At 66.5% G+C, this 56184-nt stretch carries 54 protein-coding genes (2 of these 54 only partly in view); 36 read left to right on the top strand and 18 right to left on the bottom strand.

What is annotated here, in order from left to right:
- Both ACEE23_RS06205 and map read left to right on the top strand, forming a co-directional pair.
- On the top strand, positions 1-1698 hold the 3' portion of the coding sequence (locus ACEE23_RS06205) for a penicillin-binding transpeptidase domain-containing protein (protein WP_448872435.1). Its footprint begins 162 nt before the window's first position; the window shows 1698 of its 1860 coding nt (coding positions 163-1860); the start codon falls outside the window, past its left edge; the stop codon is at positions 1696-1698.
- Between the two features lie 76 nt (positions 1699-1774).
- On the top strand, positions 1775-2644 hold the full coding sequence (gene map / locus ACEE23_RS06200; protein ID WP_448872437.1) for a type I methionyl aminopeptidase: 870 nt from the start codon (positions 1775-1777) through the stop codon (positions 2642-2644).
- A gap of 103 nt (positions 2645-2747) precedes the next feature.
- Here the strand turns inward: map and ACEE23_RS06195 are convergent, their stop codons facing one another.
- The 4 genes from ACEE23_RS06195 to ACEE23_RS06180 form a co-directional block, all read right to left on the bottom strand.
- On the bottom strand, positions 2748-3146 hold the full coding sequence (locus tag ACEE23_RS06195) for a hypothetical protein (protein WP_368519127.1): 399 nt from the start codon (positions 3144-3146) through the stop codon (positions 2748-2750).
- Between the two features lie 42 nt (positions 3147-3188).
- The gene (locus ACEE23_RS06190) at positions 3189-3587 is read right to left on the bottom strand and encodes a hypothetical protein (RefSeq protein ID WP_368519128.1); all 399 of its coding nucleotides are present in this window, start codon (positions 3585-3587) and stop codon (positions 3189-3191) included.
- Positions 3588-3928: 341 nt separating this feature from the next.
- Entirely contained in the window at positions 3929-5338 is a 1410-nt protein-coding gene (gene mtr, locus ACEE23_RS06185) for a mycothione reductase (RefSeq protein WP_368519129.1), read from the bottom strand.
- Between the two features lie 89 nt (positions 5339-5427).
- Positions 5428-6477, bottom strand: a complete 1050-nt coding sequence (locus ACEE23_RS06180; protein ID WP_368519130.1) for an alpha/beta hydrolase — start codon at positions 6475-6477, stop codon at positions 5428-5430.
- A gap of 211 nt (positions 6478-6688) precedes the next feature.
- Between ACEE23_RS06180 and mqo the strand changes: the two genes are divergently transcribed.
- A complete protein-coding gene (mqo, locus tag ACEE23_RS06175) occupies positions 6689-8191 on the top strand; it encodes a malate dehydrogenase (quinone) (RefSeq protein ID WP_368521233.1) in 1503 nt (500 codons plus the stop codon).
- Between the two features lie 130 nt (positions 8192-8321).
- Here mqo and ACEE23_RS06170 read toward each other — a convergent pair whose 3' ends face one another.
- Both ACEE23_RS06170 and ACEE23_RS06165 read right to left on the bottom strand, forming a co-directional pair.
- The gene (locus ACEE23_RS06170; protein ID WP_448872439.1) at positions 8322-9788 is read right to left on the bottom strand and encodes a protein adenylyltransferase SelO family protein; all 1467 of its coding nucleotides are present in this window, start codon (positions 9786-9788) and stop codon (positions 8322-8324) included.
- A 19-nt stretch (positions 9789-9807) separates the two neighbouring features.
- Positions 9808-10674, bottom strand: coding sequence for a PhzF family phenazine biosynthesis protein (locus tag ACEE23_RS06165; protein ID WP_368519133.1), 867 nt, complete (start codon positions 10672-10674; stop codon positions 9808-9810).
- Between the two features lie 51 nt (positions 10675-10725).
- Between ACEE23_RS06165 and ACEE23_RS06160 the strand changes: the two genes are divergently transcribed.
- Positions 10726-12018, top strand: a complete 1293-nt coding sequence (locus ACEE23_RS06160; protein WP_368519134.1) for a DUF4921 family protein — start codon at positions 10726-10728, stop codon at positions 12016-12018.
- A gap of 18 nt (positions 12019-12036) precedes the next feature.
- Here the strand turns inward: ACEE23_RS06160 and yaaA are convergent, their stop codons facing one another.
- On the bottom strand, positions 12037-12801 hold the full coding sequence (gene yaaA / locus ACEE23_RS06155) for a peroxide stress protein YaaA (protein WP_368519135.1): 765 nt from the start codon (positions 12799-12801) through the stop codon (positions 12037-12039).
- Between the two features lie 30 nt (positions 12802-12831).
- Between yaaA and ACEE23_RS06150 the strand changes: the two genes are divergently transcribed.
- Both ACEE23_RS06150 and ACEE23_RS06145 read left to right on the top strand, forming a co-directional pair.
- On the top strand, positions 12832-14592 hold the full coding sequence (locus tag ACEE23_RS06150; RefSeq protein ID WP_368519136.1) for a proline--tRNA ligase: 1761 nt from the start codon (positions 12832-12834) through the stop codon (positions 14590-14592).
- Positions 14585-14941 (top strand): DoxX family protein, encoded by a 357-nt coding sequence (locus ACEE23_RS06145; RefSeq protein WP_368533891.1) that lies wholly within the window; start codon positions 14585-14587, stop codon positions 14939-14941. Before ACEE23_RS06150 ends, ACEE23_RS06145 begins: the two co-directional genes overlap by 8 nt.
- Here ACEE23_RS06145 and ACEE23_RS06140 read toward each other — a convergent pair.
- The gene (locus ACEE23_RS06140; protein ID WP_368519138.1) at positions 14938-15267 is read right to left on the bottom strand and encodes a transglycosylase family protein; all 330 of its coding nucleotides are present in this window, start codon (positions 15265-15267) and stop codon (positions 14938-14940) included. The two genes, ACEE23_RS06145 and ACEE23_RS06140, sit on opposite strands and share 4 nt — an antisense overlap.
- A gap of 217 nt (positions 15268-15484) precedes the next feature.
- Positions 15485-16405 (bottom strand): DUF4439 domain-containing protein, encoded by a 921-nt coding sequence (locus tag ACEE23_RS06135; protein WP_368519139.1) that lies wholly within the window; start codon positions 16403-16405, stop codon positions 15485-15487.
- Between the two features lie 37 nt (positions 16406-16442).
- On the opposite strand from ACEE23_RS06135, the gene rimP reads away from it, so the two are divergent.
- The 9 genes from rimP to ACEE23_RS06090 all read left to right on the top strand — a co-directional run bounded on the left by rimP (position 16443) and on the right by ACEE23_RS06090 (position 25936).
- Positions 16443-17000: a ribosome maturation factor RimP gene (rimP, locus tag ACEE23_RS06130; RefSeq protein ID WP_368519140.1), complete on the top strand. Its 558-nt coding sequence runs from the start codon at positions 16443-16445 to the stop codon at positions 16998-17000.
- A gap of 15 nt (positions 17001-17015) precedes the next feature.
- Positions 17016-18032 carry a transcription termination factor NusA gene (nusA, locus tag ACEE23_RS06125; protein WP_368519141.1) on the top strand — a complete coding sequence of 339 codons (1017 nt, stop codon included), beginning with the start codon at positions 17016-17018 and terminating at the stop codon, positions 18030-18032.
- A 133-nt stretch (positions 18033-18165) separates the two neighbouring features.
- Positions 18166-18525 (top strand): YlxR family protein, encoded by a 360-nt coding sequence (locus ACEE23_RS06120; RefSeq protein ID WP_368519142.1) that lies wholly within the window; start codon positions 18166-18168, stop codon positions 18523-18525.
- A 107-nt stretch (positions 18526-18632) separates the two neighbouring features.
- Complete coding sequence (gene infB, locus ACEE23_RS06115) at positions 18633-21434, top strand: translation initiation factor IF-2 (RefSeq protein WP_368519143.1); 2802 nt, start codon at positions 18633-18635, stop codon at positions 21432-21434.
- Positions 21435-21600: 166 nt separating this feature from the next.
- On the top strand, positions 21601-22038 hold the full coding sequence (gene rbfA, locus ACEE23_RS06110) for a 30S ribosome-binding factor RbfA (protein WP_070768491.1): 438 nt from the start codon (positions 21601-21603) through the stop codon (positions 22036-22038).
- 4 nt (positions 22039-22042) lie between these two features.
- A complete protein-coding gene (locus ACEE23_RS06105) occupies positions 22043-23011 on the top strand; it encodes a DHH family phosphoesterase (RefSeq protein WP_368519144.1) in 969 nt (322 codons plus the stop codon).
- Entirely contained in the window at positions 23011-24420 is a 1410-nt protein-coding gene (locus ACEE23_RS06100) for an MATE family efflux transporter (protein ID WP_368519145.1), read from the top strand. The genes ACEE23_RS06105 and ACEE23_RS06100 overlap by 1 nt, the downstream gene beginning before the upstream one ends.
- A 38-nt stretch (positions 24421-24458) precedes the next feature.
- Positions 24459-25265, top strand: a complete 807-nt coding sequence (locus ACEE23_RS06095) for a metallophosphoesterase family protein (RefSeq protein ID WP_368519146.1) — start codon at positions 24459-24461, stop codon at positions 25263-25265.
- A 2-nt stretch (positions 25266-25267) separates the two neighbouring features.
- A complete protein-coding gene (locus ACEE23_RS06090; protein ID WP_368519147.1) occupies positions 25268-25936 on the top strand; it encodes a 4'-phosphopantetheinyl transferase family protein in 669 nt (222 codons plus the stop codon).
- A gap of 59 nt (positions 25937-25995) precedes the next feature.
- Here the strand turns inward: ACEE23_RS06090 and truB are convergent, their stop codons facing one another.
- Positions 25996-26889: a tRNA pseudouridine(55) synthase TruB gene (gene truB / locus ACEE23_RS06085; RefSeq protein WP_368519148.1), complete on the bottom strand. Its 894-nt coding sequence runs from the start codon at positions 26887-26889 to the stop codon at positions 25996-25998.
- A 47-nt stretch (positions 26890-26936) separates the two neighbouring features.
- Between truB and ACEE23_RS06080 the strand changes: the two genes are divergently transcribed.
- The 5 genes from ACEE23_RS06080 to ACEE23_RS06060 all read left to right on the top strand — a co-directional run bounded on the left by ACEE23_RS06080 (position 26937) and on the right by ACEE23_RS06060 (position 32552).
- Positions 26937-27956: a bifunctional riboflavin kinase/FAD synthetase gene (locus ACEE23_RS06080; protein WP_448871442.1), complete on the top strand. Its 1020-nt coding sequence runs from the start codon at positions 26937-26939 to the stop codon at positions 27954-27956.
- 33 nt (positions 27957-27989) lie between these two features.
- Positions 27990-28922, top strand: coding sequence for a nucleoside hydrolase (locus ACEE23_RS06075; RefSeq protein ID WP_368519149.1), 933 nt, complete (start codon positions 27990-27992; stop codon positions 28920-28922).
- 131 nt (positions 28923-29053) lie between these two features.
- Positions 29054-29323 (top strand): 30S ribosomal protein S15, encoded by a 270-nt coding sequence (gene rpsO / locus ACEE23_RS06070; RefSeq protein WP_070768484.1) that lies wholly within the window; start codon positions 29054-29056, stop codon positions 29321-29323.
- 261 nt (positions 29324-29584) lie between these two features.
- Complete coding sequence (locus ACEE23_RS06065) at positions 29585-31837, top strand: polyribonucleotide nucleotidyltransferase (RefSeq protein WP_368519150.1); 2253 nt, start codon at positions 29585-29587, stop codon at positions 31835-31837.
- 82 nt (positions 31838-31919) lie between these two features.
- Positions 31920-32552 carry a DUF1707 SHOCT-like domain-containing protein gene (locus ACEE23_RS06060; protein WP_368519151.1) on the top strand — a complete coding sequence of 211 codons (633 nt, stop codon included), beginning with the start codon at positions 31920-31922 and terminating at the stop codon, positions 32550-32552.
- A gap of 21 nt (positions 32553-32573) precedes the next feature.
- On the opposite strand, the gene ACEE23_RS06055 is transcribed toward ACEE23_RS06060, so the two are convergent.
- Positions 32574-33236 (bottom strand): AMIN-like domain-containing (lipo)protein, encoded by a 663-nt coding sequence (locus ACEE23_RS06055; RefSeq protein WP_368519152.1) that lies wholly within the window; start codon positions 33234-33236, stop codon positions 32574-32576.
- An 85-nt stretch (positions 33237-33321) separates the two neighbouring features.
- Positions 33322-33738, bottom strand: a complete 417-nt coding sequence (locus ACEE23_RS06050) for a VOC family protein (RefSeq protein ID WP_368519153.1) — start codon at positions 33736-33738, stop codon at positions 33322-33324.
- 201 nt (positions 33739-33939) lie between these two features.
- On the opposite strand from ACEE23_RS06050, the gene dapB reads away from it, so the two are divergent.
- From dapB to ACEE23_RS06015, 7 genes are all read left to right on the top strand, one after another.
- Entirely contained in the window at positions 33940-34686 is a 747-nt protein-coding gene (dapB, locus tag ACEE23_RS06045; RefSeq protein ID WP_368519154.1) for a 4-hydroxy-tetrahydrodipicolinate reductase, read from the top strand.
- A 3-nt stretch (positions 34687-34689) separates the two neighbouring features.
- The gene (gene thyX, locus ACEE23_RS06040) at positions 34690-35442 is read left to right on the top strand and encodes an FAD-dependent thymidylate synthase (RefSeq protein ID WP_368521231.1); all 753 of its coding nucleotides are present in this window, start codon (positions 34690-34692) and stop codon (positions 35440-35442) included.
- A gap of 62 nt (positions 35443-35504) precedes the next feature.
- On the top strand, positions 35505-36413 hold the full coding sequence (gene dapA, locus ACEE23_RS06035) for a 4-hydroxy-tetrahydrodipicolinate synthase (RefSeq protein ID WP_368519156.1): 909 nt from the start codon (positions 35505-35507) through the stop codon (positions 36411-36413).
- A 2-nt stretch (positions 36414-36415) separates the two neighbouring features.
- The gene (locus ACEE23_RS06030) at positions 36416-38578 is read left to right on the top strand and encodes a ribonuclease J (RefSeq protein WP_368521230.1); all 2163 of its coding nucleotides are present in this window, start codon (positions 36416-36418) and stop codon (positions 38576-38578) included.
- Between the two features lie 63 nt (positions 38579-38641).
- On the top strand, positions 38642-39268 hold the full coding sequence (locus tag ACEE23_RS06025) for a TIGR03085 family metal-binding protein (RefSeq protein WP_368519158.1): 627 nt from the start codon (positions 38642-38644) through the stop codon (positions 39266-39268).
- A gap of 77 nt (positions 39269-39345) precedes the next feature.
- Entirely contained in the window at positions 39346-42564 is a 3219-nt protein-coding gene (locus tag ACEE23_RS06020; protein ID WP_368533910.1) for a DNA translocase FtsK, read from the top strand.
- Positions 42565-42751: 187 nt separating this feature from the next.
- Positions 42752-43867 carry a TerC family protein gene (locus ACEE23_RS06015; protein WP_368519160.1) on the top strand — a complete coding sequence of 372 codons (1116 nt, stop codon included), beginning with the start codon at positions 42752-42754 and terminating at the stop codon, positions 43865-43867.
- 149 nt (positions 43868-44016) lie between these two features.
- Here the strand turns inward: ACEE23_RS06015 and ACEE23_RS06010 are convergent, their stop codons facing one another.
- Positions 44017-44304: a YciI family protein gene (locus ACEE23_RS06010; RefSeq protein ID WP_368519161.1), complete on the bottom strand. Its 288-nt coding sequence runs from the start codon at positions 44302-44304 to the stop codon at positions 44017-44019.
- Between the two features lie 254 nt (positions 44305-44558).
- Between ACEE23_RS06010 and pgsA the strand changes: the two genes are divergently transcribed.
- The 4 genes from pgsA to ACEE23_RS05990 all read left to right on the top strand — a co-directional run bounded on the left by pgsA (position 44559) and on the right by ACEE23_RS05990 (position 46970).
- The gene (pgsA, locus tag ACEE23_RS06005; protein WP_368519162.1) at positions 44559-45104 is read left to right on the top strand and encodes a CDP-diacylglycerol--glycerol-3-phosphate 3-phosphatidyltransferase; all 546 of its coding nucleotides are present in this window, start codon (positions 44559-44561) and stop codon (positions 45102-45104) included.
- Complete coding sequence (locus ACEE23_RS06000) at positions 45097-45612, top strand: CinA family protein (RefSeq protein ID WP_368519163.1); 516 nt, start codon at positions 45097-45099, stop codon at positions 45610-45612. The genes pgsA and ACEE23_RS06000 overlap by 8 nt, the downstream gene beginning before the upstream one ends.
- A 36-nt stretch (positions 45613-45648) precedes the next feature.
- A complete protein-coding gene (locus tag ACEE23_RS05995) occupies positions 45649-45990 on the top strand; it encodes a helix-turn-helix domain-containing protein (RefSeq protein ID WP_070768471.1) in 342 nt (113 codons plus the stop codon).
- A 110-nt stretch (positions 45991-46100) separates the two neighbouring features.
- Positions 46101-46970 carry a PspA/IM30 family protein gene (locus ACEE23_RS05990; protein WP_368519164.1) on the top strand — a complete coding sequence of 290 codons (870 nt, stop codon included), beginning with the start codon at positions 46101-46103 and terminating at the stop codon, positions 46968-46970.
- 97 nt (positions 46971-47067) lie between these two features.
- Here ACEE23_RS05990 and ACEE23_RS05985 read toward each other — a convergent pair whose 3' ends face one another.
- From ACEE23_RS05985 to ACEE23_RS05975, 3 genes are read right to left on the bottom strand one after another with little or no spacing between them, the layout of a single operon-like run.
- Complete coding sequence (locus ACEE23_RS05985; RefSeq protein ID WP_368519165.1) at positions 47068-47685, bottom strand: energy-coupling factor transporter transmembrane component T family protein; 618 nt, start codon at positions 47683-47685, stop codon at positions 47068-47070.
- A 19-nt stretch (positions 47686-47704) separates the two neighbouring features.
- Positions 47705-48397, bottom strand: coding sequence for an energy-coupling factor ABC transporter ATP-binding protein (locus tag ACEE23_RS05980; RefSeq protein ID WP_368519166.1), 693 nt, complete (start codon positions 48395-48397; stop codon positions 47705-47707).
- Positions 48384-48971: a biotin transporter BioY gene (locus ACEE23_RS05975; RefSeq protein WP_368519167.1), complete on the bottom strand. Its 588-nt coding sequence runs from the start codon at positions 48969-48971 to the stop codon at positions 48384-48386. The genes ACEE23_RS05980 and ACEE23_RS05975 overlap by 14 nt, the downstream gene beginning before the upstream one ends.
- 174 nt (positions 48972-49145) lie before the next feature.
- Here ACEE23_RS05975 and ACEE23_RS05970 point away from each other — a divergent pair, with 174 nt between their 5' ends.
- The 5 genes from ACEE23_RS05970 (at position 49146) to ACEE23_RS05950 (ending at position 53659) form a co-directional block, all read left to right on the top strand.
- Positions 49146-49361, top strand: a complete 216-nt coding sequence (locus tag ACEE23_RS05970) for a DUF3046 domain-containing protein (RefSeq protein WP_368519168.1) — start codon at positions 49146-49148, stop codon at positions 49359-49361.
- A 237-nt stretch (positions 49362-49598) separates the two neighbouring features.
- On the top strand, positions 49599-50747 hold the full coding sequence (gene recA, locus ACEE23_RS05965) for a recombinase RecA (protein WP_368519169.1): 1149 nt from the start codon (positions 49599-49601) through the stop codon (positions 50745-50747).
- A 4-nt stretch (positions 50748-50751) separates the two neighbouring features.
- Positions 50752-51348 (top strand): recombination regulator RecX, encoded by a 597-nt coding sequence (recX, locus tag ACEE23_RS05960; protein ID WP_368519170.1) that lies wholly within the window; start codon positions 50752-50754, stop codon positions 51346-51348.
- Positions 51349-51409: 61 nt separating this feature from the next.
- A complete protein-coding gene (miaB, locus tag ACEE23_RS05955) occupies positions 51410-52930 on the top strand; it encodes a tRNA (N6-isopentenyl adenosine(37)-C2)-methylthiotransferase MiaB (protein ID WP_368519418.1) in 1521 nt (506 codons plus the stop codon).
- Between the two features lie 24 nt (positions 52931-52954).
- The gene (locus tag ACEE23_RS05950) at positions 52955-53659 is read left to right on the top strand and encodes an Rv2732c family membrane protein (protein WP_368519171.1); all 705 of its coding nucleotides are present in this window, start codon (positions 52955-52957) and stop codon (positions 53657-53659) included.
- Between the two features lie 9 nt (positions 53660-53668).
- Here the strand turns inward: ACEE23_RS05950 and ACEE23_RS05945 are convergent, their stop codons facing one another.
- Positions 53669-54859 carry a GNAT family acetyltransferase gene (locus ACEE23_RS05945; protein WP_448871432.1) on the bottom strand — a complete coding sequence of 397 codons (1191 nt, stop codon included), beginning with the start codon at positions 54857-54859 and terminating at the stop codon, positions 53669-53671.
- A gap of 5 nt (positions 54860-54864) precedes the next feature.
- Positions 54865-56184 carry the 3' portion of a DUF349 domain-containing protein gene (locus ACEE23_RS05940; RefSeq protein ID WP_368519173.1) on the bottom strand. The gene runs 36 nt beyond the window's last position, so 1320 of the gene's 1356 nt are visible here — the last part of the coding sequence; its start codon lies off the right edge, out of view; its stop codon occupies positions 54865-54867.

The following is a 56184-nucleotide window of genomic DNA, read 5'->3' as shown; positions in this document are numbered from 1 at the left end:
GCGGCTACGCAACAGATCTTCCAGGAAAGCTACGACGGTCTGCAGGCCGAGGGCGTGGACTTCGAGCTGGCCGGCGTCAACAGTCACGATCCTGGCTACGCGACGGTGGATTACTCGGTGACGTGGACGCTGCCGCGGGACCGGCAGCTGCAGTACGACACCCAGATGGCGCTGACCAAGTCCAACGACGAATGGACCGTGCGTTGGCAGCCGTCGATGATTCATCCCAAGCTGGGGGCGAACCAGCACCTCGAGCTGCGCGCCATCGAGGCCGAGCGGGCCGGGGTGATCAGCTCGGACGGGGTGGAGCTGCTCAAGCCGGGCACGGAGTTCCGCCTGCTGGTAGACGGCGAGAAGACCACCTCGCCCCGTGGCCTGGCCGCGCGGATTTCCGATGCGGTCTCCCGGGCCAAGGCCGAGGATGAGACCGTCGGCGATATCGACGCCAAGGAGCTGGCCAAGACGCTGGAGGACAACACCGGCACCTATTCGGTGGGAATGTACAGCGAGGCGGCCGGCAAGATCCTGCAGGAAGAGCTGGCCGGGGTAGACGCGGTCCGGCTCAACGAGGAACCGGCGCTGGTGACCAAAGACCCTGGCTTTGCGCCGGATATTATGTCGCGCGTGCGCTCCCTGGTCCAGGACGACGTGGACGGCAACAACGGCTGGAGCATCGCCGTGGTCAACGAGCACGGCGCGGCGCTCAGCGACGTCGAGCGGCACGCCCCGGAGCCGGCCCCAGCGCTGAAGGTGGGCATCGACTATGACGTCCAGCGCGCCGCCCAGGAAGCCGTCAATGCCCGCTCGGGGCAGGAAGCCATGATGGTGGCGATGCGCCCCTCGACGGGCGAGATCCTCGCCGTCGCCCAGACCCCGGAGGCCGACAAGAAGGGTGATCTGGCCCTGCAGGGCCAGTACCCGCCGGGCTCGGTATTCAAGATCATCACCGCCGGGGCGGGCGTCGTCCACCAGGGCCTGGACCCCAGCACGATCGTGCCGTGCCCCGGCACGATGGATATCTACGGCCGCGTGGTGACCAACTACAACGGTTTCGCGCTGGGCGATGTCCCGCTCGAGCGGGCGTTCGCCCAATCGTGCAACACGACCTTCGCCGATATCTCCACCAAGCTGGACCCAGGCGAGCTGAAAGACATGTCCAAGTCCTTCGGCCTGGGCATCGATTACGAGGTGCCGGGGCTAAACACCATCACCGGCTCGGTCCCGGCGGGCGAGGAGCCGCTGGAGCGCACGGAGGCCGGCTACGGCCAGGGCCTCGACCTGGCCAGCCCGTTCGGTATGGCGCTGGTCTCGGCGACCGTGGCGGCCGGCAAGCGGCCGGTGCCCACCCTGCTGGCCGGCCGGGAGACCAAGGCCAGCGAGGACGTCAACGGGCCGACCCCGGAGGTCATCGACAAGCTGCGGCAGATGATGCGGGCGACGGTGACCAACGGTACGGCCTCCGGCATGCAGGCCGGCGGGGAAATCCACGGCAAGACCGGCGAGGCCGAAATCAACGAGGGCTCGCACGCCTGGTTCACCGGCTACCGCGCCGACGACGATATCGCGTTTGCCACCCTGGTGGTCCTGGGCGGCGGCTCGGAGGTCTCCGTGGCGATCACGGACAGCTTCTTCCAAAAGCTGGATCAGTACCGCGCCGAGCCGGATCCGGACACCCCGCCGGCCCCGGCCGAGAACTAGCGCGCGCCGCCGACAACGCCCGCGACGCTCGAACCCGGCGGGTCGCGCAGGCGTCATGGGGACTACGATGGAGACCATGACTAACCGCGGAAAACTGCAACCTGGTAAAGAAACTCCCGTGCGCACGGTCGATGAGTCCATCGAGCGCCCCGAATACGTCTGGAAGGACACGGTCCAAGAAAATATCGGGGAGCCGTTCGTCCAGACCCCGGAGACCATCGAGGCCATGCGTGAGGCCTCCAAGATCGCGGCCAACGCCCTGCAGGAGGCCGGCAAGGCGGTCGCCCCGGGTGTGACTACCGACGAGGTCGATCGCGTGGCGCACGAGTACATGTGCGACCACGGCGCTTACCCGTCGACCCTGGGGTATATGAGCTTCCCGAAGTCGTGCTGCATTTCTCTTAACGAGATTGTCTGCCACGGCATCCCGGATAGCACCGTGATTGAGGACGGCGACATCGTCAACATCGACGTCACCGCGTACAAGAACGGTGTGCACGGCGACACCAACGCCACCTTCCTCGCCGGCAACGTCTCCGAGGAGCACAAGCTGCTCGTTGAGCGCACCAAGGAAGCGATGATGCGCGGCATCAAGGCCGCCAAGCCGGGCCGCGAGGTCAACGTTATCGGCCGCGTCATCGAGTCTTACGCCAAGCGCTTCGGCTACAACGTCGTCGAGGACTTCACCGGCCACGGCGTGGGCCCGACCTTCCACAACGGCCTGGTCGTGCTGCACTACGACTCCATGGCCTACCGCAACGTCCTGGAGCCGGGCATGACCCTGACCATCGAGCCGATGATCAACCTGGGCTCCCTGGATTACGACATCTGGTCCAACGGCTGGACCGTGCAGAACAAGGACGGCAAGTTCACCGCCCAGTTCGAGCACACCCTGGTCATCACCGAGGACGGTAACGAGATCCTCACCCTCCCGGACGAGAACTAAGCACCCTTCCTCCCCGCCGGCGCCCACGCCAAGCGGGGAGAAGACACAAAAAGGCGCCGGCCCCACAAGGGGACCGGCGCTTTAGCGTATTCGAGTTAACGCTTTACTTGAACAGGCCGTCGAAGATGTGGCCCGGCAGGATGCCGTTGAACACAGCGTAGTTGTAAGCAGCGATCAGGCCGCCAACCAGGGACAGAACGCCGCCGGCGATGGTGGCGTCGCGGAACAGGACGTCCCACTTCGGAAGTTGGTCGTTCTCGACCTTTTCCTGGCCGAGGGTGTCAACGCCGGTAGCCTGGTGTTCATCCTTAACGACGGCATTGCCATTCTCATCCAGATCCCAAGCGCCCAGGTCCTTGCCCCACTTGGAGGACAGGGAGCCGATGGAGCTGGACTTGGTCTCCTCGGAGACGTTGTCCTCGGCGGAGGCGATGGCGGTGCCGGAGAAGGCGACGGTCAGAGCGGTGGCGGCAGCAACAGCTGCGGTGCGGAAGTTACGCATTTTAGTTACCTTTCAGGGAAACGAGTTGAGCTGAGTGCTGTCTTAGCGGGAGAACGGGCCGTACTTGATGAAGTTGTCCAGCGGGCCAACGATCATGCCCAGGGCGGTGCCGATGCCGCCGGCGATCAGCAGGCCGTACAGAGCCTTTGCCCAGTTCGGGACCTCGGAGAAGTCCTTGGAGGAACCGAAGATAGCAACAGCGTTAGCCGGCTTCTCGCCCTCGAGGTTCAGACCGGTGTTGATCTTGGAGGACAGGCTCGGGGTGTAATCCGGCTTGGTTTCGTCCTTCTCAGCACCATCGGTGGTCTTCGGGTCGTGCTGCTCGACGTTGACGTCGTGGTCGCCCTGGTTAACGGTGGTCTCAGCGGTAGCAATGGAGGTGCCGCTGAAGGCTACAGCAACGGCAGTGGCGCCAGCGATGGCTGCTTTGCGAATACGCATATTAATTCCTTAAGAGAGGTCGTAACGTGCAAGGCTTCCCTCGTGGAAACCCATTGTGTTTTGTGACAATTCCAGCAAACTGCCAGATTACACTCGGTCCCCGGACAGTGGCTGGAGCTGGTGTCAAAGACGAATGCTAACGGATATGGTGCGCAAATGCAGCTTGTTCACACTAATTGGGGGAGGAAAAACTATCAGTCTTCTCCAAGCTTAATAAACTTAAATTCAATTAAGGACAACTGTTTCACCCTAAAGTCCCCGCTATGCCGATGCCGGTGTGACTACTGTGACGAGTGGTGAAGTAGTCGCACCGGCGGCCCGGATGAATATTTTGGGAAAATTTAGGAAAAATCTAGCCCCAAAAGTGCGTTCTCGGTGAGCTCCGGCAGAGCCGGGTGGATCCAGTACTGCTTCGTGGCGACCTCACGTACGTCCAAGCCGAAGGCCATCACGGTGATCATCTGCTGGATGAGGGTGGAAGCCTGCGGGCCGTAGTAGTGCGCGCCCAGCAGCTGGCCGGTGGCCTTGTCCGCAATCAGCTTGCAGATACCGGTGTGGTCCTCCATAGCCCAGCCGTAGGCCACATCGCCGTAGTCCTGGACCTTGACGGTCACGTCGTAGCCCTGCTCGCGGGCGGCCTCCTCGGTAAGGCCCACGGTGGCGATCTGCGGGTGGGTGAAGATAGCCGAGGGCACCAGGTCGTGGGGCATCGGGTGCATGTCGTCCGGGTGCAGGATGTTGTGGCGCACGGCCTTGGTCTCCGCGTTGGCGACGTGCTTGAGCATGTACGGCGAGGAGACGTCGCCGAGTGCCCACACTCCGTCTGCGGTGGTGCGGCCGTAGTCGTCGACGGCAATGCGCCCGTCCTCGCGCATCTCGATCCCGGCAGAGTCCAGGTTCATCTGGTCGCCGTTGGGCACGCGGCCGGTGGCGATGAGAATCTCCTCGGCGGTGATGGTCTGGCCGTTGTCCAGCTCCAGCTCCACACCCTCGCCGCCTTCGCGCAGGGCGGTGCCGTTGGCGCCGGTGATGACCTCGAAGCGCTCCTTGGCCTGCTCGTTAAAGCGGGTGGACAGGTCCTTGTCGAGGAAGCGCAGAAGCTCCTCCGAGCGGTTGACGATGGTGACCTGCGTGCCCAGCCCGTCGAAGACGTGGGCAAATTCCATGGCGATGAACCCGCCGCCGACGATAATCAGCGACTTCGGCTGCCGCTCCAGGCGCATGATGTCTTCGTTGGTGCGGTAGCGAACCCCGGAGTTCGCGTAGACCTCGGGGATAAGCGGGCGCGAGCCGGTAGCGATGATGATCTGCTCGCCACTAATCGTCTTGGCCTCCTCGCCCTGGCCGGTGCGAATGGTCTTGGGGCCGACGAAGCTGGCGTGCTGGTCGTAGACAGTAATATTCGGGGTCTCGTCTCCGCGGCGGTAGGCCTCGCCGCCCTCGGCGATCTTATCGATGCGCTGGTGGAAGACGCGGTCCACGATGGAGTCCCAGTCGACGTTGTCCACGTGGGCCTGGATACCCAGCTTGTCGGCCGTGCGGGTGCCGTAGGCGGTATCGGCGGCGTAGACGTACATCTTCGTCGGGATGCAACCGACGTTCATGCAGGTTCCCCCGAAACGGCCGGACTCGACGATGGCGATGGACTTGTCGTCGAATTCCGGGGTAGGGATAGAGTTGCCCGAACCGGCGCCGATGATGATGAGGTCGTAGTGGGCATCGACAGCCGGGGCAGCGGCGGACTGGGTCATGGATTTTCTCCTTATATAAATAGTGGGGAAGTGGGGCCTTGCAGGGCGGGGGCCTCGGGGAACCGGGGGACGGAAAGTCCTCTTAAGTACTAGTGTGCCCGTGCTAGCCAGCGGGAGCTAATCTCAAAGGCCTCGCGGCGCGCGGGCGGCAGCGACAAAAAGACTTCGTGTCGGGCGCCCAGGATCGGACAGACCGTAATGTCTTGGCCCAAGAGGGGAGCCCAGTGGACGGTCTGGGAGACATCGACGACGGCATCGGCCGTGTCCGTCTCCGGCGAATAGGGCTTACCCAGCCGCGAGCGGGTCGAGCACAACACTAGGCCCGGCACGCCGATATCGATGGCCCCTTGGTGGATCTGGTCTTGGCCGGCAATGACCCCGCGCAGCCAGCCCAGGTACTTCTTGTGCCCGGACAGCGGCTTCAAGGTGGTGTCGTAGTCCCACTCGCCGTAGCGGGAGGCGTGGATGGAGTCGCCGAAAGCGCTCAAGCCCCCGCCGGGGAAGGCCACCTTGGGGAAGGCCTTGCCGATGGCGTTGATGACCGGCTTGGCGGCCCGCAGGACAGGTCGCGGCACGCCCATGATGTCCAGCCACGGGCTATTGAAGATAGCGGAGGATACTCGCGCGTGTGCGGTGGGCTGGGACGTGCGCAACCGGTCCAACCAGAGCGGCACGATGACCCCCGCCGTCGAGTGCGCGATAGGAGTGACATCGGGGTGCGGGCCGCAGATTTCTTCCAAGGCCGCGTCGAGATCGGCGTAGTATTCCTCCATCGCCGCGGCGTAATGCCAGGTTTGGCCCTCCCGGCGGGAGCGGCCGCATTTGTGTAGATCAATGGCGTAGAAGGCATAGCCGCGGTCGTGGAAATAGCGCGCCACGTGTGCCTGGAAGAAGTAGTCTGTCATCCCGTGTACCCACAAAAGGGCTGGGCGGGTAGTGAACTCTTCGTCCTTTTCGGCCCCCGCAGGGGTAGCGGCGGCGCCGGCCGTAGCTGCCCCATCCGGGCCGGGGTAGTACCGGACGAGGGTGGCGCACAGGTCGCCTTCGCCCAGCGGATCGGGGCCTAATTCGAGGGTGCGGGCGGAAAATCCCGCGCCCAAGCGGTCCGGGTGCCAGTGGTCGGTTTGGTTCACACTCATGCCCCCAACTTTAGGCACAACTGGGCGTCAATCGCGCGATTGGCGGGGCGTCAGTACAAATCGCCGGGCTACCAGCGTAGGGTTGTAGACAACGCGTTTGCCTGGGGCCGCGAAGCCGGTGACCCAGGCACTGCGCTGCGAAAGGATCGGATAGCCCCTTTTGCGAAACTTTGACCACAATCATGTTGAATATGAAGAGGTAAGTAACAAGGTGTCCCCCGCAAAAAACGTCGTCCAAGCCGTTGACGAGGTAGACGTAGCACTCGTCGGCGCCGGCATTATGAGCGCCACCCTGGGTGCGATGCTCCGCGAGCTTGAGCCCAGCTGGACCCAGATGGTCTTCGAGCGTCTCGACGCTCCGGCCGAGGAGTCCTCCTCCCCGTGGAACAACGCCGGCACCGGTCACTCCGCGCTGTGTGAGCTTAACTACACCCCGGAGAAGAACGGCCGCATTGATGCCTCCAAGGCGATGAACATCAATGAGAAGTTCCAGGTCTCCCGCCAGTTCTGGTCCCACCAGCTCAACAACGGCATCTTGACGGACCCGCGGGAATTCATCAACCAGGTTCCCCACATGTCCTTCGCCCAAGGCGAAATCCAGGTGGACTACCTGCGCCGCCGCTACGAACTTCTCAACAAGAACCACATGTTCCCCGAGATGCAGTTCTCCGCGGATGATTCCGTCTTCGCAGAGAAGCTTCCGCTCATGGCCCAGGGCCGCGACTTCAACTCCCAGAAGGTCGCCATCTCCTGGACCGACGTGGGAACCGACGTCAACTTCGGTGCCCTGACCAAGCAGTTCCTCACCGCCGCCAAGGCCGCCGGCACCGAGGTCCGCTACGGCCAGGAGGTCTACGACCTCAAGCGCGACGGTGGCGTGTGGAAGATCTACTCCAAGAACCGCCACACCGGTGATACCCAGATGACCAAGGCGAAGTTCGTCTTCGTCGGCGCGGGCGGCTACGCCCTCGGCCTGCTGCGCAAGGCCGGCGTCCGCGAGGTTGCCGGCTACGCTGGCTTCCCGGTCTCCGGCCTGTGGCTGCGCGCCACCAACCCGGAGCTCATCCAGCAGCACCAGGCCAAGGTCTACGGCAAGGCTAGCGTCGGCGCCCCGCCGATGTCCGTGCCGCACCTAGACACCCGCGTCATCGACGGGGAGAAGGGCCTGCTGTTCGGCCCGTACGGCGGCTGGACCCCGAAGTTCCTGAAGAAGGGCTCCAACCTGGACCTGTTCAAGTCCATCCGCCCGGACAACATCCCGTCCTACCTGGGCGTGGCCGCCCAGGAGTTCGGCCTGACCAAGTACCTGGTGCAGGAGGTCATGAAGGACTTCGACGACCGCATGAAGTCCCTGCGCGAGTACGTGCCGTCCGCCGACCCGAACGACTGGGAGACCATCGTGGCCGGCCAGCGCGTCCAGGTCATCAAGCCGGCCCCGGCCCCGCGCTTCGGCTCCCTGGAGTTCGGCACCACGCTGATCAACAACCCGGAGGGCAACATCGCCGGCCTGCTCGGCGCTTCCCCGGGCGCTTCCATCGCCCCGGCCGTCATGCTGGAGCTGCTGGAGCGCTGCTTCGGTGAGCACATGATCCAGTGGTCCGAGAAGATCTACGAGATGATCCCGTCCTACGGCGAGAAGCTGACCAAGAACCAGAAGCTCTTCGACGAGATGTGGGAGTTCACCCAGAAGACCCTGAAGCTGGACCAGGCCTAAGCCTGTTAGCTGAAGACGGCTTCTTTTAGCAACAAGCCCCGCCACGGCGCTACGCCGTTCGGCGGGGCTTGGTGTTTCTTCGGGTGGTGAGCTCGGCTGCCCACGGAGTGGGGCCGCGGATGCGGCGGCCCTAGGTCCCGCAGTAGGTCAGGTAGTTCTCCAAGCCACCCGGGTCGGGCTGGGTGAGCAGCTCGCGCTCGTTGTCCGGTAGCGCGTCCACGCCCGCGTCCGGGTCGGTCAGGGCGGCCACTAGGCGCTCGGTGGGGGCGAAGTTACCGTCCGCGGCGGCGTCCAGGGCATTTTCCACCGCGCGCGGGCGCGGGATGAAACGCGGGTGGTGCTGGTCGAGGCGCGCGGCATCCGGGCCGGCGGCCAGCCACTCGTCTACCCATTCCGTCTCGCCCAGCGCGTCGGCCAGGCGCCGGGAGGCCGCAGCGTCCCCGCCGGCGGCCGCGGCAAGCTCGCGGTGGCAGGTGCACAGATCCGGTTGGTTTTCGGCGAGCAGCTCGCGCCAGCGCCGCACCAGCGCGTCCGGTGCGTTATCGGAAAGTCCCAGGGTCTCCCGCCGCGTGTAGGCAGTGGCGTAGTCGCCGAAGTGCTCGCCGAAGCTATCGACCTCCTGCTGGGCTACCTCGGTCGCGCGGTTGGCATCCTCGCCCAGGATGGGAAGCAGGGACTCGGCCAGGCGGGTCAGGTTCCAGCCCAGGATGTTGGGCTGGTGCCCGAAGGCATAGCGGCCGAAGCGGTCGATGGAGGAAAAGACCGCGTGCGGGTCGAAGCGCTCGCCGAAAGCGCAGGGGCCGAAGTCGATGCTCTCGCCGGAGATGGTCGTGTTGTCCGTGTTCATCACGCCGTGGATGAAGCCGGTCTCCTGCCAGCGGACGACGGTGGCTATCTGGGCTTCCATGACCGCGCGGTAGAAGTCCCGGTAGGGCTCGGCGGAATCCGCCAGGGCGGGGTAGTGCCGCCGGATGGCGTAGTTCGCCAGCGAGCGGGTGGCCTCCGGGCCGCGCAGCTGCGCGTAGTGGAACGTGCCCACCCGCAGGTGACTGGCCGCCACGCGGACGGAAATGCCGCCGGGCAGGGCGCGCTCCCGGGCCACGGGCCGGCCGGTGGAGATGACCGCCAGGCAGCGCGTGGTGGGGATCCCCATGGCGTGCAGGGCCTCGGAGAAAACGTACTCGCGCAGCATGGCCGGCAGGGTGGCGCGCCCGTCCGCGCCCGGCCGGGAAAACGGCGTCCGGCCCGAGCCCTTGACGTGCAGATCCCGCAGGACCCCGTCCGCGTCGCGGACCTCGCCCAGCAGCAGGGCGCGCCCGTCGCCCATGTGCGGGTTGAACTGCCCGAACTGGAAGCCGGCGTAAGCCATCGCCTGCGGAGGCTGGTCCGCGGGGTTGCCGCGGCCGCACAGGAAGGTAATGCCCTCCGGGCTGGCCAACCACTCCGGGTCGAGGCCGAGACCAACTGCCAGCGGCCGGTTGAGCAGCACCAGGCGCGGGTCGGGCTGCTCTTCGCCCCAGCTAGCGCGCACGAAATCAGGCAGCGCCTGGGCGAAGTCGGCGGTTAGTTCGGTGCCGTTGCCTAGATCAAAGGTCATGGGCCCAGCCTAACGGGATTTAAATATCCACGTGGCCGGCGATCCGCACCGTGGCGCGGCCGCCCACCCAGAGGTCCTCGCCGGTGTCGCGGATCTCCACCCGCCCGGCGCGGCCGCGGCACGTGCCCTGGCTGACCCAGTACTCCGGTCCCACTGCCCCTTGGGAGCGCAGGAACTGGGCAGCCCCGCCGTTGAGCGAGCCGGTCACGGGATCCTCGTGGTCGGGCGTGAACGCCCGGATGACATAGGCCGGGGAATCATCCTTGTCGTCGTCGCTGTGGTCGACGTTTTCGCTGTCCTGTCCAGTCATGCCCACGACGCCCAGCTTGTGCGGGGTGGTGGGGCGGAAGGTATCGATGGCGCGCACGGCGGCGGCATCGGCGAGCTGGACCATGCGCCAGCCCGGGCCGTTGTCCACCCAGGCGTGGGAGATGACCGCGGCCGGGTCCACGCCGATTGCACGACAGCTGTCGGCCAGCTCTTCCTCGCTCAGCGGGCCCTTTTTCTGCAGGGGCGGGGTGGCGAAGAAGAGGGGGCCGTCGCCGGCGGCTTCCTGGCGGATGGGGATAAGGCCCGCGGCACATTCCTGCGTTAGCCGGCCGGGCTGGCGCGGGGTGCCGCCGAAGGCGAGCCAGGCCCGCGCGCTACCCAGGGTGGGGTGTCCGGCGAAGGGAAGCTCGGTGTGCGGGGTGAAAATCCGCACCCGGTAGTCCGCCTCCGGGGTGGTCGGACGCAGCAGGAACGCCGTCTCGGACAGGTTCGTCCAATTGGCTATGGCCTGCATCTGCTGGTCGCTTAGAGCGTCCGCGTCGGCGATGACCGCGAGCGGGTTGCCGCTAAAGGCGGTGGTGGCAAAGACATCGGCTTCGCAATATTCGTGGCGCATGGCGGCGATCTTAGCGCGTCGGCCCGCGCGATCCCGCCTAAGGTAGAGGGCATGAACTTGCCGTTGTTTTCCCGCGTCGAGCCCATCCAGACCATGGTCGACGGCACCATCAAACAGGTCAACCCCTTCTCCGGGACGGAGGTGTGGACGGTGCCCGGCCGGGGCAACCGCCCCTTGGCCACCACCAACGGCACGCCTCACCCCGCCGAAGGGGACGACGATAAGCGCTGCGCCTTCTGTACTGGGCGAAAGCTGGAAACCCCGCCGGAAAAGGCACGGATCCTGGCCGACGGGACCATCGTCCGGCACGCCATGCCCGCGGAACTCGACGCGACGGCACCGTTGTTTAGGCGCGTGCCCAACCTGTTCGAAATCGTCTCCTACGACTACTGGCGCGCCAACTACGGCTACCGCATGGACCCCGCCACCGCCGCCCACCAGGAGGCTTACCTCGCGAACCCGGAGGGCCGCCGCCACGTCGAGGCCATCATCGCGGCGAAGGCCAAAGCCAGCAGGCAGGACCTGCCCCGCGGGGAGGAGGAATTCCAGGCCGCGGCCGCGCCGTTTTTCGGCGGCGGGCACGACGTCATCATCGCCGACCGGCACGTGGACTCCGCCGGCGGGCTATTGTCCTCCGGGCGGCTGACCCCGGACGAGCACCTGCGGATGATGCAGCTGTGCATCGACTCCATGCGGGATCTCTACGAGCACAACCGGTACGTCTCCTACGTGGCCGCGTTCCAGAACTGGTTGGCGCCGGCGGGGGCGTCGTTTGAGCACCTGCACAAGCAGCTGGTGGCCATCGACGACCGCGGCATGGCCTCCCAGCGGGAGGTTCAGCTGCTGCGCTCCCACCCGAACATGTACAACGAGTGGGCGGTGGGATACGCCGCGAAGCACAACCTCGTCATCGCGGAGAACCAGCACGCGGTGCTTTTCGCCGGCTTCGGGCACCGCTACCCGACGCTGGAGGTCTTCTCCAAGTCCGCCATCGGCCGCCCCTGGCGCCAGAGCGCCGAGGAAGTGCGGGCGGTCAGTGACCTGGTCCACGCGGCCCACGCGGCGGTGGGCCCGGCCGTGGCTTGCAACGAGGAATGGCACCACCAGCCCGTCGACGTGGCCGTGCCGCAGCCCTGGCGGATCCTCATCAAGCTGCGCATCTCGACGCTGGCCGGCTTCGAGGGCGGCACCAAGATCTACATCAACACCATCAGCCCGTGGGGCCTGAAAGACAAGGTGCTCGACGCGCTGACTACCGCCCACGCGGAAGGCCGGGTAGCCCCGGATATCCGCCTCGGCGACGAGTGCCGCACCGAGCACAACTGCCTGCGCTACAGCCTGTAAGGAACAGAAGGCGGCGGGCTAGACCACGAGCGTGAGTTCCCCGGCGGGCCGGCCGGTGGTCGCGGGCAGCTCCACCGTGAAGCCGGCACTGCCCAGCAGCTCGGCCACCCCCTCGGCATCGCTGGCGGGCTGCTCAGCGCCGGCGAGCTCGCGCGCGGCCAGGCCCTTGTAGTGCTTGTTGAAGTGGCTGACCACCTTGCGGCTGCCGTCCGGCTGCACGGATTCTACGCGCAGCGTCAGCGCACCGGGCACCGGGCCCAGCTGCTTGTAGGCTCCGGAGCGCAGGTCGATGATGAGCTCGCCGTCTTCCTGCAGAGCGCGCAACTCGTTGGTGATGGCCTTGCCCCAGCGCTTCTTCATCGTGGGCGCGGCCTGCCCGGGCTGGGCGCGCCGGGGCAGCTTGGTCGAGCCCGACAGGCGGTAGTGCGGGATGAAGTCCCCGGCGCGCACGACCCCGAACAGAGCCGAGCCGACCGCCAGGCGCTCGAGCGCGGCAGGCGGCAGGCTGGCCGGCTCCAGGGCGTCGTAGAGCACGCCGGTGTAGCGGTAGAGCGCCGGGGTAGTGGGGGTGGTGAAAAGCTGTTGGTTCGCCTCCGCCGACGCCAGGAGCTTTTCGGAAATGCCCAGCACGCCGAGGGCCTCGCGGGGCTCGAGCGCGCTCAGATCCGCGGCTATGTCCTGCCGGATTTCGTTCAGCGCCGGAAAGGACAGGGAATCCAGATTAAGGGGCGCGCCTTCGCCGCCGGTCGACTTCGTCTCTGAGGGAGGGAGGATCATGAACATAGCTTTAGGGTAGCGGGGTATATTTGTGACATGATTACTCGCCTGTCTGAGCTGTTTTTACGTACCCTCCGCGAAGATCCTGCGGATGCGGAAGTCCCTAGCCACAAGCTGCTGGTCCGCGCGGGCTACGTGCGCCGAACCGCGCCGGGCATCTACACGTGGTTGCCGCTGGGGTTGCGGGCGCTGCGCAAGATCGAAGACGTCGTGCGCCAGGAAATGAACGCCATCGGCGGCCAGGAAGTGCTCTTCCCGGCGCTGCTGCCGCGCGAGCCCTACGAGGACACCAGCCGGTGGACCGAGTACGGCGACAACCTCTTCCGCCTGAAGGACCGCAAGGGCGCGGACATGCTGCTCGGGCCGACGCACGAGGAGATGTTCACCACCGCGGTCAAGGACATGTACTCGTCCTACAAGGATTTCCCGGTGACCTTGTACCAGATCCAGACCAAGTACCGCGACGAGGAGCGCCCCCGCGCGGGCGTGCTCCGCGGGCGTGAGTTCACCATGAAGGATTCCTATTCCTTCGACATGTCCGACGAGGGCCTGGAGGACAGCTACCAGCGCCACCGCCGCGCCTACCAGAACATCTTCAACCGCCTGGAGATCGATTACGCCATCTGCCAGGCCACCTCGGGCGCGATGGGCGGGTCGGCCTCGGAAGAATTCCTGGCCGTGTCCCCGGTGGGCGAGGACACCTTCGTCCGCGCCACCGACGGCGACTACGCCGCCAACGTCGAGGCCGTGGTCACCCAGGCCCCGGCCGAGCGCGATTTCTCCGGCGCTCCGGCCGCTGAAATCCACGAGACCCCGGAGGCCGGCACCATCGAGGCCCTGGTGGACTGGGCCCGCGAGGCGGGCATCGAGGTCGACGGCCGGGCCGTCGAGGCCGCCGACACCCTCAAGTGCATGGTCATCAAGACCCGCCAGCCGGGCGGGGACTGGGAGCTGGCCGGCGTGCTCATCCCGGGCGATCGCCAGCTGGATGAGAAGCGCCTGGAGGCCAGCCTCGAGCCGGCCGAGTTCGAGCTGGCCGAGGAGGCCGACTTCGCCCGCCACGACTTCCTGGTCAAGGGCTACGTCGGGCCGAAGTCGCTCAACGACAACGGCGTGCGCGTGCTCGCCGACCCGCGCGTGGTCAACGGCACCTCCTGGATCACCGGCGCGGACGCGCCGCAGCGCCACACCGTCGGCCTGGTGGCCGGCCGCGACTTTAACGTCGACGAATTCGTCGAGGCCGCCGAAATCCGCGAAGGCGATCCGGCGCCGGAAGGCCAGGGCACCCTGCGCCTGGAGCGCGGCATCGAGCTGGGCCACATCTTCCAGCTGGGCCGCAAGTACACCGAGGCCTTCAACGTGTCCATCCTCGACGAAAACGGCAAGCGCGCCACGCCCACCATGGGCTCCTACGGCATCGGCATTACCCGCATGCTGGCCGTGCTGGCGGAGCAGCGCCACGACGACAAGGGCCTGAACTGGCCGGTGGAGGTCGCGCCCTACCAGGTGCACGTGGTCGTCGCGAACAAGGACCAGGCCGCCATGGCCGCCGGCGATGAGCTGGTCGGCAAGCTCGACCAGCGCGGCATCGAGGTCCTCTTCGACGACCGCCCCAAGGTCTCCCCGGGCGTGAAGTTCAAGGACGCCGAGCTACTGGGCATGCCGTTTATCGCCATCCTCGGCCGCTCTTTCGCCGACGGCATCATCGAGCTGCGCGTGCGCGGCGGCGAGACCCTCGAGGTCCCGGTTGATGAGATTGTCGACACCCTGGTGGAGCGGGTGCGTGGCAATGAATAGGGCACAGGTTTTCGCCGCGGCCCTGGGCGGCATGGGAGTGCTGCACTTCGCCGCGCGCGACGCATTCGAGTCCATCGTCCCGCCGCAGCTGCCCGGCCACCCGCGGCTGTACAACTACGCCTCGGGGCTGTGGGAGCTAGCCACCGCCGGCCTGCTGTGGCGCAAGGACACCCGCCGGGCGGGCGCGGCCAGCGCGTACGCCTTGCTGCTGGCGGTGTGGCCGGCCAACTTCTACCACGCATGGAAAGAGCGCTCCGGCTCGGTGCCGAAGCGCTGCTATCACGTGGTGCGCTTGCCGCTGCAGATTCCCATGCTGCAGCTGGCGCGCCGTATCTATCAGGCGAACTAGCCCAGCGGGCCGCCGCAGTTCGGCCAGGCGCCCGGGCCCTGGGTGGCCAGGACGTTTTCCGCCACGGCGATCTGCTGTTCCGGGGTGGCCTGGTCGGCCTGCGGGGCGTACTGCTGGCCGCCGTGTGCCGCCCAGGTCTGGGCGTTGAACTGCAGGCCGCCGTAGTAGCCGTTGCCGGTGTTGATCGACCAGTCGCCGCCGGACTCGCAGGCGGCTACCTGCTGCCAGGCGTCGGCGCTAGCGGCGCCCGCGGTCGGGGCGGCGAGGCCGGCGACACCGATCGCGGTAGCGGCTGCGGCGGACAGGAAAGACTTCCGGGAAAACATAAACTCCTAAAAATAGGCTGCAAGGTCTGTCTGGTTGCATGAGCTACCGAGCCCGTCGGCAACCAACGACCGTCCAACTTAGGATCGTCCCCCGCGGCCATGCAATGAAAACCTCCGCAAAAACCGATAACGGTTTTCTGGCCGCCCGTTCAGGCGGCGTTAAGCTCGCCGCTGCGCCGGGGTGCCCGCGACGCCGCCGCAACCGCGATCAATCCCGCTAGGAGCGGGCGGCGACCGCGATGAGCCAGTCGCGCCACTCGGTGGAGGCCGACTGCCCGCTCAAGCGCGCGGCCTCCTCGGTGGCGGCAGCCCGCCAGGTCTCGGCGTTGGATTCGCGCAGGGACCGCACGAACTGTTCGGCGCTGGCCGCGTCCGTGGGCAGCTCCAGCCCGGCCGGCTCGTAGCCGGCGGCCGGCTGCGGAACGTCGCCGGTGGCCGCCAGCGCCTGTTGGAGCTGGGCGGTCAGGTGCGCGTGCGCGTCCAAGCGGGCGTCGATGATGGGCTCGAGCCAGGGCTCGGCGAACGCGCGGGCGAAGTCCAGGCCGAAGGACTGCTGGTATTCCCAGTCCAACAGCTCGCGCGCGGCCTCTGCCTGCTCCGGATCGAGGGTATCGACGGCCAGCTCGGGCGCGGGATCGGACTCGGAATCCGCGCCCGCGCCAGCCTCCGCGGCGAGGCTATTGACAGCGGCCGAGAGATCGATGGCCTGGTCGGTGACCAGGGGGCGGGACTCCGCCGTCACGGCGGTGAGCTGGCCAAGCACCGCGTCGCGGGCCCGGGTGAGCACGGCCGCGGAGTCCACGGAGTCTTCGGCGCCTTCGCCCGGGGCAGTTTGTCCGTCGGCTGTGGCTTCGGTGGCGTGCTCTACTTCGCACGACTCCGGCACTTGTCCGTCCCGGGTGCCGCACAGGCGGGCGACCTCCGCGTAGAGGGCGTCGGCCTGGCCCTGGCGCAAGTCTGCGTTTTCGGGATCGGTGGTATTCAAAGCCTGGGCGTCTGCCTCCGCGGCCTGGGCCAGCTCCACCAGGGTGGCGTCCGGCCGGGGACCGAAATAGTCCACCACGGGTTGGCAGGCGGTCGTGGCGGGCACGAGCGCAATAACGGCGACGGCAGGGGCGGCTAGCTTTCGGCGGTTCACGCAAGAGACTGTACCCGGTCGGGTTAGGCTAGAGGTTATGGCTTTCCCAGACTCGGCAACATTGACGGAATTCGTGCAACCGCTCATTCAGGACCGCGGCCTCGACGTCGAAGACATCAAGACCACGCGGGCGGGCAAGAAATCACAGGTAATCATCCGTGTGGACGGGGATAAGCGGCCGACCTCGGACGTGCTGGAGGAGGTCTCCGATCTCATCTCCCAGCGCTTTGATGCCGCCGAGGACGCCGGCGAGCTCAACTTCGGCGCCGGTTACACTCTGGAGGTCTCCACCCCGGGCGTGGACCTGCCACTTACTGCCCCGCGGCACTTCCGCCGCAACCAGGGCCGCCGGGTGGCCGTCGAGCTGGCCGATGCCCCGGGCCAGCGCACCGTCTGGCGGCTGGGCGCCCTCAACGCGGACAACACCGAGGTCATCGTCGTCCGCACGGTCAAGAAGGACCTCGAGGTGGAGATCCTGCGATTGGCTAATATCGCCCGGGCAGTGGTAGAAATTGAATTCGCGCAACCTTCAGCCGCCGAGCTGGAAATCGCGCGCGAAGACTTTGAACATGCGGCCGAGCGCGTCTCGGCCTAACGAGAGGATCGACAAGTGAATATTGATCTGGCGGCACTGCGAGCCATCGAAAAGGAACGCGAGGTTCCGGTATCTGAGCTGCTGCGCTCCATCGCGGGCGCCCTGCTGAGCTCCTACCTGGACTACCGCGGCGGCTCGGCCCGGGACAACGCCAAGGCCCGCGTGGACATCGACTCGGAGACCGGCGCGGTCGCCGTCATCGTCAGCGAGCTGGACCCGGAGACGGGGGAGCTGGCCACCGAATACGATGACACGCCGGAAAACTTCGGCCGCGTCGGTGCCCGGGCGGTCCGCGAGGCCATCTACGGCCGCCTGCGCATGGCCGAGGCCGATCGCACTTTCGATTCCTACTCTCACATCCAGGGCACGGTGGTCTCCGGCATCGTCGAGCGCGAGGCCACGCTGAATGCCCGCGGCATCATCGTCGTCCAGCTGGGCACCGAGGCCGAGCCCCAGGACGGCATCCTGCTGCCGGCCGAGCAGATCCCGGGCGAGAAGCTGGAGCACGGCGACCGCGTCAAGGCCTACGTCGTAGGGGTCAGCCGCAACGGCAACAACGTCCAGATCAACCTCTCGCGCACCCACCCGGAGCTGGTCCGCGGGCTCTTCGAGCTCGAGGTCCCAGAGGTCGCCGATAAGGCCGTGGAGATCCTGGCGATCGCCCGCGAGGCCGGCCACCGCTCGAAGGTCTCCGTCCGCGGCACCGTCAAGGGGCTCAACGCCAAGGGCGCCTGCATCGGCCCCCGCGGCCAGCGCGTGAACAACATCATGCGCGAGCTCGGCGGAGAGAAGATCGACATCATCGACTACCACGATTCCCCGGAGGTCTACGTCGGCAACGCCCTGGCCCCGTCCAAGGTGGTGCGCGTCGAGGTGCTCGACCCGGACGCCCAGGTCGCCCGCGTGACCGTGCCGGACTACCAGCTGTCCCTGGCCATCGGCAAGGAAGGCCAAAACGCCCGCCTGGCCGCCCGCCTGACCGGCTGGAAGATCGACATCCATTCGGACGCGGACGCCGCCGCCCACGAATAGGCGCGAGACGAGTTAGGCCCCACACGCGGAGTGTGGGGCCTAAGTTCATTTTTAGTCCACTTTGCCGTAAACTATTGGACGGCCCTAACGCGGCCAGGTTTCATGGAGCACAGCCAAGATTCGGAGGTAATGAGTGCGAGCTAATCGGGCCCGGCCCATCCGGCTTCGCACTTGTATCGCCCACCGAACGACGCATCCTGACTCGGAATTGCTGCGCGTGGTGGCAACCACCACCCCAGACGGCACGGTCATCGCCGTGCCCGATCCGCAGCGTTCACATCCGGGGAGGGGAGCGTGGATCCAGCCCACCCTGGCTGCCTACGAGCTAGCGGAGAAAAGGCGCGCCTTCGGGCGGGCTCTTCGCGTGTCTGCAGCTGTGGACACAGGTCAGATTAGAAAGTACTTGGAGGAAGAATCCGCCAAGGAACCCCATGCCACGGCCGGCAACGGCCGTGGGGAAGACCCTGAGATTGTAAGGAAGACCGAACACTGATGAGCGCACAACGATGAAGCATCAGCGATGAAAGTCCTACGTAAACCCTAGGGGTCATGACCGCCTTTCCGGCGCTTATGGCCTCTAGCTAACCCAAGAGGAGACAAGTGGCCGGAAAGCTACGTGTTCACGAGCTGGCTAAACAGCTCGGTGTAACCAGCAAGGAACTGCTCGCAACCCTGAAGGAACAAGGCGAGTTCGTCAAGACCGCCTCGTCCACCATCGAACCGCCGGTGGTCAAGAAGATGCGCGCCCACTATGAGGCGCAGGGCGGCGGCGACAACGCCGCCGAGCAGAAGTCCGCCAACCAATCCAAGCCCAAGCCGGGTGCCGCAAAGTCCGCCCCGAAGCCGGGTGCTGGCAAGGCAGCCCAGAAGCCGGGCGCTAGCAAGTCCGCTCCCAAGCCGGGTGCGGGCAAGGCTGCCCCGAAGCCGGGTGCGCCCAAGCCGGGCGCCGCTAAGTCGGCTGCCCCGAAGCCGGGCCAGGAGGCCCCGAAGCCGGGCGCGGGCAAGTCCGCCCCCAAGCCGGGTGCGGGCAAGGCAGCCCCGAAGCCGGGCCAGGGCCGTGGCGACAACAAGTCGCGCGGCGGCGAGCGCCCGACCCCGGGCAATGCCATGCCGCGCCCGATGCCGAAGCCGGGTGGCACCCGCCGGGTGGCCAACAACCCGTTTTCCACTGGCGGCTCCAGCGAGCCGCGCGGTGGCGGCAAGGGCGGCCCGCGTCCGGGCGGCACCAAGGGCCCGCGTTCCGGCGGCAACAAGCCGGGCCAGGGCCGCGGCGACAACAAGCCGCGCGGCGGCCAGTCCTCCGGCGGTCAGGGCGGCGGTCGCCGTCCTACCCCGGCGATGATGCCGTCGCACCCGAACCCCGCTTCCATGCCGTCCAAGTCCGCCAATGGCGGCGGTGGCGGCCGGGGTGGTCGCGGCCGCGGTGGCGGCCCGGGTCACGGTCCGGGCGGTTTCCGCGGTGGCCGTGGCGGTCGTCGCGGCGGTACCGCCGGCGCATTCGGCCGGCCGGGTGGCGCACCCCGCAAGGGCAAGAAGTCGAAGCGTCAGAAGCGGCACGAGTTTGAGGAGCAGCAGAAGCACGTCGTCGGCGGCGTTCGCCTGCCCGACGGCGGCGGCAAGACCGTGCGTCTGCGCCGCGGTGCTTCGCTGGCGGACTTCGCCGAGAAGATCGGCGCGGATCCGGCCGCCCTGGTCCAGGCGCTGTTCAACCTGGGCGAGATGGTCACCGCTACCGCTTCCGTCTCGGAGGAGACCCTGCAGCTGCTGGGTGCCGAGATCAACTACAAGGTCGAGGTCGTCTCCCCGGAGGACGAGGACCGCGAGCTGCTCGAGTCCTTCGACCTGCAGTTCGGTGAGGACGAGGGCAGCGAGGAAGACCTCGCTAAGCGCCCGCCGGTGGTCACCGTCATGGGTCACGTCGACCACGGTAAGACCCGCCTGTTGGACACCATCCGTAAGACCAACGAGCGCGAGGGTGAGGCCGGCGGCATTACCCAGGGCATCGGTGCTTACCAGGTAGACGTGGAGGTCGACGGCGGCGATCGCGCCATCACCTTCCTGGATACCCCGGGCCACGAGGCGTTTACCGCCATGCGTGCCCGCGGTGCCAAGTCCACGGACCTGGCCATCCTGGTCGTGGCCGCTGATGACGGCGTCATGCCGCAGACCATTGAGGCCATCAATCACGCCAAGGCCGCGGACATCCCGGTCGTGGTGGCGGTGAACAAGATCGATAAGCCGGAGGCTCAGCCGGACAAGATCCGTGGCCAGCTCACCGAGTACGGCCTGGTGCCGGAAGAGTACGGCGGCGACACCATGTTCGTGGACATCTCCGCCAAGGCGGGCCAGAACATCGAGGAGCTGCTGGAGGCGGTCGTCCTGACCGCGGACGCGGCCCTCGAGCTGACCGCCAACCCGGACATGGACGCCCAGGGCGTGGCCATCGAGGCCTACCTGGACCGCGGCCGTGGCCCGGTGGCTACGGTCATCGTCCAGCGCGGTACGCTGCGCATCGGCGACTCCATCGTCGTGGGCGACTCCTTCGGCCGCGTGCGCCGCATGCTCGACGAGTTCGGCAACGACGTGGAAGAGGCGGGCCCGTCCCGCCCGGTCCAGGTCCAGGGCCTCAACGGTGTCCCGGGCGCCGGCGACAACCTGCTGGTGGTCGAGGACGACCGCGTGGCGCGCCAGATCGCCGCCCAGCGTGACGCCCGCAAGCGTTCCGCTATGCAGGCCAAGGCCCGCAAGCGCGTGTCCCTGGAGGATCTGGATGCGGTGCTGAAGGAGACCTCGACGCTGAACCTGATCCTCAAGGGCGACAACGCCGGTTCGGTCGAGGCTCTGGAAGACGCCCTGCTGGACATCGAGGTCGACGACGAGGTGCAGCTCAACGTCATCGACCGCGGCGTCGGTGCGGTCACCCAGACCAACGTCACCCTGGCGGCGGCTTCCGATGCCGTCATCATCGCCTTCAACGTTCGCGCTGAGGGCAAGGCGACCAACGAGGCCAACCAAGAGGGCGTGGATATCCGCTACTACACGGTTATCTACCGCGCCATCGAGGATGTGGAGAAGGCCCTCAAGGGCATGCTCAAGCCCATCTACGAGGAGCGCGAGACCGGTGCGGCCGAAATCCGCGCACTGTTCAAGTCCTCCGCCGTGGGCACCATCGCGGGTTGTATGGTCACCGAAGGCCAGGTCAAGCGCAACGGCAAGGTGCGCATCGTCCGCGATGGCAACGTCATCGCCAGCGATGCCCGCATCGAGTCGCTGCGTCACGAGAAGGACGACGCCAACGAGATCAACGCCGGCTACGAGTGCGGTATGGTCCTGTCCTTCCCGGACATCCAGGTCGGCGACCAGATCCAGGCCTACGAAGAGGTCGAGGTCCCGCGCGACTAGTTCCTGCCAGTTGCCAGCTACTAGCTGGCGCTAACCGGTAGGTGTACTACCGGAAGCGATTGTCCCCGCCCCGCCATCGTGCGTGGCGGGGATTTTTCGTTGCGCGGGGAAGATAGAATAGATTAGCTTGAAGATCGATTTTTCCAACTCAGGTCTAGGAGGAGCAATGGCAGACCACGCACGCGCGGGACGCATGGCGAAGAGGATTCAGGCAATTGTTGCTAACGCCCTCGAACACAACATCAAGGACCGCCGCGTGGAGCTGGTGACGGTCACCGACACCCGGGTGACCGGGGATCTGCACGACGCGACGGTCTACTACACGGTCCGCGGCCGCGACATCGACGACGAGCCGGACTTCGACGCCGCCGCCGAGGCCCTGCACCGCGCCCGCGGCCAGCTGCGCAAGCTGGTCGGCGACCAGCTGGGCGTGCGTTTCACCCCGACGCTGAGCTTCGAGGTCGACACCGTGCCGGAGTCCTCGGCGCACATGGAACAGCTGCTGGAAAAGGCCCGCGCCCGCGACGCCGAGCTGGCGAAGCTGAAGGAAAACGCCCAGCCGGCCGGCGAGGCGAACCCGTATAAGGAGAAGGAAAGCGAGTAAACCCGTGCTCGAACAGGACTATGAGCGGGTAGTGGCGGCGATGCGCGCAGCGGACAGCGTGTGCATCATCACCCACCTGCGACCGGATGCCGACGCGGTGGGATCGGCCTGCGCGTTGAATATGGCGCTGCGGCAGTTCGACAAAACCACCCGCGTCGTCATCGGGCAGCGCCGGGAGATCTCCCGCAACCTGCTCACCATCCCCGGCGCGGAGGCCGTCGAGCTCGTCGATGACCTGCCGGACGGCTACGACCTGTACGTCACCGTGGACTGCGGCTCGCTGGATCGCACCGGTTCGCTGGCCCAAGCGGTGGAGGAGCAGGCGGCGGCCGGGCGGGTGGTCTGCATCGATCACCACGCCTCGAACCCCGGCTTCGGCTCGGTCAACCTGGTGGACTGCGATTGCGAGTCCACCACCGTGGCCCTGACGCAGATCCTGGACATGCTCGACGTGCAGATGAACAAGGACATCGCGCACGCGCTCTACGCCGGGCTGGTCACGGACACCGGTAGCTTCAGGTGGGGCCGGCCGGCCATGCACGAATACGCCGCGCGCCTGATGCACTACGGGCTCGACACCAAACAGATCGCAGTCGAACTGCTCGATAGCACCACCGCTTCCGATCTGCAGATGCTGGGACGGGTCCTCGCCGGCGTGCAGGTCGTCGAGGCCGGCTCCCACACGCTCGGCGTGCTGGTGGGCCGCCTGGCCGATATCGGGGATCACTCCGATGCCGCCGTGGAGTCGCTGGTGGAGTTCGTCCGCGCCCTGGACGGCACGGACATCGGCGTCGTGTTCAAGGAGCAGGCGCCGGGTGTCTTTGCGACCTCGCTGCGTTCCTCGGTCGTGGACTGCTCGTCCATCGCCCTGCGCTTCGGCGGCGGCGGGCACGTCCCGGCCGCCGGCTACACCGCCCACGGCACCCCGGAAGAAATCACTGAGAAGTTAGTGGAAGTTGTACGCACGTATTAATGACTAAAGACGAAAACTCTGCCGATACCACCCCCGACGCGAGCGCTGCCGCCACGAGCGATGCCGCCGCGAAGGAGGCCACCACGACCGGCGGGAAGGCCCCGGAGGTCACCCTGCGGCGCATCCTGGGGCTCGCACTTCCCGCGCTTGGCGTGCTGGCCGCGATGCCGCTCTACCTCCTGTTTGATACGGCCGTCGTCGGCCGTTTGGGCGCCGAGGACCTGGCGGCGCTGGGCGCGGCGGCCGCGGTGCAGTCGGTGGTGACCACGCAGCTGACGTTTTTGTCTTATGGCACCACGGCCCGCGGCGCGCGCCTGTACGGGGCGGGCAAGCGCGCGGAGGCCGTCGCCGAAGGCATCCAGGCCACCTGGGTGGCCCTCGGCGTCGGCACGGCGCTGGCGGTTCTCATGTGGCTTTTTGCCGAGCAAATTACGTGGTGGATGACCGGCAACGCCGACACCGCCGCGCGGGCGGCCCAGTGGCTGCACATCGCGGCCCTGGCCATCCCCATCACCCTGGTGGTCATGGCCGGCAACGGCTGGATGCGCGGCGTGCAAAATACCCGCAAGCCGCTGGTTTTCACCCTGGCCGGGGTTATCCCCGGGGCTATCTGCGTGCCCATCTTTGTCCACCTCTGGGGCCTGCCGGGCTCGGCGGCGGCCAACGTGCTGGGCATGGGGATCGTGGCCACGCTTTTTCTCATCGAACTGGCCCGGCAGCACGGCGGGTCCTGGAAGGTCCGCCCGCGAGTCATCGGCCGCCAGTTGGTGCTGGGCCGGGACCTCATCCTGCGCTCGTTGAGCTTCCAGGTCGCCTTCCTGTCCGCGGCCGCCGTGGCGGGCCGCTTCGGCACGGCCTCCCTGGCCGCGCACCAGGTCATGCTGCAGCTGTGGAACTTCCTGACGCTCGTGTTGGATTCCCTGGCGATCGCGGCGCAGACGCTTATCGGCGCGGCCCTGGGCGCCGGCTCGGCGCAGGCCGCCCGCCGCACCGGCGGACGCATTATGCACTATTCGGCCGGCTTCGCCGCGGTACTCGCCGCGATTTTCGCGCTGGGCGCCGGGGTCATTCCGCGGATCTTTACCAATTCCGACGCGGTGATTGAGGCCATGCGCGGGCCCTGGTGGGTCATGGTGGCGATGGTGGTTGCCGGTGGCATCCTCTTCGCCTTCGACGGCGTCCTGCTGGGCGCGGGCGACGCCGCCTACCTGCGCAACATCACCATCGGTTCGGTCCTGGTGGGCTTTTTGCCCGGCATCTGGTTGGCCTATGCCGCCGACGGGGGCCTGCTGGGGATTTGGTTGGGCCTCGGGGCGTTTATCGCTTTGCGTACAATCGCGGTGGTATACCGTTTCTACTCCATGCGCTGGGCCGTCGTCGAGCCCCGCGCGGTGGCGGACGCGGAATAGCAGCCAACTGAACCGACAGCGACAACGAGGAGGACCAGGTGCCACGCACCCTGTGGGCGGTCGCGGACCTGCACGCCGCCGTCAAGGCGAACACGCCGCACATCGACGGCTTGGCGCCGAACAACCCCCAGGACTGGCTCATCGTCGCCGGCGACGTCGCGGAGCGCAGCGAGCTCGTGCTGCGGGTGCTGCGGCAGCTAAAGTCCCGCTTCGCCGAGGTCATCTGGGTCCCCGGCAACCACGAGCTGTTCAGCCGGTCGGGGGACCGCTACCGCGGCCGCGATAAATACGACGAGCTCGTCGCCGGCTGCCGGGACCTAGGCATCTACACCCCGGAGGACCCGTACCCGGTCTTCGCCGGGCACACAGTGGCGGGCTTGTTTACGCTCTACGACTACAGCTTCCGCCGCCCCGGGGTCAGCGTGGAGGAGGCCTTGGCCGCCGCGCGGGAGGCCCAGCTGGTGATGACGGACGACTTCGCCATCGCGCCTTTCGTGGACATCCGCGCCTGGTGCTGGGATCGGCTGGCCTATACCATCAAGCGCCTGTCCCGGATTTCCGGTCCGACGGTGCTGGTCAACCACTGGCCGTTGGTCCAGGAGCCGACGCTGCGGCTGGGGATCCCGGAGATCAGCCTGTGGTGCGGCACGCGCCATACCCGCTCCTGGGCTAAGCGCTACGACGCCAGCGCCGTTATTTACGGGCATCTGCATATGCCGGGCACGACCGTGGTCGATGGCGTGGAGCACCACGAGGTTTCCCTGGGCTACCCGCGCCAGTGGCGCCAGTGGGGAGCCGACCGCCGGCCAACCTGGCCGTACCCGGTCTTGCGGGAGGAGGACTGATCATGCTCGAGCCAAGCCTGTTCCCGGACTCCGCCCGGTTCTGCTACGTGCGGACCCGCTCGGAGCATTCCGACCTGATGAATTTCCAGGCGCTGCACCCGCTGGAGCAATCCATCGTCTCCCGGTCGGTCAACGTCCGCAAATCCGAGTTCGGCGACGCCCGCTGGTGCGCCCACGAGGCCCTGCGGGAGGCCGGCTACACCGGCAGTGAGCCGATCCTGCGCGGCGAGCGGGGCAAGCCGCTCTGGCCGGAGGGGTTTACCGGCTCCATGACACACACCGAGGGTTTCCGCGCGGCCGTGGCGGCGCCCACCACCAAGGTGCGCTCGCTGGGACTGGACGCCGAACCGGCCGAAGAGCTGCCGGAGGGCGTGCTGGCGATGATCGCCCGCTCCGGCGAGATCCCCCAGCTCTACCGGCTGCGCGCCGCGGGTATCCCGTTCGCCGACCGGTTGCTGTTCTGCGCCAAGGAGGCCACCTACAAGGCGTGGTTCCCCATGACGGACCGCTGGTTGGGTTTCGAACAGGCCGAGATCGACCTGCGCGAGGACGGCACGCTGATTTCTTACCTTTTGGTCAGGCCCACCCCCGTGCCGTTTATCTCCGGGCGCTGGCTGGTCCGGGACGGCTACGTGGTGGTCGCCACGACGGTGGACGTCAACTTTCCCTGAACCCGGAATCCGGGCCGGCGGAACGCAAGGCTGGAGAATCCGGGACGGAAAGCAGCGGGCTAGAGCGTGGACGGGCGCGCCACGAAGACGGTGGCCAGGCGCTTGCCCTTCTCCTTGACTAGGGCGACCGCGCGCCCGTCGGGGCCGACGGCGGCGTGCGTGCCCTCCAGCCCGCGGGGCTCAAGCCACTGTCCCATCGCGAGCGCGGCCTGCTCGTCGGCGGTGACCTCGAGGACGGGGTAGCAGCGGGTGAGCGCCTCGTCGAGGGAGAGTGACAGGCGGGGAGAATCCTCGAGCTCGGCCAGGGGAGCGGAATCAGACAGGCGGAAATTGCCCACGGCCGTGCGCCGCAGGGCGGTCAGGTGCCCGCCGCAGCCCAGCGCTTCCCCCAGGTCGCGGGCCAGGGAGCGGATATAGGTGCCGGAGGAACACTCCACGCTGCACTCGATATCGATCCAGCCGTCGGTCCGGGCAATGGAGTGCACCTCAAAGGAGTGGATGGTCACCGGGCGGGCGGGGATGTCCACGTCCTCGCCGTCGCGCACCCGCTCGTGGGCGCGCTTGCCGGCGATCTTGATGGCGGAGACGCTGGCCGGCCGCTGCATGATATCGCCGCGCAGGTCCTGGATGGCGGCGTAGATGCGGGCATCGTCGATTTCCTCGGTGGCCCCGCGCGAGGTGATTTCGCCTTCGGCGTCGTCGGTTGTGGTCGCCGCGCCCAGGCGGATGGTGGCCTCATAGGCCTTGGTAGCCGCGACGAGGTGGGCGAGGAATTTCGTGCCGCGCTCCAGCCCGGCGATGAGCACTCCGGTGGCCATCGGGTCGAGGGTGCCGGCGTGGCCGACTTTGCGGGTGCCGAAATAGCGGCGCAGCCGGGCCACGACATCGTGTGAGGTCATGCCCGCGGACTTGTCCACAATTACCAGTCCAGAGCTAGCGAGAGGATCCGTCATGGCCTTCGAGTCTAGGGCATGGGCGGCCATGTTCTAGCATAGAGGACGTGGATATTTGGTATGGAATGGAAGCCATCAGCGACCAACTGGCGGCCAGCGTGGTCACCATCGGCGTCTTCGACGGCGTACACCGCGGCCACCAGCAGCTGATCGAGCGCACCGTGAGCCGGGCCCACGCCCAGGGCGTCAAGGCGGTCATGGTGACTTTCGACCCGCACCCGGTGACCGTCTTCTTGCCGCAGCGCGCCCCGCTGGCGGTGACCACGCTGCAGCGGCGCTTCCAGCTGGCAGAGCGCTACGGCCTCGACGCGGTGGTCGTCATCGACTTCACCCACGAGCTGTGCGGCCTGAGCCCGCGGGACTACGCCCAGACGCTCTTGGTCGACAAGCTGCACGCCCAGGGCGTGGTCGTGGGCGCGAACTTCACCTTCGGCGCCGACGCCGCCGGCACCCCGGCGGTCCTGAAAGAGCTGGGCCAGGAGATGGGCTTTGCGGTCGACGTCATTGAGCTGCTCGACGACGAGGGCGTGCGCATCTCCTCGACCACGGTGCGCCAGTTCCTCGCCGCCGGCCAGGTCGACCGGGCCAACTGGGCGCTGGGGCGGCACTTCTCGGTCTCCGGGCCCGTGGTCCGCGGGGCCGGGCGCGGTGGCAAGGAGCTGGGCTATCCCACGGCCAACCAGTACTTCCCGGACTCCATCGCCATCCCCGCCGACGGCGTCTATGCCGGCTGGTTCACCATCGACGAGCCCGCCGCGCCTATCGAGGGCAACATGGAGGCCGGAGTGGCCTACGCGGCGGCGATCTCCGTGGGCACGAACCCGACCTTCGGGGACGAGCAGCGCTCCGTGGAATCCTTCGTGCTGGACCGCAGCGCCGATCTCTACGGCCACGACGCGACGGTGCAATTTACCGCCCACGTCCGCGACATGGTCAAGTTCGATTCCGTCGACGAGCTGCTCGCGGCCATGCGCAACGACGTGGCGAAAACCCGCCAGCTGCTAGCACAAGACGCCCAGGCCTGCGGCTGGGAGCCGGGCACCTTTTTCCTGGAAAGCGAAAGCTAGCTAGCGCGGCTAAGCGCAAGGAAGGACGCCTAAGTGCGCAAGATCATCCTGGACCTAGACACCGGCATCGACGACGCCCTGGCGCTGGCGCTCGCCGTGGCCCACGAGGACCTCGAGCTTATCGGGGTGCTGGGCACCTACGGCAACGTTGAGGTCGAGGTGGGCGTGCGCAATACTTTGGCGCTGTTAGAACTGCTCGGTTGCGAAGACGTGCCGGTCTTCGTCGGCCCGCAGCGCCCGGGCTTTGCGGTCAGCGCCGCCTCGGCCGGCATCCACGGCGCAAACGGCCTGGGCGGGGTAGAGCTGCCCGCGCCCAGGCGTCAGCCCGAGCCGGAACCGGCGGTGGATTTCTTAGTCCGCATGGCCCACCAGAACCGCGACACCGGCGATATCGTCTTCGTGCCCACCGGGCCCTCGACCACCCTGGCCCGGGCCCTGGAGCGCGACCCGGTGGTGGCCAGCCTGCCGGTCGTCATGATGGGCGGGGCGCTGACCGTGCCGGGCAACGTCACCGCCTGGTCCGAGGCAAACGTCTCCCAGGACCCGGCGGCGACCGATGCCGTCGTGCGCGGCTGCCAGGATCTGACCATGGTGGGCCTCGACGTGACTTTGCAGACGCTGCTGACGCGGGCGACCACCCGGGCCTGGCGGGCCGCCGGCACGGCGGCGAGCGTGGCCTATGCCGACATGGTGGATTTCTACATCGACGCCTACGCGAAAAACTCGCCCCACCTGGGCGGGTGCGGCCTGCACGACCCGTTGGCCGTGGCGGTCGCCGCGGAGCCAGACCTGGTCGGCTGCCGGCGGATGCCGCTCAAGGTCGACGTGGACGGGCCCACTATCGGGCGCACCATCGGGGACGAATCCCGGATCGGGGAGGACTCCGGGGTAGCAGTCGCCCTGGATGTCGACGCCGAGCGTTTCGTCGACGGCTTCGTCCGCCGGCTCGAGCGCGTGCTCGTGTGATTTGGTGGTTTGCGCCGCTAGCAGCTAAGATTTCCGGATAGCTTTGTGACTGCGGTCCGCAGCAGTTGCGGCGGCGCCTTTTTGGGTGCTTGATTTCATGCGGACTGAAATATGTTTGAGGAGATTATCTCATGGCACTGACCACTGAGAAGAAGGCCGAGATCCTGAAGGAATACGGCCTCCACGAGACCGATACCGGCTCCCCGGAAGCCCAGGTGGCCCTGCTGACCTACCGCATCAGCAACCTGACCGAGCACCTGAAGGACCACAAGCAGGATCACCACTCCCGTCGTGGCCTGCTGCTGCTGGTCGGCCGTCGCCGCGGCCTGCTGAAGTACCTGGCTTCCACCAACATCGACCGCTACCGTGACCTGATTTCCCGTCTGGGCCTGCGTCGCTAATTTCTAGCGTCGATTGTCGCACAAGGCGTTGAGCACCTGCCGTGCTCAGCGCCTTTTTTTGCGATCTCTTAGGCGTTTTCTCCCGCCCGGCCGGCGGCCGTGGCGGCGGGGCTAGGAGGTCTCCACCACGATTTTCGTGGGCGGCGTTGTATCGGTCCGGCTTTTGAGCTGGTACGATTGAGCACCGTTGTGTGTGAATTCAACGTTGTACGACTACCGGCGACACCGACGATTGCCGGATGATGAGGAGAATTAACTTTAATGAGCGCTAACAACGCTGTTGAGTATGTAAACGACGAAGACTTCGGCATCACCGAAGCTATCGCCACGCTGGATAACGGGGACTTCGGTACCCGCACCATCCGCTTCGAGACCGGGCAGTTGGCCCGCCAGGCCGACGGCTCGGTGACCACCTACCTGGACGACGACACCATGCTGCTGGCCACCACCACGGCCTCCAACCAGCCGCGGGAGGGCTTCGACTTCTTCCCGCTGACCGTGGACGTGGAAGAGCGCATGTACGCCGCGGGCAAGATCCCGGGCTCGTTCTTCCGCCGCGAGGGCCGCCCGTCCACCGAGGCCATCCTGGCCTGCCGCCTGATTGACCGCCCGCTGCGCCCGACCTTCGTCAAGGGCCTGCGCAACGAGGTCCAGGTCGTCATCACCGTGATGTCCCAGGCCCCGGATGAGTACTACGACGTCGTGGCCATCAACGGCGCTTCCGCCGCGACCCAGCTGTCCGGCCTGCCGGTCTCGGGCGCCGTGGGCGGCGTCCGCATGGCGTTTATCGCCGATCAGAAGCACCCGGAGGGCCAGTGGGTGGCCTTCCCGAACTCCGAGCAGCACGACCGCGCGCTGTTCGAGATGGTCGTGGCCGGCCGCATTGTCCAGCGCAAGAAGGGCCGCAAGACCGTCGAAGACGTGGCCATCATGATGGTCGAGGCCGGCGCCGGCATCAACGTGGCCGAGCGCGTGGCCGAGGGTGCCCCGGCGCCGCAGGAGTCCGCCGTGGCCGAGGGCCTGGAGGCCGCCAAGCCGTTCATCAAGACCCTGTGCGAGGCCCAGGCCGGCCTGGCCGAGCGCGTGGCCAAGGAGACCCAGGAGTTCCCGCTCTTCCCGGCCTACTCGGACGAGATCTTCCAGGCCGTGGAGAAGAAGGCCAGCAAGAAGCTGGAGAAGCTGCTGACCATTGCCGGCAAGCAGGAGCGCGACGAGGCTACCAACGAGCACATGGAGCAGGTCGAGGCCGAACTGCTCGAGCGCTTCGAGGACGACGACGCCTCCAAGCAGATCCGCAGCGCTTATAACGCGGTGATGAAGGAGATCGTCCGCCACAAGATCCTGACCGAGGGCTTCCGCATCGACGGCCGCAGCGTCACCGACATCCGCGACCTGGGTGTCGAGGTCGAGCTGGTCCCGCGCGCCCACGGTTCCTCCCTGTTCGAGCGCGGCGAGACCCAGATCCTGGGCGTGACCACCCTGGACATGCTGAAGATGGAGCAGCACATCGACTCCCTGACCCCGGTCGAGTCGAAGCGCTACATGCACCACTACAACTTCCCGCCGTACTCCACCGGCGAGACCGGCCGCGTCGGCTCCCCGAAGCGCCGCGAGATCGGCCACGGCGCGCTGGCCGAGCGCGCCCTGCTGCCGGTCATCCCGTCCCGCGAGGACTTCCCGTACGCCATCCGCCAGGTCTCCGAGGCGCTGGGCTCGAACGGCTCGACCTCGATGGGCTCGGTCTGCGCCTCGACGCTGTCGCTGTACAACGCCGGCGTCCCGCTGAAGGCCCCGGTGGCCGGCATCGCCATGGGCTTGGTCTCCGGCGAGGTCGACGGCAAGGAGAAGTTCGTCGCCCTGACCGACATCCTGGGCGCGGAGGACGCCTTCGGCGACATGGACTTCAAGGTCGCCGGTACCTCCGAATACATCACCGCCCTGCAGCTGGACACCAAGCTGGACGGCATCCCGTCCGCCGTGCTGGCTGACGCGCTGGAGCAGGCTCGCGATGCCCGCTCCGCCATCCTGGCCACCATGGCCGAGGTCATCGAAGGCCCAGACGAGATGTCCCCGCTGGCGCCGAAGATTACCTCCGTGCAGGTCCCGGTCAACAAGATCGGTGAGCTCATCGGCCCGAAGGGCAAGACCATCAACTCCATCACGGAGGAGACCGGCGCCGACATCACCATCGAGGACGACGGCACCGTCTACGTCTCCGCCGAGTCCGGCGAGGCCGCCGACGCCGCCCTGGACAAGATCAACTCGATTGCCAACCCGCAGCTGCCGAAGGTCGGGGAGCGCTTCCTGGGCACGGTCGTCAAGACCGTCGCCTTCGGCGCGTTCGTCTCCCTGACCCCGGGCCGCGACGGGCTCATCCACATCTCCAAGCTGGGTGGCGACGAGCGCATCGAAAAGGTCGAGGACGTGGTCAACGTGGGCGACAAGATCCAGGTCGAAATCGCCGACATCGACAACCGCGGCAAGATCTCCCTGGTGCCGGTCGACGAGGACTAATAATCCAGCGGCTGGTAGGTCAATGACCTAGCGATCGATAGTTAAGGGGCCGGAAGGCCCCTTTTCTTGTATCGTTAGATGTATGGACACACCCCGACAGCGCGCTGGCGATAAGCAGCGCCACGCAGCCGCTGAGCTGGTCAGCCAGGCTTTCAGCGAGGGCAAGATCAGCTTGGCTGAATTCGACGAACGCTCCCAGCGCGTCTGGGAGGCCACCTACGTGGACCAGCTCACCGAGCTGGTCGACGACTTGGGGCTAAGCCACGACCTAGACAAGCGGGACACGCCCGCGCCAGCGCGCAACGCCAGCTACCCCGTGGTGGTTCCCAACCGGGAGGGCTCGAAGTTTTCGATCGGCATCATGGGCGGGGCAGAGCGCTTCGGCGGCTGGCACTGCGAGCCCAGCCACTTTGCCTTGAGCATCATGGGCGGCAGCGAGCTGGACTTCTCGGAGGCCACCATCGGCGCCAACCGCGTGGTCATCAACGCCTGGGACCTCATGGGCGGCTCGGAAATCCGCGTGCCGGAAAACTACAACATCCGCCTGGAAGGCTTCGGGATTATGGGCGGCGCGACCGTCAAGAACGGCCCGGGCGTGACCGTCCCGCTCTCGGAGGTCCCGGAAGACGCGCCGACTATCGTGCTGGTCAACTACGCGCTCATGGGCGGCAGCGACATCATCCGCGTGCCGGAGGTGCGCCGCCGGAAGGACTAATCCTTTCCGGCGCTCGCCTACTTAGCCGGCAAAGTCGATGACCACGCGCGGCGGGCCATCCATATACGTCACGGAGTAGGGGACTTTTTCTTTCAGGCCCACGACGAACTGGGACTGGGCCTCGAAGGCGCTGGTGAACTGGACCTCTTCGATGACGCCGGCGCCCGGGAAGCTACCGGTATCTAAGTATTGTTCCTCCAGCTCCGGCGTGGACGGCCACGGGGTGGGCTCGATTCCTAGGTCCAAGAAGGCGTTGCCGGCTACCTCGACGGGGTACCCGGAGGCCTGCTGGGTGGGCGCGTCGGTGTAGCTGGCGAACCAGCTGGCGGGGCCTTTACCGCTAAATTCGATGACCATGCGGGTAAAGCCGGCGTGCTCCGCGGTGCGCACGCGCACCGGGACCAGCTCACCGGCGCCTTGGGCCATGTGCTGCTCATCGTCCAGGGACGGGGTGCCCAGCATCTTCACCCCGTCGGATGCCCCGCCCGCAGGGGCGGTCGCGCCCTTCTGGACGGTGGAGGATTCGGCCGCCGCGGCCTCGTTGTCGGGGGCGGCGGAGGTAGACGTCACGGTGCTGGGGGAGGAGGTGTCGTTCGCGTTGTCGGAATTATCGTCATTCGCGCAGCCGGTGAGGACGAGGCCGGCCACCGCGAGGGGAGCGAGGGTAGAGATCCACTGGCGCATAGGGAGTCATCTCCTTGGGTAGGTAAAGGTTATCCCCAGTTTAGCCGAAACGCGTGTGACGGTTGTTAATTGTGACCAGCGGTTGCTAGTTCTTGAGCTCCACAATCTGGATCAGGTTGCCGCAGGTATCGTCGAAGACCGCGATCCGGGACGGTCCCACGTCGGTCGGCTCCATGGTGAACTCCACGCCGCGGTCTTGTAGCTCCGCGTAGTCCCGGTCCAGATCGTCGGTGAGGAACTGGGTCAGTGGCATCCCGGCCGCGCGCAGGGCGTCGGTGAACTGGCCGGCGGCGGGGTGCCCCTTGGGCTCGAGCACGATTTCCATGCCGGCCCCGGGCAGCACCGAGCCGTCCGCGGCCAGCTGCGTCGGGTTGGTGATGGTCAGCCAGCGGAAATCGCCGTGCGTGACGTCGTCCTTGACCTGGAAGCCAAGCGTACCGACGTAGAAATCGTGGGCGTGGGCCACATCATCGACCAGAATGGAACCGATATACATGCGCATGGGAGTCAGTATAGTGGCCAAAGCCTGGCGGCCGGGCGGTAGAATGGCCGGGGTAACAGAACGCGGGCCCCGGCCCGCAGCCGTGTATCCGTCGTCTTCCGCCACCGCCTCCCGCTGTGAGCGGCCGTGCCTTCCCGCGCGGTTAGGTGCGGGCGGATGACGCGGAACGAGACGAGACCACTACAGGAAGAAGGTAGCGCGATGAATATTCAAGTCGGTGTGCTGGGCGCAAAGGGGCGCGTGGGCGAGGCCGTCGTGGAGGCGGTGCAGGCTGCCGAAGACCTCGACCTGGCGGCGACCATTGACCACGGCGACTCCCTGGAGCTGCTCAAGACCAACGGCGTCCAGGTCGTCGTGGACTTCACCACCCCGGATTCCGTCATGGGCAACCTGGAATACTGCGTGTCCAACGGCATCCACTGCGTCGTGGGCACCACCGGCTTCGACAAGGACCGCCTGGCCCAGGTCAAGCAGTGGACGCAGGCCTCCGGCGCGGGCCACGTGCTGATCGCGCCGAACTTCGCTATCTCCGCCGTGCTGACCATGGTGCTCTCCCGCCAGGTCGCCCAGTACTTCGAGACCGCCGAGGTCGTGGAGTACCACCACCCGACGAAGCTGGACGCGCCGTCTGGTACGGCCGTGCACACCGCCGAGGGGATTGCCGCCGCCCGCCAGGAAGCCGGTATGGGCCCGATGCCCGACGCCACGGAGAAGACCCTGGACGGCGCCCGCGGCGCCAACGTGGACGGCGTGCCGGTCCACGCGGTGCGCACCCGCGGCATGGTGGCCCACGAGGAGGTCATCTTCGGCGCCCAGGGCCAGAGCCTGACCATCCGCCAGGACTCTTACGACCGCACCTCCTTCGTACCGGGCGTGCTGGTCGGCGTCCGCAACATCGCCGACCGCCCGGGCCTGGTGGTTGGGCTGGAATCCTACCTGGGACTCTAGGTCATGGCTGAGGTCAGTAACCTGCAGGTCGAGCTAATTGCGGCGACGGCCTTTCACGCCCCCACCGGGGTGGAATGGCAAGCGGATGCCACGGCCACGGATGCCGAGGCGCTGGTCGAGTTCGCGGGCCGGGCCTGCTACGAGTCCTTCGACAAGCCGAACCCGCGCACCGCGACCAACGCCGCCTACCTGCGGCACATCCTGGAGGTCGGCCACGCCGGCCTGCTCGAGCACGCCACGGCGACGCTCTACATCCGCGGCATCTCCCGCTCGGCCACCCACGAGCTGGTGCGGCACCGGCACTTCTCCTTCTCCCAGCTCTCGCAGCGCTACGTCCACCCCGAGCGGGCCTCCGTCGTACTGCCGGAACCCATCGCTCGGGACGAGCAGCTGACCCGACTGCTGCTGTCCGCGGTGGATGAGAGCCGTTTCGTCTACGAGGAGCTGCTCCACGCGCTGGAGGAGAAGCTGGAGGACGAGCCCAACGCGCTGTTGCGCAAGAAGCAGGCGCGCCAGGCTGCGCGGGCCATCCTGCCGAACGCGACCGAGTCTCGGATCGTGGTCACGGGCAACTACCGCACCTGGCGCCAGTTCATCGCCGCGCGGGCGACGGAGCACGCGGACACGGAGCTCCGCGCGGTGGCCGTGGCCTGCCTGCGGCTTTTGTCCCAGCAGGCGCCCGTGCTCTTTGATGATTTCCACATCACCACGTTGTCCGACGGCACGGAGATGGCTGCCAGCCCCTACGCGGGCTAGAACACCGCCATGCCGGGGGCGGATGCCCGCAGCTCGTCGATAAGCGGGTATCCTTGACGCCTATGAGCACAGGTATGACTGCACAGACCGGCATCGAGACCTTCGGCCGCGTCGGGGTCGCCATGGTCACACCGTTTGACCAGGACGGCGCCCTGGACTTGGGCCGGGCTCGAGAGCTTGCTGCGCACCTCGTGGACAACGGCATCGATTCCCTCATCGTTGGGGGCACTACGGGTGAGTCTCCCACCACCACCGTGGCGGAGAAGACTGAAATGCTAAAGGCCGTTAAGGACGAGGTGGGCGGCAGGGCACGAATTTGCGCTGGTGCGGGAACCAATAATACGGTGTCTTCCGTAGAGCTTGCCCGCACCATGGCGAATGCGGGGGCGGACAGCCTCTTGGTCGTGACCCCGTATTACTCCAAGCCTTCGCAGGCGGGAGTCCTGGCGCACTTCACCGAAATTGCTGGCGCCACCGATCTGCCAATTTGCGTCTACGACATTCCTGGTCGCTCCGGTATCCCGATCCACGCGGATACGTTACGCCGGCTGGCTGAGCTGCCCACCGTCGCGGCCGTGAAGGACGCGAAGGGCGACCTGCCACTCGGCGCTCAATTAATGCAAGAGACCGGACTGGCGTGGTACTCCGGCGATGATCCGCTCAACCTCCCGTGGCTTGCCATGGGGGCCAGCGGTTTCATCTCGGTCATCGGCCATGCCGCCCCGCAGGCTCTTGTGGAGCTTTATGCTTCTTTCTCAGAAGGAAACCTTGCCCGTGCAAGGGATATAAACGTAAATACTCTGGCCCCGCTCGTTCACGCCCAAGCGCGTCTGGGCGGCGCCACCTTAGCCAAGGCGGCCCTGCGACTGCAGGGAATCGACGTCGGCGAACCGCGGCTGCCTATTCTGGCAGCCACCGAGGATGAGCTGACCGAACTCCGCCGCGATATGCAACAAGCTGGAGTCCTATAAGTATGACTGAATCTCGAAACCGTGCCCGGAAAGTGACCCGCAAGGCGGGCCCGCCGACGGGCCAAGAAGCAGCCTCCAACGAGGCGGCATCGCCGGTATTCCAGGCCCCGCAGAACGCCGGAAACGACACTTCCGGTGCAGACGGCGGCAACGGAAACAACAACGGCAATTCTGATAACAAGAACAATCAGAACAACGGCGGCAACCAGGGCAACGACAACCACGGCGGTAACGGCAACAACAACGGCGGCAACCGCCGTTCCAACCGCTCCCGTGGTTCCCGCGGCGGCCGCGGTCGCGGCCGTGGCGGTAGCAACGGCAATAACAACAACGGCAATAACAACGGCAACGGTAAGGGCGGCAAGAACAACCGCAACAACAACCGGGGCCGCCGCAACGTGCCCAAGTCCATGCAGGGCGCGGATCTGACCAAGCGCCTGCCGGAGCCGCCGAAGCAGGCCAAGGGCTCCCTGCGTATCTACGCGCTGGGCGGCATCTCCGAGATCGGCCGCAACATGACCGTCTTCGAATACGACGGTCGCCTGCTGATCATCGACTGCGGCGTGCTCTTCCCGTCCTCGGGCGAGCCGGGCGTGGACCTCATCCTGCCGGACTTCGGCCCGATCGAAGACCGCCTGGACAAGGTCGAGGCCCTCGTGGTCACCCACGCGCACGAGGACCACATCGGCGCTATCCCGTGGCTGCTGAAGCTGCGCCCGGATATCCCGATCGTCGCCTCCCGCTTCACCATCGCGCTGATCGCGGCCAAGTGCAAGGAGCACCGCCAAAAGCCGAAGTTCGTCGAGGTCAACGAGAAGTCGGACGTTTCCTACGGCCCGTTCCGCGCGCGTTTCTGGGCCGTCAACCACTCCGTGCCGGATGCCCTGGGCATCATGCTGGGCACCCCGGCCGGCAACATCATCCACACCGGCGACATCAAGATGGACCAGACCCCGCTGGACGGTCGCCCGACCGACCTGCCGGCCCTGTCCCGCTACGGCGACGAGGGCGTGGACCTGATGCTGTGCGACTCCACGAACGCCAACGTCCCGGGCGTTTCCGCCTCGGAGGGTGACATCCCGGCCACCTTCAAGCGCCTGGTGGCCAACGCCCGTCAGCGCGTCATCATCGCCTCCTTCGCGTCCAACGTCTACCGCGTGCAGGCGGCTATCGATGCCGCCGTGGCCGCCGGCCGCAAGGTCGCCTTCAATGGCCGCTCCATGATGCGCAACATGGAGATCGCGGAGAAGATGGGCTTTTTGAAGGTCCCGCGCGGCACTATCGTGCCGATTGACGAGGCCGCCAAGATGGCCCCGCACAAGACGGTCCTGATCACCACCGGTACCCAGGGCGAGCCGATGGCCGCGCTGTCGCGCATGGCCCGCCGCGAGCACCGCCAGATCACCGTCCGCGACGGCGATCTCATCGTCTTTTCCTCCTCGCTCATTCCGGGCAACGAGGAAGCCGTCTTCGGCGTCATTAACATGCTGTCGCAGATTGGCGCCGAGGTTGTAACCAACAAGGAGGCCAAGGTGCACGCCTCTGGCCACGGTTACGGCGGCGAGCTGCTCTTCCTCTACAATGCCGCGCGCCCGAAGAACGCCATGCCGGTCCACGGCGAGTGGCGCCACCTGCGCGCCAACAAGGAGCTGGCGATTTCGACCGGTGTCGACCGCGACCGCGTCGTGCTGGCGCAGAACGGCGTTGTCGTCGACCTGCACAACGGCCGTGCTCAGGTCGTGGGCCAGATCCAGGTCGGCAACCTCTACGTCGACGGCGTGAACATGGGTGAGGTCGACGCGGACACGCTGGCCGACCGCACCAACCTGGGCTCCGGCGGCGTGGTGTCGATTACCTGTGTTATCGACAACCGCACCTCCCGCCTGATGGAGCACCCGACGGTCGCGACCACGGGCTTCAGCGACGACGATCGCTCCGTGGTCCCGGAGGTAGCCGAGCTGGTCGAGAACACCATGAACGACCTGGCTGCCGAGGGCGAGAACGACACCTACCGCATGGTGCAGAAGATTCGCCGCAAGGTCTCCAAGCTCATGGATTCCAAGTACAAGCGTGAGCCGGTCATCCTGCCGACCATCGTTCCCACCTCGGGCGACGGTTCGCTGATTGATGACGACGAGGTCCACAGCGCCCGCGAATCCCTGTAGCGCTTAAACGCCGCGCATGCTCCCCAGCTCCCTTCCCATGGTTGAAGGGATATGCTGGGGAGCATGTCTTTTTCCGGTACTGAAAGAAACCGACTAGCCGATCTTTTCATCGACCTAGGCCCCGACGCCGATACCCTGTGCGAGGGCTGGACCACCCACGACATGGCCGCGCATCTCTGGCTGCGCGAGCACCGCCCCGACGCGGCCGCCGGAATGTTCATCCCGGCGCTGAGCGGCCACCTGGACAAGGTAACCAAGCAGGTAAAAAGCCGCGACTACGTGAAACTGGTCAACGCCTGGCGTGCGGGCCCGCCGAAGTGGAGCCCGTTCTTCTTGCTGGACTCCAAGCTGAACTTCGCGGAGAACTTTATCCACCACGAGGACGTGCGCCGGGCCAACGGCCAGACCGAGCCGCGGGAATTTTCCGCGGTGGTCGACGACGAATTTTCCGCTACGCTCCAGCGCTTTGCTCCACTGATGTTGAAGAAGTCGCGGCTGCCCGTCATCCTGCACCCGGCCGGCGGGCGCCGGATCGTGGCCGCGGACAAGCGGGGAGTGGCCGAGCGCGGCGACGCCGTGGTGGCTGTCTCCGGGCAGCCGGCCGAGCTGCTGCTGTGGGTCTACGGCCGGGACGCGGCCCAGGTGGAGATCGCAGGCGACAAGTCCGCCATCGTGAAGTCTAGTCTTTAGGCTTGACCGCAACTTTTCTTCGTGAACTGTGTGTTGCGCCTGTGATTAGTGGGGTATAAGCGGCTAGAGTTACAGGCATGTCTGTCAAGAATGTCTCGTCTCGCCGCAGTAGTTCCCCTGGCCGCAACAAACCATCGCCGGCCAAGCGGGCGCGTCCGGCGGGCCGTGGCAAGGCGCCCGAGACTTTAGCGGTACCCAGCGCTGCCGAGAGCGAGCATCCTCGCACCGGCAGCGCTTTCCGTGCGGTCGGGCACGGGGTGGGGGCGATGTTTTCGGCCACCGCCCGCGGCGTGAGCCGGGGCCTGGCAAGCCTGAAGCCGAGCGACGAAGACTTGCTGGACGAGGGCAACCCCGGTAACGATCATAGCGACGGCGCTGCGGCGCCGGTGGAGCAGAACACTAAGCGGCCGCGCCGCGCCAAGAGAAAGAAGTCAGAGATTACGCCTGAGGACACCCCGTCGAAAAGGTCGAAATTGGAAGAAGAGATTGACGAACACGACGCGCTAGACACCGAAGAGGACGGCGCGGAGGCCGGCATATCCATCGGCAACCCGGACGCGGTTGGCCTGATCCTGCTGGGCCTGGCCGCGGTGATCGGTGCCTCCGTGTGGCTGGACATCGCCGGCCCCATCGGCGCCGGCATTGCTACCGTGGTCCACCTTGTCATCGGCGCGGGCGCCCTCGTGCTGCCCGTCGCCCTGGTTGCCCTGGCGCTGGTGCTCATGCTGCGCATCGGCGGGCCCTCGGGCGGCATCCCGCCCCGGGTCATCCTCGGCACGACCCTCATCGTGGTCTCCATGCTGGGGCTTATCCACATCTTCGCCGGCGACCCCACTGAGTGGGCCGACCGCATGAGCGCCGGCGGCGCCGTGGGCGCTTGGACCGGCGGGCTGCTGGCCCTGGGTTTCTCGGGCTACGTAGCCGTGCCGCTGCTCTTCCTAGTCATCGTCTACGGCGCGCTGAAGGTCACCGGCATTACCGTGCGCGAGGCGTGGGATCTGCTGGTTGATACCATTTCCGGCCTGCGCGGCAAGGACGCCGCGGAGGAGGACGCCGACGACGACGCCTACAGCCAGGTCAGCGATCACATCGACGATATCGCCGCCGGCCGCAACACCGAGCGCCGTTCCACGGCCCGCCGGGCCACCGGGCGCCTACTGCCCCAGAAGCCGAAGCCGGCCCCGCAGTCGGGCCCGGGCGCTGGTTCTGCTGCCGCGGGCGCCGCTGGTGCTGCGGGCGCGGCTGGTGCCGCCGCGTCCCCGGCTTCTGCCTGGAACTCCTCGGAGGCGGAGACCACCGCCCTGAACAACCCGGGCCGGTCGGCCGGGAGCAAGTCCAGCCAGCGCGACGAGCTGGCGGATACCAACGAGATCCCGGTCGTGCGCGACGCAACCCCGGAACCGGAAGACCTGTTTAGCGCTTCCCAGGACGCCGGGGCTGCGGAGCCCACGCGCACCCTGGACGCGGGCGCGCAGTCCACGCCGCGCTCGGCTGGTGCTCAGTCGAAGTCCGATGACGCGGTCTCGGCTTCGCGGGAGGCCATGCGCCAGGCGATTATCGCCCGCTCCGGCCAAGACCCTGCTAGAGGGAAGGCCGCCGACGAGGAAGAGCCGGCGGAAGAGCCTGTCGCAGCGGCTGCTCCGGCGACCCCGGCGACGACCGAGGACGGCGACTACGACCTGCCGACGACGGATCTGCTGACCGCCGGCACTCCGGCGAAGGAGCGCACCGAGGTCAACGACCACATCATCGCGGCTATCACGGACGTCTTCGAGGAGTTCAAGGTCAACGCCCAGGTGACCGGATTCAGCCGCGGGCCGACAGTGACCCGCTACGAGATCGAGCTGGGCCCGGGCGTGAAGGTCTCGAAGGTGACCAACTTGCAGTCCAACCTGGCCTACGCGGTGGCCACCGACAACCTGCGCCTGCTGACCCCGATCCCGGGTAAGTCCGCCGTGGGCATCGAGGTCCCCAACCCGGACCGCGAGATGGTGCGCCTGCGCGAGGTGCTCGACGCCCCGGCTACCCGTGCGCAGACCGACCCGATGCTCATCGGACTGGGCAAGGACATCGAGGGCGACTTCGTCTCGGCCTCGGTCAAGAAGATGCCCCACCTGCTGGTGGCCGGTGCTACCGGTTCCGGTAAGTCGGCGTTCGTGAACTCCATGCTGGTTTCCCTGCTTACCCGCGCTACGCCGGAACAGGTGCGCCTCATCCTGGTCGATCCGAAGATGGTCGAGCTGACCCCGTACGAGGGCATCCCGCACCTCATCACCCCGATCATCACGCAGCCGAAGAAGGCCGCGGCCGCCCTGCAGTGGCTGGTCGAGGAGATGGAGCAGCGCTACCTGGACATGAAATCCGCGCGCGTCCGCAAGATCGAGGACTTCAACGCCAAGGTGCGCTCCGGCGAGTACCAGGCCCCTGCCGGCTCCCAGCGCGACGTGCGCCCGTACCCGTACATCGTCTGCGTGGTCGACGAGCTGGCTGACCTGATGATGACGGCGCCGAAGGAAATCGAGGACTCCATCGTGCGTATTACCCAGAAGGCCCGCGCGGCCGGCATCCACTTGGTCTTGGCTACCCAGCGCCCGTCCGTCGACGTCGTCACCGGTCTGATCAAGACCAACGTGCCATCCCGCCTGGCGTTCGCCACCTCCTCGCTGACCGACTCCCGCGTCATCCTGGACCAGGGCGGGGCGGAAAAGCTCATCGGCATGGGCGACGCCCTGTTCATCCCGCAGGGCGCCGGCAAGCCGCAGCGCCTGCAAGGCGCGTTCGTCACGGACGAGGAAGTCCAGGCCGTGGTCGATGCCGCCAAGCGGCAGGCCCAGCCGAATTACACCGAGGGTGTTACCGAGGAGAAGCAGGATAGCAAGAAGAAGGAAATCGACGACGATATCGGAAAGGATATGGACGACCTCCTGGAGGCCGTCGAGCTCGTCGTCACTTCCCAGCTGGGCTCCACGTCGATGCTGCAGCGCAAGCTGCGCATCGGCTTCGCCAAGGCCGGTCGCCTGATGGACCTGATGGAATCCCGCGGCGTCGTGGGGCCCTCGGAGGGTTCGAAGGCCCGCGAGGTGCTCACCAAGCCCGAGGAACTCGAGACCATGCTGTGGTACATCAAGGGCGCCGACCCGGCCGAGGCACCCAAGGAGGTGCAAGAGGAAATGGCCCAGCAGGAAGCTGCGGGCGCCGCCGGTGAGGCGGACACCAACCCGGATGGGGCACCTGCCGGTGGGGAAGATACCCGCACCGTACAGGCAACCTACAACCCGTCGTCGGGGGCGTTTTAGGGCCGCCGCGGGCGGACTCGTGTAGGATTAATCGAGTCTTGGAGGGGAGTACCCCATTCTTCGGCGCTGATCGTCAACACGGCAGCGGCAGCACACACTGCCCGCTCCCGGTCGCGCCGGCCCGGTCATCCGGGCGGGGGAGACCTCCGGTCCATTTTTTGCTGTAACGACCGGAGGGATAAGTGCCATGAGTGTACCCGTATGGATTTGGCTGCTAACTGGCGCAGTCATTCTCGGATTTTTCGTCTTTGATTTCTACTCGCACGTGCGTACTCCGCACGAGCCCACCCTGAAAGAATCCGGTCTGTGGACCGCCTTCTATGTCGGTTTGGCACTGTTGTTCGGCGTGGTCATCTGGGTCCTGTGGGACCACGAGCACGCCGTGCAGTACTACACCGGTTACGTGACGGAGAAGGCGCTGTCGGTCGACAACCTCTTCGTCTTCGCCCTGATTATGGGCGCGTTCAAGATCCCGCGCAAATACCAGCAGAAGGTGCTGCTCATCGGCATCGTGCTGGCGCTCATCTTCCGCCTGATCTTCATCTTGCTGGGCGCCGCGGTCATCGCCGCCTGGTCGGACGTGTTCTACCTGTTCGCCATCTTCCTGCTCTACACGGCCATCAAGCTGATCGTGGATGAGGTTCGCGACGCCCCGGAGACCGACCCGAACGACATGGCGGTCATCAAGATGATCCGCAAGGCCATCCACGTCACCCCGCGTTACCACGGCGACAAGCTCATCCACCGCGAGGAATCCGGCCCCAAGAATGGCAAGCTGGCGCTGACCCCGCTGTTCGTGGCGCTGGTGGCCATCGGCCTGATTGACATCATGTTCGCCTTCGACTCCATCCCGGCTATCTACGGCATCACCTCGGAAGCGTTCTTGGTCTTTACCACCAATGCCTTCTCCCTGATGGGCCTGCGCCAGATGTACTTCCTGCTCGACGGCCTGCTGGACCGCCTGGTGTACCTGCCGTACGGCCTGGGCATCATCCTGGGCTTCATCGGCGTGAAGCTGCTGCTGCATGCCCTGCACGAGAACAACCTGCCGTTCATCAACGGCGGCGACGACGTCCCGGTGCCGGAGGTCTCCACCATCTGGTCGCTGATCATCATCGTGGGGGTCCTCGTCATCACGGTGTTGGCGTCCATCTGGAAGAACAAGCGCGACGAAGCCCAAGGCGGCATCAAGGTCTCCCACAACCACTACGACTGGGACGAGGAAGGCAACAAGATCGTCCGCGACAAGCGCGGCCACCTCATCGGCAAGGCCGACGAGGTCGCCAGCTCCGAGTTGCCTTAAAACCGAACTTGATGGGGCGGTGCGCTAACGCACCGCCTCACACCCGACCGTCCCGAGCGCGATCTTTTGAAAGCCAATATTTACACAGTTGATGGGGGAATTAGGTCGGGCTTTTGTCGCTGCGGCGCCGGAATAAGAGAAGGCGCAGGCTAGAAAATCTTGGTGACGGGGTTCCACTCGCGGAAGCTGCGGCGGGTGACCACGCCCGAGGTGTGGAACGGGTCGTCGTCCATGATCTTGATGGCGTCGGCGACCTGGGCGTCGTCGTCTAGCTGCAGGATGATGAGCGCTCCGCCGGCTGAATCCGGGTGGGGGCCGGAGCCGACAATGAGGCCCTTCTCGTGCAGGCTGTTGATGAATTCGCGGTGGGCGGGGCGCTGCTCCGACACCAGCGGGTTGGTGGGGGCGTAGTCGTAAAAGGTGGCGAAATACTTCATGCTCTCATCCTAGTTTTTCCGCGCCCGCCCCGGCGGTTTTCTTGCGGGACTAATTCTGTCCTGGTCTATCGTGGACGAGATTTACTCCCACAACTCGCGGCGGTTTGGCGTAGCCCGCCCCGTTGATTGCCCGGTGGGACCCCGTTTGGGCCGTGGCCAATAGGAAACGATCTAAAGCAGGTAAGATTGTAGGCGTGAGTCAACCAGGAACTAGGTCATCCAACCCCGGCCCAGCGCACAGCGGCGGCGGGGGCTTGAAGCGTGGCGGGGAGAAGCCCTCCAATTGGAACCTGCCCAACATCCTGACTAGCCTGCGGATCCTTTTCATTCCGGTCTTTGCCTGGCTCGTGTTGGCTGAACACCAGTGGTGGGCGTTTGCCGTCTTCGTCCTGCTGATGATTACGGACAAGCTCGACGGCGACATCGCCCGGGCTAAGGGACTCATCACGGATTTCGGCAAGATTGCCGATCCGATTGCGGACAAGGCGCTGATGACCACGGCGCTGGTCTGCCTGAATATCATCGGGGTCCTGCCGTGGTGGATCACCGTGGTCATCCTGGTGCGCGAATTTGGCATCACGATCTGGCGCATGGTCATGCTGCGACGCGGTCTGGTGGTTCCAGCCTCCAAGGGCGGCAAGCTCAAGACCGTTCTGCAGTCGCTAGCCGTAGCCATGTATCTGTGCCCGCTGCCCGACTGGATGAATATCCCGACGCTGACCGTCATGCTCCTAGCCATGGCCGTCACGGTTGTTACGGGCGTGCAGTACCTGGCGGATGCCCGGAAGCACAATGCCTAATCCTGCTGGTCCGAACCCCGCCGCCCGCGAGACGGTGACCGCGCTGAAGGAACGCGGCGAGACCGTCGCCTGGTGCGAGTCCCTGACCGCGGGCCTGGGCGCGGCCACGCTCGCCACGGTGCCCGGGGCATCGGCGGTGCTGCGCGGGGGACTGGTCACCTACGCCACGGAGCTGAAAACCACGCTGGCCGGGGTGGACCCCGCGCTCATCGAAGAAAACACGGTTATCTCCGCTCCAGTGGCGGAGGCGATGGCCGCGGGAGCGCGGGCGCGGTGCGGCGCCGACTGGGGTCTGGCCTTGACCGGAGTGGCCGGGCCCGACCCGCAGGACGGGCACTCGGTCGGCGAGGTCTGGGCGGGTCTTGCTGCCCCGGATGGCTCCCAGCATTCCTGGCAGGTGGGTGGTCCTGCTGGCCTTGCGGGTACCCGGGACGAGATCCGGACCGCGGCCGTGAGCCAGACGCTGACCAGAGCGGTCGAAAAGATTCGAAATTTTCCCCGCCGATAGGGAACAAAGTACGTTGATGAGCCGTTGGAACTAGTGATGAACACTACTACCGCACTGCTGGATACCCCCACCCGCTCCCATGCCGCGCCGTTAAACGAGCCGTTGCTGCGAGAGGCCCTGGGCTTGAGCCTGCGTGCTTTCCGCGCGGACAAGTCCGTGACTCTGCGCGAGCTCGCTGCGGTCGCCCACGTCTCCCCGGGCTATCTGTCCGAGCTCGAGCGTGGCCGCAAAGAAGTTTCCTCCGAGATGCTCGCGGCGGTTTGCGGCGCCCTCGACGTGTCGGTGGCCGATGTACTCATCGAGGCCGCCGGCTACATGGCGCTGCCATCGGTAGATGAAGAACTGGCGCAGACCGCCCCGGCTGCCTCCGAGCTTTAGCTCCCCTTAACGCCGCCTATTGGCAGCGTGTGCCCGCTATTTTCGCTACGATGGTGGGTCGAAGCACTACTGAGCAATCGATATGTTTAAAGAAAAGAGGCCCTTGGCTCATGGCTAACCCATTTTCCAAACTCTGGAAGTACCTGATGGCTTTGTTTGACTCCAAGATTGAGGAAAACGCCGATCCGAAGGTCCAGATCGAGCAGGCCATCGAGGACGCTCAGCGCCAGCACCAGGAACTGTCCCAGCAGGCCGCGGCCGTCATCGGTAACCAGCGCCAGTTGGAAATGCAGCTGAACCGCCGCCTAGGCGAGATCGAGAAGCTGCAGGGCAACACCAAGCAGGCCCTGCAGCTGGCCGACAAGGCCCGCGCCGACGGTGACGAGACCAAGGCGGTCGAGTACGAAAACGCCGCCGAGGCCTTCGCCGCGCAGCTGGTGACCGCGGAGCAGTCCGTCGAGGACACCAAGAAGCTGCACGACCAGGCCCTGCAGCAGGCAGACCAGGCTAAGAAGGCCGTTGAGCGCAACGCTATGGCGCTGCGCGAGAAGGTGGCGGAGCGCTCCAAGCTGCTGAGCCAGCTGGAGCAGGCCAAGATGCAGGAGAAGGTCTCCGAGTCGCTGAGCAGCATGAACGAGCTGTCCAACGGCTCGACCCCGTCGCTGGACGCCGTCCGTGACAAGATCGAGCGCCGCTACTCCAAGGCTCTGGGGCAGGCCGAGCTGGCCGAGAACTCCGTCGAGTCCCGCATGCAGGAGGTCCAACAGGCCGGCGTGCAGCTGGCCGGACACTCCCGCCTGGAGCAGATCCGCGCGGAGATGAACGACTCCAAGCCGGTCGAGTCGGGCCAGAAGAAGCAGCAGCTTGAGTCCGGCCAGAGCACCGGCGGCAACGCCCAGTCGGCGGCCGACAAGGCAGCCCAGCCGGAGGTCAGCAACGACGCCGTGGAGGCCCGCCTGCGCGAGCTGCGCGGCGAATAACCCGCACTAGCTACTTTGCTTAGCGTCAGCGCTCGCTGACAAAGACAAGCCCCCAGCCATCCCGAAGAGGGAAGCTGGGGGCTTGGTGCGTTGCGGACTAATCGCCGACGCCGCGGGCGGCCAGCGCCTCGCCCATGGCTTGGGCGCGGCGGATAGAGCGAATGACGACCGGGGTGGCGAAGGCCATCACGGACATGTTCGCCCCGCGGGCCTTGCGGGCGTCCAAGACCTCGCCGACGGTCTCGAACATCAGCGGGATGAGCCGGATGGTCAAGGACATCGCCAAGCTGATGGTCTCCACGGGCAGGCCGAAACGCGCCAGGGGAGCCAGGGTCCGCTCCATCGACTCCATGATCTCGTCCACCGTCGAGGTGAGCGTGAGCAGGAAGGCGACCTCCATGGCCGCGAAGATTGTCAAGAACATCACTGCCGCGTACTCGAAGTCGCGGGACCACCATTGGAAGGCCGCCAGCGGCACGAGGATAAACAACGGCGGGGTGAGCTGGCTGGCGATAATGGACGGCGGGACCTGGGCCAGGGCATAGGGGATAGCACCTACTACCACCGCGGCTAGGGCCCACGGGATGGTCTTGATGAAGATGCTGGTAACCAAGATAAAGACGATGATGATAGCCAGCTTCACCGAGGGGGAGGGCCGGTGGACGATGGTGTCTTTATCGACGTAGACATTCAGCGGTATGTTTTTGCGCCGCACGAGCGTTGACTCCTTTGCCTTAGAGCGGGCGGGCTGCCATGAGGTCGCGGTAGAAGCTCAATACCTCCGCCGGCGGGCCGTCGGCGGCGACCTGGTGCTCGTCGATGCAGATAACCCGGTCGAAGTCGGTGAGGAAGTCCAGGTCGTGCGTGACGACGATGAGCTGCTGCTCCAGGCTGGCGAACTCGCGCCGGATACGGTCGCGGTTGCGCAGGTCCAGCAGGGTAGTGGGCTCGTCGGCGAGGATCAGCGTGGGGTCGATGACGAGTACGGCTGCGAGCGCCAGCATCTGCTTCTGCCCGCCGGACAGGGTGTGCGGGGACTGCTCCGCTAGGTCCGTCAGCCCGAAACGCTCCAGGGCGGCGTCGACGCGGCGGTTGCGCTCCTCCTTCGACAGCTTGAAGCGGCGCAGGGAGAAGGCGACGTCGTCGCGCACCTGCGGCATGACGATCTGGTTCTCGGCATCGGAGAAGACGAAACCGATCTTCTTGCGCAGCTCTTTGCCGTTTTCTTCGACGTTGAGTCCGTCGACCGTCACCGTCCCGGTGGTGGGCTCGCCCAGGCCGTTGATAAGACGGGTCAGGGTGGACTTGCCGCTGCCGTTCGCGCCGATGATGCCGATGCGGTGCTCGGTAAGCTCCAGGCAAATATCGCGCAAGACCTCGGTCTCGTCGTAGGTAACGCCGACGTGGTCGAACTTAATTGTTGGCACGGCGGTCAGCTCGTCGCTTGGTAGCGCCCATGAGATCCGGGAAGGCGGCGTGCACGCCGTACGCGATGATGATGGCGACGACGAGCTTCAGGGAGTCCACGGGGACGAAGGCGAACTGGGCCACGGTGGCCTCGGTCAGCGAGAGGCCGGAGCGGACCATCAGGCCGATCGCGCCGCAAACGTACTGGATGAGCAGGGCCACGACACCGGCCAGGATGAAGATACCGATGCGGGCGCCCTTGGCGCGCGGGGCGCGGTAGGCGATGGAACCGGCAACCCACGGGGAGATCACGTAGCCGATGATGTAGCCCACGGTCGGGCCGGCCAGCGCGCGCAGGGTGGTGCCGCCGCCGGCCAGTACCGGCAGGGCCAGCCCCAGGAAGAGGAAGAGCAGGCCGACGGCCAGGCCGCGCTTGCCGCCTAGGACGAGCCCGGCCAGGATGATGGCGGCGTTTTGCAAAACGATCGGGACGCCGGCGGTGCCGACGGGGATGGAGACAAAGGCGAGGACAATGACGAGGGCGGTAAAGACCGCCACGTAGGCCAGACCGGAGGCCAGAGTATTCTTCTTCATGCCCGAAAACCCTAGCAGTGAACAGACAATCTGCAGGAAACGACCACTTTTGAACAGTGTTCATGCAGGACAGGAGCACCCCCGCTTTACCCCCATATAGTGAGGGAGTCAAACGTTTTTCTCTCCGCCCGCCGGGTTGGTTGACCGCAGATATAACGCGGTAGGATGGCGGGCATGCGTTTGACGGAGTACACCCAGCTTATTACGGACGAATTCGGGGCAGAAAAGGCCGCCTGGATTTCCCATTCGCATGTCCTGGCCGAGTTCGGGGATACCGCGGACGCGCTTATCGAACGCGGCGTCGATCCGGGCAAAGTCTGGGACGGGTTGTGCGACGACTTTAGTGTCCCGGAAGAGCGCCGACTGGGCGTGGACTATCCGACCAAATGATTCGTAGTCGGCGTGCCGCATTCGAAATTCGAACAGGCGTGCGTGTACTATGGGGTCGGTGTCCGTCGGTGGTATTAGCTTTTACGGTGTAAACGCCAGCGCGCGGGAACCCACCGGCTAGCCGGCGGAGTCTAAAAGTTAAGGCCGCGGGTTTATCCGTGCGCTGAGTTATCAACGCGAAGTGCTCTAAGTACTCAAGCCCCAAAAGACTTGTTAAAGAAAAGGTGAGTTAGAACCATGGCTGCTAAGAAGAAGTCCGCTAAAGCCACCGGAAATAGCGCGGATGACCGCAAGAAGGCGCTAGATGCCGCGATGGCCATGATCGAAAAGGATTATGGCAAGGGCGCGGTCATGCGCCTGGGCGATGACAACCGCCCGCCCATCCAGGCGATCTCCTCCGGCAACACCGCCATCGACATCGCGCTGGGCATCGGCGGCTTCCCGCGCGGCCGCGTGGTTGAGATCTACGGCCCGGAGTCTTCCGGTAAGACCACGGTGGCCCTGCACGCCATCGCGGAGGCCCAGAAGGGCGGGGGCATTGCCGCCTTTATCGACGCCGAGCACGCCCTCGACCCGGAATACGCCCGCCTGCTGGGCGTGGACACGGACAACCTGCTGGTCTCCCAGCCGGATACCGGTGAGCAGGCCCTCGAGATTGCGGACATGCTGGTTCGCTCCGGCGCCATCGACATCATCGTGGTGGACTCCGTTGCCGCGCTGACGCCGAAGGCGGAAATCGAGGGAGAGATGGGCGATAGCCACGTCGGCCTGCAGGCCCGCCTGATGTCGCAGGCGCTGCGTAAGATGACCGGCGCCCTGTACAACTCGGGCACCACCGCCATCTTTATTAACCAGCTGCGCGAAAAGATCGGCGTCATGTTCGGCTCCCCGGAGACGACCACCGGTGGTAAGGCCCTGAAGTTCTACGCCTCGGTGCGCTGCGACATCCGCCGCATCCAGACCTTGAAGGACGGCCAGGACGCCATCGGTAACCGCACCAAGATGAAGATCGTGAAGAACAAGGTCTCCCCGCCGTTCAAGATCGCGGAGTTCGACATCATGTACGGCGAGGGCATCTCCCGCGAGTCCTCCATCATCGACCTGGGCGTCGAACACGGCTTCATCAAGAAGTCTGGCTCCTGGTTCACCTACGAAGGCGACCAGCTGGGGCAGGGTAAGGAAAAGGCCCGCAACTTCCTCAAGGAAAACCAGGACCTGGCCAACGAGATCGAGAAGAAGATCTTCAAGAAGCTGGGCGTGGGCGCCGACGCCGCCAACGCGGACGAGGAAGTCGCCATGGACGTGCCGGGCGCCGACGATGACCTGTCGGATGAGTCGGTGGGCCTGGTGCCGAACGTCGACTTTGACGACGACGATCAGGACTAGGTAGATGCCGCAGCCATCGCCGGACAAGATCGCGCGGCTGCAGCGCGCCTTGGACGATTACGCGCACGGCAGCGGCGAGAGCGATCTCTTCGACAAAGAGGCCGAGGAATCCAAGTCCAAGGTCCGCGAACGCGCCTTGCGCCTGCTGGACCAGCGCTCCCGCTCGCGGCAGGAGCTCGCCCAGCGCCTGGAGAAGCTGGAATTCGACCCAGCCGTGGTCGGGGACGTCTTGGACGATTTGTCCCGGGTGGGGCTTATCGATGACGCCGCGTTTGCCCGCGAGTGGGTGCGCCAGCGCCACCAGGCCCGCGGGAAATCCGCCCGCGTGCTGGATCAGGAGCTGCAACGCAAGGGCGTCGGCGCCGAGGAGCGCCAGGAGGCGTTGGAGCAGATCGACGCCGCCGACGAGCGCGCCATGGCCTGGTCGCTGGCGCAAAAGAAGGCCCGCGGGGTGAAGGCCGTGCCGGCGGATCGGCACGAGCGGGACAAGGCGCTGCGGCGCATTGTGGGCGTGCTAGCCCGCCGCGGCTTCCGGGAATCCGACTCGCTGGATCTGGCCAAGAAGGCGCTGGCCGAGCGCGAGGCCGAGCTGGAAGCCTAGGCCCCGGGCGGTTATGAAATGGCCTGGTTGATCATTAAAATGAACCGGCGTGACTAACCCCATGACTGAAAACCCGCGCACCTACGAGGTGCGCACGTTCGGCTGCCAGATGAACGTGCACGACTCGGAGCGTATCTCCGGCCTCCTGGAGGACGCCGGTTACGTGGCCGCCCCGCAGGAGGCGGAGCCGGATCTCATCGTCTTCAACACCTGCGCGGTGCGCGAGAACGCCGACAAGCGTCTCTACGGCACTCTGGGCTCGCTGAAGAAGACGAAGGAGAACCACCCCGGCATGCAGATCGCCGTGGGCGGGTGCCTGGCGCAAAAGGACAAGGACACCGTCTTGACCAACGCGCCGTGGGTGGACGCGGTCTTCGGTACCCACAACATGTTCGCGCTGCCGACGCTGCTGGAGCGCGCCCGCCACAACGACGAGGCGCAGATCGAGATCGTCGACGCGCTGGAGGCTTTCCCCTCGGTGCTGCCCGCCAAGCGCGAGTCCGCCTACTCCGGCTGGGTGTCTATCTCCGTCGGCTGCAACAACACGTGCACCTTCTGCATCGTGCCCTCGCTGCGCGGCAAGGAGGAGGACCGCCGGCCTGGCGACATCCTCGCCGAGGTCCAGGCGCTGGTCGACCAGGGCGTGTCCGAGGTGACCCTGCTGGGCCAAAACGTCAACGCCTACGGCGTCCACTTCGCCGACCCGGACCTGCCGCGCGACAAGTACGCGTTTTCCAAGCTGCTGCGCCAGGTGGGCCAGATCGAGGGCCTGGAGCGCCTGCGCTTTACCTCCCCGCACCCGGCGGAATTTACCTCCGACGTCATCGACGCCATGGCGGAGACCCCGGCGGTCTGCCCGCAGCTGCACATGCCGCTGCAGTCGGGCTCGGACAAGGTGCTCAAAGACATGCGCCGGTCCTACCGCACGAAGAAATTCCTCCGCATCCTGGATGAGGTCCGCGAAAAGATCCCGCACGCGGCGATTACCACCGACATCATCGTCGGCTTCCCGGGCGAGACCGAGGAGGACTTCCAGGAGACCATGGAGCTGGTGCGTAAGGCGCGGTTTAGCTCCGCGTTCACGTTCCAGTATTCCCCGCGGCCGGGCACCCCGGCGGCGGAGATGGAACAGCAGATCCCTAAGGACGTCGTCCAGGACCGCTTCGAGCGCCTGGTGGCCCTGCAGGATTCCATCCAGGCCGAGGAAAACGCCCAGCTGGTCGGCACCGACGTGGAACTGCTCGTGCAGGCCACCGGCGGGCGCAAGAACGACCAGACCCACCGCCTGTCCGGGCGGGCCCGTGACGGCCGCCTGGTCCACTTCGCGGCCGTGGACGGCGACGGAAACGACCTCCGGGACGAGATCCGTCCCGGCGACGTCGTGCACACCACGGTGACGGATTCCGGCTCTTTCTTCCTGGTGGCCGACGCCGGGGTGAGCTCCCACCGCCGCACCAAGGCCGGCGATATGTCGGCTGCGGGCCAGACCCCGACCACTGCGCCGGTAGGCGTCGGCCTGGGGCTGCCGTCGGTGGGCCGGCCCGCCGAAACCCCGGCATCCGCTCACGGCGGGTGCTGCTAACTAAACCGAGTAAGGTCGAAGACTGTGACTGATTCAAATCGCCCGGAAACGCCATCCTCCAATTCGGAAGTAGAGCAGCCGGAATCGCTGCTCTATATCGAAAACAGCAAGGAGAAGCAGGCCGCCGCCGCGGCGGAAAAGCGGGCGGCGCGCACGATGGACCTGCGCGGCCAGACCGTCACCCTCTGGGTGGCCGTGGCCCTGTTCGTGGCCTACCTGCTGCTGCCGCACGCGGGCCCGGCCCGCGGTTTCCAAGTGCTGACCGGGCAGTCCGGCGAGGTGGAAATCTCCATCGTGGAATACGTCTTCGCCGTGCTGATGACCCTGGGCGTCGGCGTGCTGACCACCCTGACGCTGCTTACCCGCCGGGCCGCATTCGGCCTGGCCGGCTGGATGATGGCGACGGTGGCCTTCGCGGTCTCGCTGTTCATGTTCTGGGTGCGCGGCACCCAGGAGTACGGGGTCGGCATCGGCGCCGTGTGCGGGGTGGTCGCCTGCGGCCTGACGTTTATCGCCTACTGCCTGGTCGCCCTGCGCCGCAGCCCGGAGCAGCAGGAGGCCCAGGAACGCGCCCGCGCCGCCGCTGGGACCATGGACGAGGTCGGGCAGGTCCAGAACCGCATCCGCGCCACCGTGGATCCGGACAGCAACCCGCTGCTGGTCGATGACCGCCGCCAGCAGGCCGCGGCCCGCTACCGCCGCGATCACTGCGGGAATAACGCGAACTAAGCAGGCGCCCTAGAGGTCCCGCTGCCAGGCCGTGGTCACGGCGATGGGCCGGCTGCCCAGGCGCGCGTGCAGCGCCCGGGAGGCCACGTCGCTGAGCGCGGCGGAGCCGTAGACCCGGTTGAGCTCCGGCCAGAAGTCGCGGGCCATGACTAGCGCGGCGTTCGCGGTCGCCGTGGCCAGCCCCTGGCGGCGCCAACCCCGGTCGGTGACCATAAGCGTCCATTCGGCGATCTCCGCGTGCCCGCCGTGGTGGCGGCCGCATTCGACGAGGTTGCGCACGCGGCGGGCGGCCCCGGTGGCATCGATAGCCGCCACGAGGACGGTCTCGGACCGGCGCTCGTGCACGCGCCGGCGCGCCTCGTTGAGCCGGTCGGCAGTCCAATCCACCGGCTCGACGGTCATCTCCCCGTAGTCGGCGTCCTGGGAGGCCACCGTGAGCAGCTCGACGACCTGGGGCTCGATATCGGCGGGCAGGTCGTAGTTGTGGAAGGCAGCGAACTGCCACCCGTCCGGCAGGCCGGGGAGACCCGGGGAGTCCGCGGAGGGTAGTTCGCCCGCCTCCGTTATGCGGGTGACCAGTTGGGTCTCGGCGTGCCGGCGGCTAAAGCGACTGCGGGTGAAGACCTCCGCGAGGGAGGCGGGCAGGACTTCGTCGTCCGGCGCGTGCATCATTCCGGTGAGCACCCGGGCACGGCCCAGGCGCTGGGCGAGCTCGCAGCCGTTATCCAGCATCCAGGCCAAGAGATCGGCGGCCTCCGGCTCCAGCGGGGTGCCCGGCAGAGGGAGGTAGCCCGCGTCTAGAACGCAGTCGAGCTCGACGTTGTCTAGGTCCTCTAGCTGCGGGCGGCTGAGCTGGATAAAGCCCATGTAATCCAGCTCCGGGATCTCACCGGTGCTGGCCAGTAGCGGGTAGCCGAGCGGGGAGAGCTCGCCCACGGGCACGGGCCCGGAGACCACCGCGAAAAGATCGGTGAGCATCTCCGGGGTGCCGCACAGCGCGTGCAGCGCCAGCTCCGCGGACATGGAGGCCGCCAGATCCCCGGTGGCCTCCTGGGCGGCCAGGTTCGACAGGAAGCTCAGCGTCCGGATGGCGTCGCTGGGCGCGGCGAAGACCGCCGGCTGGCCCGGGGCAACCGGGCGGCCATCGGTGGTGCGGGGAGCGGCGAGGTGGGCGAGGTGCAGGTGGGAGAAATCAGGCACGGGTTTTACTGCTCATCCAGCACCGCGGCGGCGGTCTGGGCCCACTGCTCCCACTGCTCGGCCTGGGCGCGCAGCTTCTTTTCCTTCTGCGTGTTGCCCTTGGCGGCGGCCGCATCCGCCTGCTGGTTAAAGTCCTGCGCCCGGGAGCGGAACTGATCCACGCGCGCCTGGGCCTCCGGGTCGGTGCGGCGCCACTGGGACTCCTCGGCGTCGGAGACGCGCTTTTCGACCTCGGCGATCTTGTCCTCGTACTCGCGGATCTGGTTGCGCGGGACGAAGCCTACTTCCTCCCACTTCTCCTGCAGCTCGCGAAGCTTGGCCTTGGCGGTGTTGAGGTTGGCCGCCGGGTCGATCTGCGGGGAGTACTCCGCCAGCAGCGCGTCCTTGGCCGCGGCATTGGCGGCGAATTGCTTGTCGCGCTCCGCGTTGACCTGGTTGCGGGCGTTGAAGAAGTGGTCCTGGGCGGCGCGGAACTGCGCCCAGAGGCGATCGTCGACCTCGCGCGGGGCGCGGCCGGCGGCCTTCCACTCTTGCATCAGGTCGCGGTAGGCGCGGGCGGTCGGGCCCCAGTCGGTGGAGTTCTGGAGCGCCTCGGCGCGCTCGACCAGCTCTTCCTTCTTCTTCCGGGCGGCAGCGCGGGAGCGGTCCAGCTCCGCGAAGTGGGAGCCGCGGCGGCGGTTGAAGGCGTCGCGGGCGCGGGAGTAGCGCTTCCACAGCTGGTCATCGGTCTTGCGGTCGATGCCCTTGATGGTCTTCCACTCGTCCAGGATGGCGCGGATGCGATCGCCGGCGGCTTTCCACTCGGTGGAGTTCTCCGCGATCTCCTCGGCCTCGGCCGCGAGCTTTTCCTTAGCCGCGATGGCCGCGGCGCGGCGCTCAGCCTTGTCGGCCTGGGCCTTCTCGCGCGCGGCGGCGGAGTGGTCCATGATGGCGGCCAGGCGCTTGTCCAGCGCGTCTAGGTCGCCAACCACGGCGGCGGTGGCCAGATCCGCGCGCAGGGTGGCGGCGGTGTCCTTGATGGAGTCGGCCTCCTGCGGGTTGGCCCGGAGGCGGGCCTCGAGCAGCTCGACCTCGGTGGCCAGGTCGTCGTAGCGCTTGCCGAAGTGGGCTAGGCCCTCGGCGGCCGTGCCGGCCTGCCAGGAACCTACGGCGCGCTCGCCGTCACCGGTGGTGACGTAGACGGTGCCGTCGTCCGCCACGCGGCCCCACTTAGACGGGTCGGACTTCGGCGTCTGGGACAGTGCTACCGGCGCGGCCGGCTTTGCCCCAGGCCGCGGGGTTTGACCCGGCTTCGGGGCCTGCGGCCGAGGGCCGGGCTTCGGCAT

It is taken from the genome of Corynebacterium sp. 32222D000AT (assembly GCF_053546955.1).
This window is presented reverse-complemented; position numbering and strand designations above follow the sequence as displayed.

What these genes read in the sequence shown, in the direction of transcription:
- ACEE23_RS06025 (WP_368519158.1), top strand. Translation starts at nt 38,642, where the DNA reads ATGTCTTTTTCCGGTACTGAAAGAAACCGACTAGCCGATCTTTTCATC.
- ACEE23_RS06145 (WP_368533891.1), top strand. Translation starts at nt 14,585, where the DNA reads ATGAATAGGGCACAGGTTTTCGCCGCGGCCCTGGGCGGCATGGGAGTG.
- ACEE23_RS06015 (WP_368519160.1), top strand. Translation starts at nt 42,752, where the DNA reads ATGAGTGTACCCGTATGGATTTGGCTGCTAACTGGCGCAGTCATTCTC.
- ACEE23_RS05990 (WP_368519164.1), top strand. Translation starts at nt 46,101, where the DNA reads ATGGCTAACCCATTTTCCAAACTCTGGAAGTACCTGATGGCTTTGTTT.
- ACEE23_RS06055 (WP_368519152.1), bottom strand. Translation starts at nt 33,236, where the DNA reads ATGCGCCAGTGGATCTCTACCCTCGCTCCCCTCGCGGTGGCCGGCCTC.
- recX (WP_368519170.1), top strand. Translation starts at nt 50,752, where the DNA reads ATGCCGCAGCCATCGCCGGACAAGATCGCGCGGCTGCAGCGCGCCTTG.
- map (WP_448872437.1), top strand. Translation starts at nt 1,775, where the DNA reads ATGACTAACCGCGGAAAACTGCAACCTGGTAAAGAAACTCCCGTGCGC.
- ACEE23_RS06010 (WP_368519161.1), bottom strand. Translation starts at nt 44,304, where the DNA reads ATGAAGTATTTCGCCACCTTTTACGACTACGCCCCCACCAACCCGCTG.
- ACEE23_RS05975 (WP_368519167.1), bottom strand. Translation starts at nt 48,971, where the DNA reads ATGAAGAAGAATACTCTGGCCTCCGGTCTGGCCTACGTGGCGGTCTTT.
- mtr (WP_368519129.1), bottom strand. Translation starts at nt 5,338, where the DNA reads ATGACCCAGTCCGCCGCTGCCCCGGCTGTCGATGCCCACTACGACCTC.
- ACEE23_RS06170 (WP_448872439.1), bottom strand. Translation starts at nt 9,788, where the DNA reads ATGACCTTTGATCTAGGCAACGGCACCGAACTAACCGCCGACTTCGCC.
- ACEE23_RS06100 (WP_368519145.1), top strand. Translation starts at nt 23,011, where the DNA reads ATGACTAAAGACGAAAACTCTGCCGATACCACCCCCGACGCGAGCGCT.
- rbfA (WP_070768491.1), top strand. Translation starts at nt 21,601, where the DNA reads ATGGCAGACCACGCACGCGCGGGACGCATGGCGAAGAGGATTCAGGCA.
- dapA (WP_368519156.1), top strand. Translation starts at nt 35,505, where the DNA reads ATGAGCACAGGTATGACTGCACAGACCGGCATCGAGACCTTCGGCCGC.
- ACEE23_RS06180 (WP_368519130.1), bottom strand. Translation starts at nt 6,477, where the DNA reads ATGAGTGTGAACCAAACCGACCACTGGCACCCGGACCGCTTGGGCGCG.
- ACEE23_RS05995 (WP_070768471.1), top strand. Translation starts at nt 45,649, where the DNA reads ATGAACACTACTACCGCACTGCTGGATACCCCCACCCGCTCCCATGCC.
- miaB (WP_368519418.1), top strand. Translation starts at nt 51,410, where the DNA reads ATGACTGAAAACCCGCGCACCTACGAGGTGCGCACGTTCGGCTGCCAG.
- ACEE23_RS06150 (WP_368519136.1), top strand. Translation starts at nt 12,832, where the DNA reads ATGATTACTCGCCTGTCTGAGCTGTTTTTACGTACCCTCCGCGAAGAT.
- ACEE23_RS06030 (WP_368521230.1), top strand. Translation starts at nt 36,416, where the DNA reads ATGACTGAATCTCGAAACCGTGCCCGGAAAGTGACCCGCAAGGCGGGC.
- ACEE23_RS06000 (WP_368519163.1), top strand. Translation starts at nt 45,097, where the DNA reads ATGCCTAATCCTGCTGGTCCGAACCCCGCCGCCCGCGAGACGGTGACC.
- ACEE23_RS06140 (WP_368519138.1), bottom strand. Translation starts at nt 15,267, where the DNA reads ATGTTTTCCCGGAAGTCTTTCCTGTCCGCCGCAGCCGCTACCGCGATC.
- ACEE23_RS06190 (WP_368519128.1), bottom strand. Translation starts at nt 3,587, where the DNA reads ATGCGTATTCGCAAAGCAGCCATCGCTGGCGCCACTGCCGTTGCTGTA.
- ACEE23_RS05970 (WP_368519168.1), top strand. Translation starts at nt 49,146, where the DNA reads ATGCGTTTGACGGAGTACACCCAGCTTATTACGGACGAATTCGGGGCA.
- ACEE23_RS06195 (WP_368519127.1), bottom strand. Translation starts at nt 3,146, where the DNA reads ATGCGTAACTTCCGCACCGCAGCTGTTGCTGCCGCCACCGCTCTGACC.
- ACEE23_RS06020 (WP_368533910.1), top strand. Translation starts at nt 39,346, where the DNA reads ATGTCTGTCAAGAATGTCTCGTCTCGCCGCAGTAGTTCCCCTGGCCGC.
- truB (WP_368519148.1), bottom strand. Translation starts at nt 26,889, where the DNA reads ATGACGGATCCTCTCGCTAGCTCTGGACTGGTAATTGTGGACAAGTCC.
- ACEE23_RS06065 (WP_368519150.1), top strand. Translation starts at nt 29,585, where the DNA reads ATGAGCGCTAACAACGCTGTTGAGTATGTAAACGACGAAGACTTCGGC.
- ACEE23_RS06050 (WP_368519153.1), bottom strand. Translation starts at nt 33,738, where the DNA reads ATGCGCATGTATATCGGTTCCATTCTGGTCGATGATGTGGCCCACGCC.
- thyX (WP_368521231.1), top strand. Translation starts at nt 34,690, where the DNA reads ATGGCTGAGGTCAGTAACCTGCAGGTCGAGCTAATTGCGGCGACGGCC.
- yaaA (WP_368519135.1), bottom strand. Translation starts at nt 12,801, where the DNA reads ATGTTCATGATCCTCCCTCCCTCAGAGACGAAGTCGACCGGCGGCGAA.
- ACEE23_RS06165 (WP_368519133.1), bottom strand. Translation starts at nt 10,674, where the DNA reads ATGCGCCACGAATATTGCGAAGCCGATGTCTTTGCCACCACCGCCTTT.
- dapB (WP_368519154.1), top strand. Translation starts at nt 33,940, where the DNA reads ATGAATATTCAAGTCGGTGTGCTGGGCGCAAAGGGGCGCGTGGGCGAG.
- ACEE23_RS06160 (WP_368519134.1), top strand. Translation starts at nt 10,726, where the DNA reads ATGAACTTGCCGTTGTTTTCCCGCGTCGAGCCCATCCAGACCATGGTC.
- recA (WP_368519169.1), top strand. Translation starts at nt 49,599, where the DNA reads ATGGCTGCTAAGAAGAAGTCCGCTAAAGCCACCGGAAATAGCGCGGAT.
- ACEE23_RS06090 (WP_368519147.1), top strand. Translation starts at nt 25,268, where the DNA reads ATGCTCGAGCCAAGCCTGTTCCCGGACTCCGCCCGGTTCTGCTACGTG.
- rpsO (WP_070768484.1), top strand. Translation starts at nt 29,054, where the DNA reads ATGGCACTGACCACTGAGAAGAAGGCCGAGATCCTGAAGGAATACGGC.
- rimP (WP_368519140.1), top strand. Translation starts at nt 16,443, where the DNA reads ATGGCTTTCCCAGACTCGGCAACATTGACGGAATTCGTGCAACCGCTC.
- ACEE23_RS06060 (WP_368519151.1), top strand. Translation starts at nt 31,920, where the DNA reads ATGGACACACCCCGACAGCGCGCTGGCGATAAGCAGCGCCACGCAGCC.